Genomic DNA, 57,671 nt, shown 5'->3' on the forward strand with positions numbered 1-57,671 from the left:
ACGACATTTACGGATGTGTCGCCAGTTGGCACGTTTACCTCAGTTGTTTCGGCTGTATAACCTGGCACCTCTGGATAAGTGTCACTGTCGATTGTTGTATCGGTCGTCCCTGTTTTTGGCGTGGCAGTTGTCCCTGGAATTGGATCACCATTTTTATCCACCGGCGTAATGCTGTAATCGTGGGTCGTTGGCGTGTAAGTCACTGTTCCGGTGTCTTTATCCACAGTGATGGTGCCATCTGGGTTCACTGTGGCTGGGACAGTTTCCTTGTCAGATGAATAACCTGGTACTTCTGGCACCGTGACGTCAATGACGTTATCCACAGTACCGGTTACACCGACTACCGTTTTTGGTCCTTGGTTCGTTTCAATGGTCACATCCTGTGTGACTTGATCAGGCGTATACACAATTGTTTCGTTCGGCGTAATCGTCCCATCTGGATTGACCGTCACAGTGGTCGTTGTTTGTGTCGTTGTGTAGCCAGTTACCGCTGGTACAGCTACCTGAATCACGGCACCTGTTTGGCCAGTGACAGGTATATTTTCCAAAAGCGCTTGTTCTTCAGGTGTTGCTAAGCCTGTTGCCGTTAAGTCGACACTGCCGTTAACGGTCTTAGGTGTGTAAGTCACCGTAATCGTCGGTGTGACCAGCGCCCCGATTGCGTCAATGGCAAAGCTTACTGGATAACTGGTGGCATCCGCTTGGTAGCCGGCAATCACGTCAGGAGTTAAGGTTGTGGTTGTGTTAACAGTGCCTGTCACACTGGTCTGAGTCGGTTGATAGCCAGCCGGTGTGCCAACATAATTCACTTGTACGGTTTGGGTGGCATCCACATAAACGATGGTTGCGTCTGTGTTCAATGTGGTCTCTGTTGCGGCCACTTGCGTAGCAGGGACTGCGCTGGTTAAGGCAAATTGGCCGGTTACCGCTGCCGCATCAACTTGAGCAAAGGTCGCATTTGTGGTGGTCCAATCTGTATATTGACTCACCGTTGGTGCTGTTGGGTTGGTCGTATCTAAAATCGGTGTGCGGGTATACGTGACTGTTTGAACCACATCTGGGCTAATTTGGGTACCGCTTTGATCAACAAAATGAACAGTTCGCGTATACGTTTTGGTCAAATTAGTCGTTTTAGCATATACCACGTACACATTAAAATTAGCAGTATCAGCGGTGACTTGTTGTGCTGGTACCACTTGGGCACTTTTGCCACCTAACGCGACGGTTGCTAACGCAATCGCGTTTCCTTTTTGATCAAAGGCAAAAGCTTGTTCATCTGCTGGTAAGTTATAAATTTCATGTGCCAGTACATAATCAAGGCTTGGTAAATAATCAGTGTTTAACGCAGCTGTTACGGTTTGTGCGCCTTGGGCCGCAGTCCAAGCGCCATCATAAGTAACCGTTGGTTGAGCTGGGTCCGAAAAATCAACGGTTGCCGTCCGAGTAAAGTAAGCCAATTCCACACTCATGGGTACTTCGGCGCCACTTTGATCATAAGTGTACACATTTTCGGTAACAACGCGCACCATGTCATTCCGATTGGCATCCGTACTTGTCTTTGCACCGGTTAGCCCATCTGCGGCAAGCGTTGTCGGCCATTTAGGCCCATTGGTTGCACTCGAATCGACCAAACCTCCTCGTTCAATCACATGACCCGTGGCATCGTGAAATACCAGTGTATCAGTTGTTCCCGCCGCTAAAGCAACGGACACTGGTATTTTCGTTTGAATGTAATGTAAGGTCACCTGATTGTCGCCAGCCGTGACGGTGTACTGGGTGGGATTATCCGTATAAGCTGTATAACCAGTAATCGTCGGACTAGTGATTGGCAACGTTTCACCAACAATCCCTTGTAACGTTGTCGCTGGATTTTGGTCTAATAGTTGACCATTTTGATCCACGTAGTTAACTGTAACGGGTTGTTGTTGCACATAGTGAAGCACCACTGTATTTTCGCCATCTACTACTTGGTAAGTAGTGGGATTACTTGCAGTTGCATCCAACTCATAACCTGAAATCGTATAGCTTGAATCAGTTGTGCCATCTAAAGCTAGCGTTGCATTGAATTTCGTTGCAATCACTGTATCCGGAACGTTGGCAATCGGTGTTCCATTCTCATCGACGTGCTGAATCGTCACTTGTTCAGGATTTGCCTGATAATGCAATGTAACCGTATTGTTGGTTAATGACGTAACAGTGTAATCAGCTGGATTATCCGTTGCCGTTGCAGTGTAGCTGCTATCATACGTATAGCCCGCAATTGCTGGATGGTCAATGGCATCCGTTGCTTGATAGTCAATGTCTGTGGTCGTTGGTGCTTGAATCACCTGGTTATTTTGATCCACATAATTGATGGTCACCGGTACTTTCTCTGCATCATAGGTATAAGTGATGTTCGTGGTTTGTGGAATATAGGGATTTTTAACATTGTAGCTTCCAAAAGCCTTTCCTGCATCACCACCATAGATTAAATCAGTCCCAGAAGGTGCAGTTGTACTGCCAGGCGTTGTAAAAGTGATCTCACCTGTATTCACATCTTTAACCGTATAAATAATTTCACCTTTTTTGGTAAAATCCGTATTGTAAATAATCTGGGATTTGGTTTGCCCATTCTCCGTCCAAGGCGACATCGTACCTTTGGTGTTCCCCGAATCTGTCGGTGTATATCCCACTAAATCCGCAGAAGGAACCGTTTCGTACTTCTGGCCTGATAAACCTGTCATTTCAACGGCTGACGCAATTTCATTACCATTTTTATCAACATAGCGTGTGGTCTGCGTTTGCTGAACCGGTTTAAAAAAGCCGTAGCCGCTATAACTACCTTTTGTCCCATTGGGATATTGCAAAACATCATAAATACTGCTTAATGTTCCCACGACATAAATGGAGTCTAGATTATTAAAAATGGTTAACTCACCATACTTCAGTGCCTGCACATCATTTGAGGCTGTGGGTAAGGTTTGAAAGTTATTAATTGTCAACTGGCCACTTGTACCAGCAACCATCCCCACACGAACTGTTGTCATATCAGTGCGGTTAATTTCAAAGGAAACGGTATTCATTTGCGCAAACGTATACCAGTCTGAATCGGCTGGCTCAGCGTACACCCAATCTGGGTGATCTGGATCACTGACTGAAAATCCATCAGGCATGGTGGTTGTGGTCCCGGCATCCTGAAGTGATTTGGTTTGTGGTGATTGATAGACCACGTCATCAGCCGCACTGGACGCAACCGGTGTCTGACTGGTTGTAGTCGCTGCTGGTGTGGCGATTGCCGCGGTACTGCTACTGACGGTACCATTACTGGTTGCCGCGCTAGACGCACTAGTAGCCGAAGCCGGCAAATCAGATGTCGTCCGGGTGTTGCTAACCTGAGCGGTATCGGTTGACGCAGTTGAGGCTGCTGCGGCACTGCTGGCATAATCGGTGCTCGTTGTAGCAGTTGCGGTCGTTGTTTGGTCTGTCACGACATTGTTGGCTGCTGTCGTTGCAGTCGTTTTATCAGCACTGGCAGCGCTACTAGCTACTTGTGCAGTGGTTGTACCTGCCTGACTAACTGTAGGTTTGGCGTCTGACTGAGCTGATGTCGCACTGCTAGCTTGATTGGTTGTAGTCGCTGTAGCTACAGCTTGACCCGCTGTACTAGCAGCGGTGCTGCTATTCACTTGTGTCGTTGCGGCACTACTGGTCGCTGCTGTGGTCGCCACACTGGCAGCTTGGACAGGGGTCACTTGTCGTTGGCTCACCCCTACAGCCAACGACACAATGGCAATGCCTGCATAGACCCATGTTTTTCCTTTTTTATACATTTTAAAATGCACTTTTTCATTATATTCATTCACCTTTTTAAACAAGTCCCCGACCTCCAAACGGTTTTATTATCATCATCGTTTAGTTTAGTTCATTTATTACTATATTTTTTGTTGATATTCAGATAATAAATTTCTTAAATTTGAACAATCTGCTTAGCAGCAGCAATAAACCGTAATACTTAAAAACAATTGTTCATATTTGAACCAATTTTGTCTTGACAGATGAATTATCATTTAGAAACCATTTTTAGGGATTGCGTTAGCTATTAATAGGTAGTTTTTCGATAACAGCCCTATCTCAAAGCAAAAAAATAGCACTTAATCAGCAATTAAGCACTACTTTAAAATTTGTTTATGGATTATTTTCAATTGGCGATTCAAAGTATAAACGATGGGTTGGCCATTGGGCACCTCAACGCCATCGATGCCGCGGTCGGAAATACCTTCCAAGTACTTAATCAACGCCCGTAAGCTACTGCCATGGGCAACGATTAATTGGGGCTGGTTATCGATCAAAGCAGGCCCAATGTGATCGAGCCAATAAGGCACTAGCCGTTGCAAAGTCATTTCCAAGCTTTCAGCCCGTGGTTCAAAGCTATAACCAAGGCGGGTATAGCGACGGTCATCATCTGGTGTTGCCAGTTGTGGTGGTACGGTGGTATAGCTACGTCGCCACTTGGCAACTTGCGCCACACCGTAAACTTTGCGCGTCCAATCTTTATTTTGACCACGTAAGGCCCCATAATGACGTTCATTTAAGCGCCATGTTTTATGAACAGGAATGGCATTTTGCGCCAAACAATCCAATACTAAATCCGTAGTGACAATGGCCCGTTGTAAGAGTGACGTATGACACGCCGCAAATTGAATGCCAGTGGCGCCAATCAGCTGTCCCGCAGTGATTGCCTCTTGTACGCCGTGTGCCGTCAATGGTACATCCGACCAGCCCGTATACAAATTATCCCGGTTGGCGGTGCTTTCGCCATGGCGAACCAATACAAGTTTTACCATTTTTTAACCTCTCTATTTTGCCTGTTTGTCTCTATCTTACCGAATTTTCATGAAAATACCAGCGATTCCGCTGGTTTTATGGGTGGTGGTGGATTGAAATATCGGCTATAATTATTTTGACATAGTACTCTAAGTAAATTTTAATTTTAGGAGCCCTCACATATGAAAATTCAAGTTCCGGCAACCACCTCAAATTTAGGACCTGGCCTTGATTCTTGCGGATTGGCCTTGGCCCTTTACCTGCGGATTCAGGTCGGTCCGGAAAGTGATCATTGGGTGGTCCAGCATAATTTAGGCACACAAATTCCCAATGACGAAAATAATTTAATTGTTAAAACGGCATTGGACATTGTACCGCAGTTGCATCCCCATCAATTAACCGTCACCTCTGACATTCCGGTACAGCGCGGCCTAGGTAGTAGTGCAGCAGCCGTTGTCGGCGGTGTGGAATTGGCCAATCGCTTAGCGCAATTGAGTTTGACCCAAGAAGCCAAAATCAACTTAGCCACTGACATTGAGCCGCATCCCGACCACGTTGCCCCTGCCGTCCGCGGGAACTTCGTCAGTGCCGTGATGACTGGCGGCGAAGTTTACTCGGTGCGGCATTTATTCCCAGATACAGACTTTATTTTACTCATTCCAGATCGCAAATTGCCGGCAATCAAAAGTCGTGAAGTCTTGCCGAAAGAGATTCCTTATCAGCAAGCCATTACCGGTAGTGCCGTGGCCAATGTGATGATCGCTGCGATTTTAAACGGTGACTTAAATTTAGCCGGTGAAATGATGGATCGTGACTTATTACAGGAACGCTACCGCGATAATTTTGTTCCTAAATTAAAACAAATTCGCCAGCGGGCCAATGACCTTGGTGCTTATGGTACCTTTATTTCAGGTGCTGGTCCCGCTGTGATCACCATGTGCCACGAAGATCTTACAGAAGATATTAAAGCTGCCTTGCAAAAGGACGCTCCACAAGCACGGATTTTATCGTTAGTCGCCGATAAAGATGGCATCCAAGTCTTTTGAATCAGAATGCTTGACAAGACTTTTAATCTGACGTAAATTCACATTATTCAAACTTTAAAATGAACCTTTGTCGTTTAAGACAAGGTTTTTTTGATCTAAAAAGGTGGTCCACGTCATGGAATTAGGACGTTATGTCGCGCAACACCCGACATTAAACCAGCACTTGCGCTTAAATTTAGGCATTGAAGTTGAAATGCACCGCATCACGGCACACGGCCATCCCAGCCAACGCCCTTACCCGGCCTTGCTAGGCGATGAACAGCAGAATCCGTTTATCACCAACGATTTCGTTGAATGCCAAACCGAAATGATCACCCGACCGTTTGAGACGACCACGGCAGCCTTACAAGAACTTCGGGCTGAAAACGAAACGTTACGCGGCGCATTAAATGATCATGAACTGCTTTGGCCGTACTCAATGCCGCCTTGTTTGCCGGCCGACTTAACGCAATTAAAGCTTGCGCAAGTGGTTCCGGAGGCCTATCATTACCGGCAACGTTTGGCTAAAAAACGTGGTAAAACTCGGATCATGATGACTGGTGTCCATTTAAATTTCAGTCTACCAGATACCTTATTACAACAATTAAACCAGGCCCAGCCGCAATTGTCGGCCCAAGCGTTTCGGGATCATTGTTACTTAAAAATTGCCCAACGGCTCATGCAACAACGCTGGCTGATGACCTATTTATTCGGTGCCTGTCCTGGCGTGGCCACCCGCTACCATTTACCAGTGCCGGCCACGCCAGTTCGGAGTTTACGCAACAGCCAATTTTATGGTTTTAGCAATGACGCTCAGGAAGATTACACCAGCGTGCCAGCTTACGTGGCCAACATTCGGCAACAAGTCCGCCAAGGCGTGTTACTGGCCCCCCGGGAATACTACGGCGCCGTCCGGCTCAAGGGCCAGGATCTGTTACAGCAAGGCGTCGACTATTTAGAATGGCGCGTGTTTGACTTGAATCCCTTTGTCCCACTGGGCATCGATCACTTGACCCTTGATTTTGTTCGGTTGTTAGTCCTTCACGACTTGTTACAACCGGCGCTGCCAGCGGATCAAGTCGCCATGGTTTTACAACAAGCCAAGCACCAAAATAACCAAGTGGCGCTGGAACGGCCTGATTATCCCACTGCCTATCAAGCAGAAGCCTTGGCCGTATTCGATCAGTTGGTCCAATTAAATCAAAGCTGGCAACTCATGACACCACAGGAGCTCCAGCAGCTACGGCAACGCGTACTTAACCCGCACTTAACGTTAAGCGCGCAACTTTTGCGGCACTGGCATGGCCAGGCCTTGGCCCACTTTGCGTTACAGCAGGCCCAACAATTTCAACAAACCGCTTGTTTACATCCTGCTTATCAAAGCAATTAAAAAGCACTTGTTCGTCGCATGAACTGCGGCTAGCAAGTGCTTTTTAATTAACGCTTCGGTTGTTCGATCACCCGTACCCGAATCACATTTTCAATTTGTTCTAATTTCGTTGCGATCCGTTGCAGCCGCTTTTCAGCCACATGATCCAAGTCAATCATGGTATACGCATAGTCACCTTGACTTCGGTTCATCATGTTCACAATGTTCAAATCATAATTGGCTAAAATAGCTGTCATCCGACCAACCATGTTAGGCACGTTTTTATGGATCAACGTTAAGCGTAACGGCGCTGCAAACTGCATCACACAATCTGGGAACGTCACCGAATTGCGAATATTCCCCGTTTCCAAATAGTTCTTCATGGTTTGGACCACCATTTTAGCTGAATTGGTTTCAGCGGCAGTGGTGGACCCCCCAATATGTGGGAAAACCGTTACCTTCGGATGATGTAACAATTTTGGTGACGCAAAGTCCGTGACATAGCCACGTAATTGACCCCGATCTAAGGCCGCCAAAATGGCCTGTTCATCGATCACATCGTCCCGCGCAAAGTTTAACAAGACGCTACCCGGCTTCATCATGGCAATGCGCTGGGCGTTGATCATTTCCTTGGTCTCACCTGTTAAAGGCACGTGCAAGGTCACATAATCGCTATCGCGCAACACTTCTTCAATGGTGTCCGCGTGATGAATATGATGGGACAAGTTCCAAGCCGTATCCACTTCGATGTAAGGATCATACCCCACAACATGCATACCGAAAGCCAGTGACGACGCACCATTGGCAACCCGGCCGCCAACATGGCCTAAGCCGATAACGCCTAATTGTTTGCCTAACAATTCTGTCCCAACATAAGCTTTTTTACCAGCTTCCACTTGCACATCAATGTCTTGGCCTTTTAAGTGATTGACCCAAGCATTCCCAGCCATTAACGGCCGTGCGCCGATCACCAAAGCGGCGAAAACCAATTCCTTCACCCCATTAGCGTTGGCCCCTGGTGCGTTGAAAACCACTACCCCTTGATCAACTGCTTTTTCCAGCGGGATGTTGTTCACACCCACGCCAGCGCGGCCAATGGTTAACAGTTCAGGGTTTAAAGGCGTGTCATGTAAATTAACACTGCGAATCAACAGCCCATCATCACCTGTATGGGGTTGCTCCCCTGTTTGTAAATGATATTTGTCTTGATCAAACAGCGCAATCCCATCCTGCGAAACGGTGGTCGAAGTTGTAATTTGATATGTCATGGTTAGCGTACCTCCTGCTCAAAATGCTTCATAAAGTCAACTAATGTGGTCACGCCGGCAATTGGCATAGCGTTATAAAGACTCGCGCGCATGCCACCCACTAAACGGTGCCCTTTTAAGTTATACAAACCCGCTTTAGTGGCTGCATCAATAAACTGGGCGTCTAAATCAGCATTGCCGGTGACAAACGGAATATTGGTTAAGGACCGATAGGCCGGTGCCACTGGGGCGGTAAATAAATCGGATTGATCTAAGTAATCGTATAAGATCTTCGCTTTGGCTTGGTTGATCTGGGTCATGGCTGGCACCCCGCCTAACTGTTCGAGCCAATCAAACACCAATCCGGCAGTATAAATCGCAAAAACAGGCGGTGTATTGTACAACGAGCCTTTATCCGCTTGCAATTGATAGTCCAACATCGCTGGTAAATTGGGCACCTTGCCAATTAAATCGTCGCGGACGATCACCACCGTTAACCCTGCTGGCCCAATGTTCTTCTGCGCCCCAGCGTAGATCAAACCAAAGTCTGCCACTCGATAAGGTTGTGCTAAAATATTAGAAGACATGTCACCCACTAAAATATTATCGCCAACAGCTGGCAAGTCGAAGAACGTGGTCCCTTCAATGGTGTTATTCGTGGTAATATGAACGTAATCATAGTGGTCGGTAACAGCTGGCACCGTTGGGATCACGCGGTTTTGTTGCGCTTGCGAGCTGGCCAAAACTGTGGTGGTCACGTGAGGCAACTTGTCGGCTTCAGCCTTGGCTTTTTTCGACCAGTTCCCCGTATCTACAAAAGCCACCTTGCCTGTGGTGGCAAGGTTTAGCGGCACCGCGTGAAATTGTAAACTGGCGCCACCTTGTAAAAAGAGCACTTTATAATTATCAGGAATCGCCATTAACCGTCGCAAACCGGCTTCTGCGCGGTCAATAATATCTTGGAACAAGGCGGAACGATGACTGATCTCCATTACGCTCATGCCGGTTTGCCGGTATGATAAAAGTTCATCCTGCACTTGCTGTAACACCGGCTGCGGTAACACCGCTGGCCCGGCTGCGAAATTGTAAACTGTTTTCATCATCGTTCCTCCTAAGTAATTTAAGGGCTATTTTGCTTCCGCAAAATCTTATTTCGGAGGATGTCCATTCCATCGGGCGAAAAGCGCCACGGTGGAAACATGGCTCCTCCTAAGTAATTTAAGGGCTATTTTGCTTCCGCAAAATCTTATTTCGGAGGATGTCCATTCCATCGGGCGAAAAGCGCCACGGTGGAAACATGGCTCCTCCTAAGTAATTTAAGAACTATTTTGCTTCCGCAAAATCTTATTTCATTCACGCATTAGACTATATTTTAAAAGCTTATTATTTTCTAATACTGCTCTCATAAAATAATGCAATTTTAATTGTAGCACACCTGAAACCAAATTTGGGGCCAAAATCGCAAAAAGTCAGCGTTTTACTTACTAAAAGTAATTACTAGCTAACTAATAGTAAGCAAAAAAACGTTAAAAGGTTGATTTCATGCCAAGTTACGCTTCGGTAAACGTCCCTTAAGTCAGCAAACTTTTTTGAACTTTTTATAAAAATAGCTCAAAACACGCAAAAATCCCAGTTAAACCGACCGTTTAACTGGGATTTTTGCGTCGTATATTTAATTAGTTAGCAAAGCTCGCCAATTGTTTGTCAGATAATGTTTCGTTCATGCGACCACTACGGAAACCAGCTAAGTCTAATGTGACGTAGCGGAAACCAAGTTGTTGCAATTCGCGGTTCACACGGTCGTTAAAGACCATGAAATCAGCGATCCGTGCTTCTGGCAATTCGATGCGGGCAATGTCGCCATGGCAACGAACCCGAACAGTTGGGAAGCCTAAGTCGCGGACGTATTTTTCAGCCTTCATGACCATGGCGATCTTGGCGCTGGTCAAAACAGTGCCATAAGGGAAACGTGATGAAACGGAGCAAGATGCCACTTTATTCCAGTTGGTTAAGCCTAAGACTTGGGCCAACGCACGAACGTCTTTCTTATAAAAGTCAGCTTCTTGTAACAAGCTACGGGCGCCAGCTTCAGTGCGGGCCTTTAAACCAGGCCGGTAATCTTGTTCGTCATCCATGATCATGCCGTCTAAAACAGCTTCGCCGTTGGCCATGTCCGTTAAGGCTGTGTAGAATAGCTTCTTGGCATAGTACCAGCTGTCAGGGGTGTTGTTTTTAATGTGCGCGTCAGCTAAGTAGTCCAAGTTAACGGATTTAACATTAGCGCCTAATTCTTGAGCCAAATCCATGGCTTTGTCGAATTCTTCGTTGGTGAATAATTCTGAATTTGCAACAACGGCTGTCACGTTGTCACGGCCTAAAACGTCTAAGGCCATTTTCAAAATAACGGTACTATCAATGCCGCCTGAAAAAGCGACAGTAACCTTCTTTAAGTCTTTTAATAAAGCTGTTAATGTTGCTTGCTTTTCAGCTAATGTTGTCATAATACAACCTACTTTCGTTTATTGATGTTTTCGTGCTTGTAATGCCGCTTGGTAAACCGTGGTGAGCGGAATATGGCATTTCTGTGCCAATTGAGCACAATCCGCGTATTCTGGCGTCACCTTTTTGGTTTTACCATAAGTGGCAATTTTCAAGTGAACGGCGCCATAAGGTGTCTCCACTTCTTCAAATGTCCGTTTCATGATCGTGCGGTGCCAATTTTGATAGCGCACGCCTAAAGTACTGGTCTCAGCTAAAATCAAAGCCGTGATTTTTTCCCGATCCGCCGGTGCTACCAGTACAGATAGCTTGCTGGCAGGCCGGTTTTTTTTCATTTGGATCGGTGTAAAAAAGACGTCAAACGCCCCAGCATCTAGCAAACGTGTCATCACATAGCCTAAGGTTTCCCCGGTCATGTCATCTAAATTAGCTTCCAACATCACCACCGTATCTGCTGTTGCTTGAACGATTTGCTGGCTTAGTTTTTTTTTTCGACTAAAATACCGCGCAAGGCATTAAAGCCACCGGTATCACGGGAACCAAAGCCGTAACCGACTTTTACCGGTACCATATTTTCAGGCATTGGGCCAAAGTCGCTGACCAAGGTTTTCACAATACCCATGCCAGTTGGCGTGATCAATTCTGTTTCAACATCTAAGCGTTGTTTAATCGGAATCTGTGTGCCAACACGCATTTGCATCACCGCTGGCACTGGGACAGGCATTTGCCCATGGGCCACGTTAATAAAGCCGCTCCCTTCGGCTAAAGGTGAAGCCAATAACGTGTCAATGCCCATCAGTTCCAAGCCTACACAGCAGCCGACAATGTCCACAATTGAATCCAAGGCCCCGACTTCATGAAAATGAACGTCGCTTAACGGCATTTGGTGCACCGTTGCTTCTGCTTTAGCAATTTCAGTAAAAATGGCAATGGCCCGGTTTTTCACTTGTTCAGAGAGGGTGCTGCCTTGGATCAAGGCCACAATTTCATGGAGATGACGCCCATGCTGATGGTGATGTTCGTGTGCGTGCTCATGATCATGGTCATGATGATGTTCCACAAAGCCATGATCTTTCCCGGTTGGGACGATGACATCAAAGCTGGTGCCGTAAATACTGCTTTCAGCTTTGCGCGCTTGGGTCAGTTCATAACCCGTCACCTGCAGCTTCGCCAATTCGGTTTTAAGCTGGTCAAAATCCAGACCTAGATCCAGCAACATGCCTAAAAACATGTCACCGCTAATGCCAGAAAAGGCATCTAAATATAAAGTTGTCATGCCATTATCCTTTCTGAGCGGCTAAATGATTGATCATACTGGCAGAATAAGCCGCGCCAAAGCCGTTGTCGATGTTCACTACCGTGATGCCAGAAGCACAACTGTTGAGCATGGTCAATAAGGCTGCCACCCCTTGAAAGTTTGCCCCATAGCCAATACTGGTGGGAACGGCGATCAACGGTTTGTCGATCAAACCACCGACGACACTGGCCAAGGCGCCTTCCATCCCTGCAATCACGATCACCACGGTCGCGCCACGAATCTCGTCAATATGGGCAAATAACCGTTGGATCCCGGCCACCCCCACATCATAGATCCGCTTGACTTGGTTACCGTAAGTTTCCGCTGTAATGGCAGCTTCTTCAGCAACTGGCAAATCAGAGGTCCCCGCTGTGACCACGGCAATGTACTGCTCTTGAGCCGCGGGTAACGGTTGGCCTAAGGTTAAACAACGGGCCGTTTCATGGTAAACCGCATCTGGCAGTGCTGGCGCAATTTGGGCGTACTTTTCAGCACTGACCCGGGTGGCTAATACCGGTGCCCCCGTGGCCTGCAATGTTTTACCGATCTGACAAATTTGTGTCGCTGTTTTACCAGCCCCATAAATAATCTCAGGAAACCCATTGCGTTTTTCCCGCGCTAAATCGACTTTCGCAAAACCGAGGTCCGCCACTGGTTGGTCGTTTAACTGCGTCGCTGCTTGTTCTGGTGAGACTTGTCCACTGGCCACTTGCGCTAACAGTTGTTTCAGATCCGGTTTCATTATTTCACAATGACGCCTAAACCATCAGGAATGACAGTTACTTTGGCGTCTTTGCCTTCACGGGCATAGGCCTTTGCCATGGCGTCGTCTAAGCTTAAGGCTAATTCCATGTGCATGTCCTTGATCAACTTAGGATCGACTAAGTCTGAGACAAAGATCACATGGTGATGCACTAAGATCCGCGCCAAAATTTGAGACGTCCACTGATCTGGAATCGTCTTTAAACGTGGTGTATTAATGGCTTTATCCAAAAATTCTTTAGGATCATCAACGTCAGCAATGTTATGATAGAAGCCTTCACCACCATGCCCATCACGACTGCCGGCAACCATGACGATCGTGCCGCCTTCTTTATTGGTTGCTTCAGCAGCGGTCATGCCTTTAACGGCTTGGTAAATGTTCTGATCTAATGGGTACCCACCATTGGTTGAAATGGCGATGTCGCAATCAATTTTGTTCACGCTGGATAATTCTTTAACGAAGTCACAGCCGACTTTATGGGCTGCTTCTAAATCGCCAGCAAATGAACCAATGATTTTTTTGTCTTCGTCTAACACAACGTTTAAGATAAAGGCCAATTTCGCCGTTTTAGCAGCGTAAACCATGTCCTTATGAATGGGGTTATGCATTAAGTTCCCTGTCCGGGCTTTTGGTGAGTTAATAAATTCACCAGAATGGTTGGCCATAATAGTCTTGTAAGACGCGATCCCTGGCAAAACGGACTTGCGACCACCAGAAAAACCAGCGAAGAAATGCGATTCAATAAAGCCTTCAGAAATTAACAAATCAGCTTCAACGGCCACTTTGTTAATGATGCAATCCCCACCTGAAGGCAATTGGCCAATTTTGACCATCGCACTGTCATCAGTGGAAACGTGCATGACAATTTCTTCATTGTTCACAATGTCTTCACCGTATTTGGCGACTAATTCATCATGGGTCGATGGGCGATGGAAGCCAGTGGCAACCAAAATACGAATCCGGGCATCTGGCGCAACCGAACGTAACCGGCGTAACAAGATCGGGGTAATAATGTGTGATGGCACTGGCCGGGTGTGATCAGAACTAATGATCACGATATTTTTCTTGCCCTTTGCTAATGCTTCTAATTTAGGTGAACCAATTGGGTTATCTAAAGATTTTTCAACCGTTTCGTTTTCACTTAATTCATTGTGATACGTTGCGGCTTCTGACACTAATTGACCAGCAAAATTTTCCGCAGGGATTTTTGCTGTGATCGTGGTTTTATCGTATGGAAGCTTGATTTCAACCATGCTTTTGTCATCCTCTTTCTTCAACTTTGTTCAAGCGTACGCTGTCTGTTATACGCAAAAAAAAGTGGCCTGTCTGCCACATTTTATGTTCTCAAAGAAAGTTAACAAATGTATACTTTAAATGTTATTGTCTTTTTTCTGAAAATAGCTATGATAGCACTAGTGATTTGGTGCTGTCTGTTTTCATTCGACAACAACAATTCTTGCAAAAGGAAATGAAAATAAATGGTCTTAACTGAAGTTGAATATTTGATGAATTTTCTGGCATCCCATCAGGTGCCGACGATTCAAAAAAAGCGTCACACTTACTTGACGTACCATGGCCTCACCGAGCATTACACTTATGTTTTAAAGGATGGGATCATTAAAAATAGCATTATTTTGCAAGACGGCCGCGAGTTTAATCTCTCCTATATTGCCAAACCGGACGTGATCTCATTGTTACGGGATGAAGTGTCTAAATCCACTTCTCAGCCGTTTAATGTGCGCATTGAATCCGAAACGGCCACCTTTTACCAAGTGGATCGGGTGACCTTCTGGCATTATGTCAACAGCGATGTTGAACTGCAAAATTATGTCAAAAACTACTATCGTAAAAAGTTATCTGAAAATATTTTCAGACTGCAGCGTATGGTGATGAATGGTAAAAAAGGAGCGATCTGTTCGTTTATTTACAGCCTGATCGATTTATTTGGCCGGAAAGTCCAGGATGGGATCCTCATTGATTTTACCGTGACCAACGACGATATTGCCGGCTTTTGTGGCATTAGTTCCCGTAGTAGTGTCAACCGCATGGTGAAAGAATTGCGGGAAGATGGCGTAGTCAGTGTGCAAGAGCGTAAGTTTGTGGTGCACAACGTCAGTTATTTATTGGACCAAATTGCAAATTAAATGAAGAGGCGAAATTGTGCATATTCCTGATAATTATTTAAGTCCTGCAACTTGTGGCACCTTATTGTTAGCTGTCACGCCGATTTGGACGGTTTCTGTTTTAAAAGTTAAAGCGCAGATCAAAACCAAACGCGAAACCATTCCCATGATGGGCGTCACGGCAGCCTTAGCCTTTTTGATCATGATGTTTAACGTGCCGATTCCCGGCGGCACCACGGCCCATGCCGTTGGGGGAACCTTGTTAGCGGTGCTGATTGGGCCCTGGGCGGCCTGTTTGTCCTTATCGGTGACCTTATTGCTGCAAGCCTTATTATTCGGTGATGGCGGCGTGATTGCTTTTGGCGCCAATGTATTGAACATGGCGGTGATCATGCCCTTTGTGGGCTACGCCTTTTATCGACTGGGCCAACGTCTGGGTCACGAACGCATTGGCTTAGCCGTCGGCGCTTATGTGGGCATCTGTACCGCGGCCTTAGCAGCCGGTGTGGAGCTAGGCTTACAACCCCTGCTGTTCCACACCGCCAGTGGGCAACCACTTTACTGCCCTTACGGCTTAAACATTACCGTCCCTGCCATGTTATTGGCCCACGTGTTGGTTGCCGGTTGGGTGGAAGCTGGCTTTACCTTAGTGGTGTTCCACTTTGTCAAACAAGTCATGCCTCAAAGCTTGTACCAGGCGCCTTTAACCGGTGCGCAGCCATTAGGCCTACGCTATTGGGGCTACTTATTAGTCGGCCTCGCTTGCTTAAGCCCCTTAGGCTTACTGGCCCGCGGCACTGCTTGGGGGGAGTGGTCTACCAGTGAGTTACATCAGCGCATTGGCTTAGTCCCACAAGGCATGCACCACGGCTTTAATTTTAAAGCACTGTTTGCCGATTACAGTTTGCCTGGTTTACCCACTGCGGCTAGCTACTTATTAGCCGCTGCCACCGTGCTGTTGATCTGCTTACTGGTGGTACGGGCATCTCAACATGACCAAAAAGACTGAGTTACCCACCTGGTTGCAGCAACCTGACCGCCCAGTCCAACCAGCGAAACACCATAATTTCTTAGTTAAAAATAGTCGGCGCTTGGCGCAATTATTACAGCAGTTAACCAGTCCAGCAGGTATCGGTCAGCCCTTACTTAAAACAACGCCGCAATTACAACTGGTGGCGTTGTTGTTCACGTTATTGTTGATTTTAACCTCCCAACTAGGCTGGCAATTATGGCTACTGGGCCTGTACTTATTGCTCAATTGTCTCAGCCTAGCCGGCCGCCAATTACGGCGCTTTTTGCGCAATTGGTTGCTCACTTGCTGTGTGGCGCTGCCCTTGATTTTGCCTAGCTTATGGGTCAGCGGTCCGAATGTGCTGTTGCGCTTTTGTTTACGCACGTGGCTGCTGCTAGGCTTCACCCAATATTATCAGCGTACTGTGGCGTTGCCGTACTTGCTTAGCGGGTTACAGGCCTTACATTTGCCTAACGTGCTGATTTTGATCATCGATATTGCCTGTGTTTATTTGAAACAGCTCACCACTTATTTATTGGCCTCCTTAGAGGCGGTTGAATTGCGAACGATTGCGGTTCCCAAACACCCTTACCGCTTGATTGCCGGCCTATTTGGTAGCTTGTATTTAAAAAGCCAGACTTATGCTTTAACCCTTAATGAAGCCATGGAAGTCCGAGGCTTTAATGGCCGTTATCAACCAACGGCGCCAATTTTGCATAGTCGTTGGTCCGATTATTTGGTGTTGTTGCCACCATTATTGCTGGCAGTCGTGTTCTTTTTGGAAAAATGAGGTTTAACAAATGTTAACTTTAGCAAATATTTCATTTCAGTATCCCAGTGGCTTGGCGCTGGATCAAATTAATTTAACGTTGCCGGCTGGCGCGTTTGTTGGCTTACTGGGCCCTAACGGTTGTGGTAAATCCACGTTATTGCGGATTCTCAGCGGCTTGGCCCAACCGACCACCGGGACGTATCAAATTGACGACCAGCTCATTACCGCCGAATGGCTGAAACAGCCGCAACAACGGCAAGCCCTTCATCAAAAAATTGGCTTTGTATTTCAAAATAGTGACTTGCAATTGTTTAACGCTACGGTTAACGCTGAAGTGGCTTATGGCCCGCAACAATTGGGCCTAGCTCCTACAGTGGTGGCCCACCGGGTGGCTGATTGCTTGGCACTAACCGGCTGCACCGACCTGAAAGATCGGATTCCCTATCAACTGTCTGGTGGTGAAAAAAAGCGGGTGGCACTGGCCAGTGTCCTGGCACTGAATCCCCAAGTGCTTTTGTTAGATGAACCGCTTAACGGCCTTACCGCAGGGGCGCAGCAAGAAATGCTCACCTTATTGCAACAGCTGCAACAAGCCGGTAAAACCATTATCATGGCCAGCCACAACTTTCAACAGATCAAAACCTACGCCCAGCGTTTTGTGATTTTTAACGCTGATCATACACTAGCCGCGGATCTAACAGCAAAGGCCCTTCAGGCCCAGCCTGATTTACAGGCCGAACTGGCTTTGTTATAAACGCAGTACTCATCAGTCGGTGACACTTGTTCTGCAGGTGTTATCGATTTTTTGTTGTGAAATGATCTAAAATACGTTGCGTTAAAGTGACCACCTACACTTTTTCAATTCATTAGGTGTCTCCCTTTGTTTAACGGGCTGGCGGCAGTGTTTACCTGTTTTTTCAAGGCTGGTAGCCCAAAAATAACGACCAAATAGCCTTCAAATGTGATTCACCGTCGTGATATGTGATGTTTTATAACATAAGAATTTGACAAGTTTCATAACGCCTGCTAAATTAGCTCTTAAGGTTAGCTAATTATGAAATGTTGTGAAACTGGATTACGTTTTAAACAAAGGAGTGCGCCATTATGTTAAAATCATCCGTTGCCTTAAAAGATTCACTACCTGCTGTTACCATGCCCCTTCCTGGCCCTAAGGCCGCTGTTGTTTTAAAACAACGTGCAGCGTGCGTACCAAATGCCATTGGCACCCAATATCCAGTTGTCATCAAACGTGGCGCTGGCGCCATGATCGAAGATTTGGATGGCAATCGCCTACTTGACTGGGTTGGCGGTGTCGGCGTCATGAATGTTGGTTACAGCCAACCAGCCATTATTGCGGCCGTTCAAGCCCAGGCGCAAAATTATTTTCATAGTATGATCAATGTCACCACCCATCCCAGTTACGTTGAGCTAACACGTCGTTTATCGGCATTGGCCCCACTTAACAGCACCCACAATAAGGCCATGTTGATCAACTCTGGTGCCGAAGCACTGGAAAATGCTGTTAAGATCGCCCGCTCCTACACCAAACGGAATAATATTATTGTTTTTTCAGGTGCGTTTCATGGTCGGACGGCTTTAACGGTGGCCATGACCGCCAAGCGCAGTTACTCTTACGGCCTAGATCACAATATCAGTGGTATTTATCGCGCACCATATCCTTACTTATACCGCGCACCGAAAGGCTACTCCCGTTCTGAAAGCATTCGTTATTACTTAGATCAATTAGAATTAGTTTTCGCCCAAGGCTGTCCCGCGGAATTTGTCGCTGGCATTGTTTTAGAGCCCATTCAAGGTGAAGGTGGTTTTATTCCAGCACCTTTTGAGTACGTGGCGGCACTGCGGCAAATCTGTCATAAATACGGTATTTTATTAATTGCTGACGAAGTCCAAACTGGCTTTGGCCGTTCAGGCCAATTGTTTGTGTCTAACTATTGGCAAGAAAGGGGCTTTGCGCCAGATATTATTGCCACTGCTAAATCCATCGGCGCTGGCTTGCCTTTAGCCGCTGTGATCTCAACCGCTGAAATCATGGATGGGATTCAACCTGGCATTGTAGGCAGTACCTTTGGCGGCAATGCCATGGCGTGTGTTGCCGGCCTGAAAGTGCTAGATATTATTCGCGATCAAGACTTATGTCAGAAAGCCTTACGTAATGGCAAAATTGTGGCAACAGGCTTTCGTGCCTTGCAGGCAAAATACCCACAGGTCGGGGATGTACGCGGTATTGGCAGTATGGTGGGCATCGAATTCGTTCATGACCCGATTTCAAAACAGCCTTATCCAGAACTGGTGCAACGGCTAATCAATAACGCCGTTCAACACGGTTTATTAATGGAAAATGCCGGCCTACATGACAATGTGATTCGTTTTCTCTGTCCCTTAGTGGCAACACCAGAACAACTGAAAGCCGGTTTGAAAATCTTCGAATCTGCATTAACGGCAGCATTAACAGACTAAAAATGGTACACTAGTTACCATATTTGTTTTTTATACGGGTTCACATTTGCTAATGCTAATATGATACCCCTTAAATCTCCTTTTCAGGAAGTGACGCTTATGCACACCCATAAAAAAATTAGTCTGTTTCAACTGGTCATGTTAGCCCTTGGCTCACTCATTGGTTCTGGTTGGTTATTTGGCTCTTGGGAAGCCGCCAAACTCGCTGGACCAGCCGCGATTCTCTCTTGGATCATCGGTGGTTTGATCATTGGCAGTATTGCCTACAACTACATTGAGATTGGGACCATGTTTCCAGAATCTGGCGGCATGAGCAAGTACGCCCAGTACTCCCACGGTTCCTTCTTAGGCTTTATTGCCGCGTGGGCCAACTGGGTCTCCTTGATCACGATCATCCCCATTGAGGCTGTGGCCACCGTGCAATACATGAGTAGCTGGCCTTGGGCTTGGGCACGTTGGACCCACGGCTTTCTCAGTCATGGCACCATTACCACTGCTGGTCTATTCGTCGTCTTTTTGATCATCATTATTTTCACCTTACTGAACTATTGGTCGGTAGCGATTTTAACGCACTTTACCTCACTGATCTCCATTTTCAAAATCGGGATGCCCTTGCTCACCGTGATCTTATTAACAGCATCTGGTTTTCATCCCGCTAATTATGGCACCAGCTGGCACAGTTTTTTCCCCTACGGTACCGCACCAGTCTTAACGGCAACGTCAGTGGCTGGCATTATTTTCTCCTTTGACGCCTTTCAAACCGCCATTAACATGGGCAGTGAAATTGCCCATCCTAAACGGAATATCGGTTTAGGCATTACCTTGTCATTGCTGATTTCTGGTGTGATCTACATTTTGTTACAAAGCACCTTTATCACCACCATGCCAGCGGCGAGCTTGGCGCATGGGTGGCACGGCCTGAACTTCACCTCCCCTTTTGCTGATTTGGCCATTTTACTGGGGATCCACTGGCTTTCTGTCTTGCTGTACATGGATGCATTTGTCTCGCCTTTTGGCACCGGGGTTTCCTTTGTGGCCTCCACCGCCCGAGCTTTATATGCCATGGCTGGCAACCGGCACTTACCAAAGGCATTAGGCCAATTAAACCTTAAATATGGCACCCCGCGCATTGCCATGGTCGTTAGCGCCGTGCTTAGCATGGTGATGGTCTCACTATTTCGCTCGTGGTCATTATTAGCCACGGTGTTATCCACGGCAACGTTGGTGGCGTATCTCACCGGTCCCGTTACTGCTGTGTCATTACGCCACATTGGGCAAAATTTGATTCGGCCCATTCGCTTAAAGCACCTGCACGTGATTGCACCAATTTCCTTTATTTTGGCTTCCTTGGCCATTTATTGGGCCATGTGGCCAACCACCATTCAAGTCATTGGCATTATTTTACTTGGCTTGCCGATTTACCTGTATTACGAATGGCGCATGCAGTTTGCAGAAACCAAACAAGCTTTCCGAGCCAGTTGGTGGCTGATCGGTTATTTGGTCTTTATTACCGTTATGTCTTACATTGGCGGCCAGCCCTTTAACGGCCGCAACTGGATCCATTATCCCTGGGACCAACTGGTGATTGCCATTGTCTCTTATGGCTTTTATCGTTGGGGCGTCCGTTCAGCCATCATCACCGCTGATTTTAAAAAGGCACAAGTCTTGAATCAACAAACCAGTGGCAAATTAGAAGACGATTGATGTCAAATTTCAGTGCGCACTTAAAAGGTCAAAATGTCATTTTGACCTTTTTTAATTGGAGCAAATTGTAATTCGTGGCACGAATTACAATTTTAATGTTTCACAGGCCCATTTAGGTCTCGAAGCTGTCACACCCTTCCGCAAAACATCAAATTTAGAGCAGGCGCTTATCCCAGTGATACCAAGGGTTTGCAAGCTTGTAACACAAATGTAATAAAAAAAGTTGGCACGATTCAGGGGGGGTCGGGTTTTATATAAGGGAGGAGATAAAAAGATAAACAGCTGTTTTAAGCTTTGATTGCAGTATTTGTTCAAAAAAGACGCACCAACAAAATTGTCAGTCCGTCTTTCAAATCAAACCCTACACCGCCAAAATGCTGCCAAAGGTGGTGCCATTAAAGGTCACGTGGGCCATGAGTTTGCCGGGTATATCGGTGGTGTTATTTTTAAACGTAATGGTTAACTGCTGGGTCATGTTAGCCTTTCCTGCTGGGGCAAACGGTTGTGGCCCAAATAACGCCACGGCAATGCCACTGCTGGCTAAAGATTGTTTGGTTAAATCGGCTTGGCTTACCCATTTCGCTGCTTCCTGAATCGCAGCTGCTAAGCTATCCCAAGTGCCAGGGATGTTCAGTGTTGCGCTAGCAGCTTGATCAGGCAACAGTGACGCTGGGTCACCGGTTAAAGGCTGGCCTAAAACCATCACCGCTTGTTGCAACGCAACGGTTTGATCAGCAGTTGGCGCTGTGCCTTGCCGTAAGTTTTGAAGTTCAGTTGCCGTTAAACCAGTATAAATCGCCAAATCCGAATCGGTTAAAGCGCTGGTCAATAAGGCTTGGATCGTAGTTAATTTCTGCATCATCAAGTTCCCCTCTACTACGTTTTACTCTTAATAGTAGCCCAAAACCGTCACGATGCAAGCTAAATCAAGTGAAAATGCCGCAGTCCATGACCAATACCATCGTGCATGTTGTCTGTGGTCACATATTCAGCTAAGGCCTTCATTTGCGGATCGCCGTTGCCCATGACGATGGGATGATCGACCAAGCGTAACATAGGCGCATCATTCAGCGAATCACCAAAGGCATAAGTGGGGCAGTTTTCTAAGTTAGCGGCTTGTAAAAAGCGTAAAATGCCTGTGCGTTTGGACACGCCAGTGAGCATGGTATCCAGCCCGCGCACATTGTTGCGGACCAAGTCCAGTTGCCCGGCAAAGCGCTTGGTATAACGCGCTTCCTTGTCAGTGTTGTAAACAAACATAAAATTCACATCGTGGTGCCGATACCAACTGGGGTCAACAGTGGCGTCTAAGCCCAATAGCCGATAATTTTCCCGAGTGGCGGCATTTTCCTGACTTAAAGCAAAGGTGGTGTTGTTATACCAGGCCACCGGATCCCCTTGCAACCCAGCAAAATCATTAAAATCCTGCACTAAACGCGGTGGAATCACCGCTGCACTTAAGCGTTGCCCATGGTACTGAACGTAACTGCCATTGGCACTAACAATTGAATCGATTTTAGTTTGATCCAGCACATATTGCACCTCAAACACATTGCGCCCAGTGGCAATAATCGGCAACACATGCTGCGCCCGCAACGCGTCAATGGCTTGTAAAGTACTGATGGCGAGGGTTTTATCATCCTGCAACAAAGTGCCATCTAAATCAAAGAAAACCACTGCTTTAGGCATGGAAATCCCTCCGATTCATGGCCTGTTGAATATGAGGCAACGTCACGTCTTGTGTTTGGGTGAAAACCACGTCAGCCGCACGCAATTCGCATTTGTCACCAATACCGATAGCCACTTCGTCAGCGGCCTTAATGCCGGCGACTCCAGCTGCCGCATCTTCAAACCCCATACAAGCAGCTGGCGGCAAATGAATGCTAGCGGCCGCTTTCACGAAAATCTCTGGATCAGGCTTGCCGTGGGTTAACGTTGCGGGATCCACCACATTTGGGAAATAAGCCGTTAGCCCTAAATTTTGTAACACCCGCGGCGCATTTTTGGAAGCCGACGCCAGTGCAATACGATAGCCTTTTTGGGCTAAATCATCTAACAAGGCTTGCATCCCAGGCAAAATATCGGCTGGTGTCAAGGTGTCTACTAAGGCCAAATAATGCTGATTCTTTTCCGTCGCCAGTCGCTCTTTTTCACCTTGGGTAAAATTCTGTTCCAAATGACCGTGTTTCAAAATCAGCTCCAACGCTGCCATGCGGCCAATCCCTTTCAGACTTTCTTGTAACGCGTCATCCCAACTGATGCCCACTTGATCAGCGATTTGCCGCCAAGCCTGGGTATGAAAGCGCGCCGTATCGGTAATCACACCATCAAGATCAAAGATGGCGCCTTTAATTTGATTAAATGTTGTCATAAATTCGACCTCCTAAATGCTCTACTGACTATTTTGCTACCGCAAAATCCTATTTCGGAGGATGTCCATTCCCTCGGGCGAAGTGCACCACGAGGGAAACATGGCTCCTCCTAAGTTCTCTAAGGGCTATTTTGCCAACGCAAAATCTTATTTCAAAAGACTGGCCAGTCCCTTCTTATTGCACGTACGTCACCGTCTGCTGTTCATTGGCCTTGAGGGGCACCATTTTAGTCCCCACTTGCACCGTTAAGTCTTGATCTGCAGTAAGTTTTAACTGGTGGTGCGCTACTTGAACCGCAATGCCAGTGCCTTGAAATTGTAGGTGATACTGGACGTTTCGCCAACGACTGGGCAACCGGGGTTCAAACCGGACCACGTCGCCTAAAAGAGCCACACCGCCGTACAAGGTCATTTCAACATTTAAAACCGCGCCCATCACGCCTAAATGAATCCCTTCAGCAGTGGTGCCGCCTTGAATGTCATAGTAATCAGAAAACAGGGCCTGGTGAAATAACTTCCAAGACTGATCTCGCCGTCCAACCAACCGGGTTAAAACGGCGTAAACAATGCGTGACAACGTGGAGCCGTGGGTGGTGCGGTCTAAATAAAACTGCAAATTCTGGGCAAAATAATCTTTTGGCAATTGATAGCCCATATCCTGGATCACCCCGTCTAAGGTCGCCCGATCTAACAGGAAAAAGGCCATTAGCGTATCGGCCTGTTTGGCCACTTGATACGCATCTGGTGTTTTGCCTTCCGCTTTTAAGATCCGATCTAGTCGGGAAATGTCACCGTACTTTTGCCGGTAGCTGTCAAAGTTAAGGGTGGGTAATGCAAAGTAACCTGCAAACTGACCAATAATGCCTTGGTCATTGATCACCAGCGTCAGCCGCCGTCGAACCTTATTCAGTTGCTCTAAATCGGTTAACGCAAAATCGGCCTTTTCAGCAGCCGCTTGGAACACCGCGTCGCTGAATTGCGGCCGTAACTGACCAATCAGTTTAAACAGCCAAGCCACCATCATGTTGGTGTACGCATTATCCGTTAGCCCTTCTGCATCACGGTTTGGGTAGCGTTCATGAAATTCATCTGGGCCCATCACCCCAGCAATATGATACCGCTTGGTTTCGGCATCATATTGGGTCATACTTAACCAGAACTTGGCAATCGACAGCAGCATTTCCAAACCATAATCCTGCATAAAAGCCTGATCTTGGTTTAAATGCCAGTACAACCACACATTGTAAGCCACCGCTAAAGACACATGTCGTTGCCGCCGACTTTCATCCGGATCCCATTGATTGGTTAACGGGTTTAAATGGACAAATTGCGACTGCTCATCGCCTTTCATCCCAGACTGCCACGGGTACATGGCACCTTGATAGCCTTCACTGGCCGCATAAGTGCGAGCAGCGTCTAACCGGCGGTAACGGTAACACAACATGGCGCGAGCGATTTTAGGCGCCTGCATGGCATAAAACGGCATGACAAACATTTCATCCCAAAAAACATGGCCCCGATAGGCTTCGCCGTGCAACCCACGGGCGCCCACTGACGCATCCAACTGATCAGACGCCAGCGCAGTGCCGGTGACAAACAAATGAAACACATTAACACGGCTAAGTTTTTGACTAATGGTATCGCCAGCAATTTTAAAATCAGCTTGTTGCCACACTTTTTGGTAAAATGCAGCGGTGCTTTGGGCCGTATCTGCATAAGAACTGGCACTTAATTCCGCCCACGTTAGGTCCTCTAGCGCAGACCGTTCACTTTCACGACTGGTAAAAATCGTCACATTTTTATCAACCATGTAAGTCTGACCTGGCTGAACCTCTAAATCAACGGTTTGCTTTAACGACTTGGCTGCCGTGGTGGTCACCACCTGATTGGTAACATCCTGCTGCGGTGAGGTCAGCTGACTGCCGATCACAAACTGCACGTTAGATGTTTTTGTGGTCCCCGTTAGCAACGCTTGATTGGCGGCACTGGCCATACCGGTGACCTCAAAATGATGCTGATCAAATTGGGCATAGCGCGCCACATTGCCATTGATCACACTCCCATCAATGGTGGCAGTCACTTGCAAACTGCCCGCAAAGTTCAAAGGGGTCACAGCGTAACGAATGGTAAACCGATGCCAATTGTGCATATCCGCCACTTTCGTCGCCTGAACCATTAATTGATGGCCCGTACTCAAGCCCACCATTAAGGTGGTGGTTAGCTGCCCCGTTTTCAGATCTAGGCTGCGGTAAATATCCCGAATATTGCGCTGCTGGATCTTAAATGGGTTCTCGTGATCGATACCCACGGCCAGCGCCTGCGCATTGGGTAAATTCACCAGATCCTCATTGACCACTTCCCGGCCGTTGATCGTGGTGGTATTTTGATTGTAGACCCCAGCCACATACAGCCCTGGGTAGTTGTCCGCATCGGCCTGGGCCTCTACATAAGCCCCACGTAAGCCTAAAAAGCCGTTGCCAATGGTCAACATGGCTTCCTGACCGTAATTGCGCTTGCCTTGATATTGGCCGTAATAATCCAAATGCCAACTGTTAGCCGCCTGCTTTTGTTGCAACGCTTTGGCCAGCCCAATTTGCTTAATCGTCGGTAACGCTAATACCGGCACGTTAAACATGTTAGTCAGTGCAAGCCCAATATCAATCCGCTGGTGATGAAGCCCCACGATCGTATCCGAAAAAGGGTACTGCAATGGATTTTCAATCACAATGGCGTCAAACTGAATGCCGACTAACTTCACCCGAATGTTCTCAAGATTTTCGCCAATCGTCTGATCGGCATCGTAGTTCACCATGATCTGTTGTGGCTGCGCGTCCACCTGATTGGCCGTAAAACTCATCTCGATTGCATCATCCATAATCTTCAAGGAAACTGTCTTCAACTCAATCTTCCTCTCTTTTATTTTCATGAAAATCCCTTCATGGTTACCCTAACGCGCCTTGACGACAATCTCAAATATTGACACTTATAGCCTTTAAAATCAAAAAAAGTACCTTAATTTCTGATGTTTCAAGTTAAGTTTTGGGGATCATCCTAACATGTTGGCTAACCAAAAAAGACTGACCGAGACAACGATTCCGTCATCTCGGTCAGTCTTCACTTATCAAGCAATATACGCCGCAATTTTGTAACACAACACATGATTCAGCAAACGAAAACCACGTTCAGTCGTGCTTTTCTAATGCTTGCGTTATTCAATTCCTAGCACGTCGCGGTGCGTTCCGGTTGCAAGTAATCGCAACGTTACACGATTATTTTCGATTTGATACCTGAGTAACCAGTCCCCGGACCCTCCGACATGTAACTCGCGATCACTTTTAAATCATGATCCGACTGCGCTTTAAGGGTAGTTGCATCGTTTTCAACGATTGCAATAATCGCTGCATCTAACGTCGCCATCGAGTAGCCACGCTTTTGACACGCTTTATATTGTTTTTTAAAGGTTTTTGTTCGCTTAATCTTCATCGTGTAGATCCTTCAATAAATCTTGGACATTATCAAATGTTTGATACTCACCTCGCGCTATTTCTTGGTGGGCCTGTTGTGTCGCAATATCTAACGGATCAAGCATTGTCATTTCTCTTGGAATCGCCTGATTACGAACCAGTGTTTTATAAAGGACACTTAAAATCATGCTTGGCGTATAGCCAAGTTCACTTAACACTTGATTGCCCTTTTTCTTTAATTCGGGATCGATTCGAGCATTAAAACGACCATTATTTTGTTTTGTTGGCATTTATGGCACCTCACTTTGCGTTTCCACTGTACTTTCAAAGGATGACAATTTCAATTATCTAGCCCTGCTTTAACCACACCAAAAAACCAATCACCGTCACCGATGATTGGTTTTTTTGGCGCTAAGCCTTGGGTGTGCCTTGGCCTTTGCGAATGATTTTTTCACCGACCTCTTCCATAATGGAAAGCAGGTCGTTGGCTTTATCGCTACCGAGCATGTCCACCCAGCCTTCAAAGACTTTGCGGATGGCTTGGTTGATCTTTGTGGTGACTTGCTTGCCTTCCGGTGTTAACCGAAGGTAAAGTCGCCGGCGATCAATTGGATCGCGTTCTTGTACCAAGTAGTGATGATCAAGCATCACTTTGATCTGCCGTGAAATGGCCGCGCGGGTAACCCCGCGTTTAGCCGCAATATCCGACATCCCGACTTGTTCGCTATTTTCAACATCCCGCATAATCAAAAACTGTTCAAAAGACAATTTGTAACGCTTCGTTGGTTCAGAAACCAAGTCACCGATGTACTTAAACACCGACATGTAAACGTTAATATACTTTTCAAGTAATGCGTCGTTTTTCTCTGCCATTCGAATCACCATTCATTTTGATTTGTTAATCCTAGCGTACCATATTTAGTCGGCTTTAGGGGCAATAACCCCTTTTTTAATGATCAATGGCAAGATAAAGATTGCGGCAAAGACAAATAAGATAAAGGTGCTGAACGCTGGTCCAGTGGCTAAGTTGTTTAAGGCATAATTCAGACCGTTTAACAAGTAAGTCCCTGGTAAAATGGCGCTTAAGCCTTGGTATAACCCAGACAACATATCGCCTGGCAATAAGCCACCTGAAATGATCAATTGGACAAAGAGAATGGCCAAGGTTGCCAAAACGCCCAACGTACCCCACCAACGATCGAAACTGAATACGATCAAGGTAAAGACGGCGCTACCTAAGATCAAGAAACCAAGGTAAGCAACAGGGTTCGCCATGCTAACGCCCATTAAGGCGGTGACAACGGCGATACCAATGGCCTGTAAGACCACTGCAGCCCCAACATAACCTAATTTATTGGTTAATGGTTGCGCTTGGAAACTGTTGCTGTAACGGTTAAAGCCTAATTCCGTTAAAACAGCCCCAATGAATAAGACCATAAAGATCACAAGTGGTGCTAAAACAGACATTAACGGCTTGTTCAAGTTGTCCGCTTGCGTTGAATTCTTAACCGGTGAAACAAAGTGATTCACGTTGGCCGTGCTGGTATTCAAGCCACTGACTTGCTTGGCACCATCCGCTAACTTGCTGTTTAACGTGGTCACCCCTGCGCCAACTTGACTTAACCCAGATTGCACTTGGTTTGAGCCATCTGCTAATTGGCTGGCCCCTGATTGGGCTTGATCGGCCCCATCGGCTAATTGACCAGCACCACTGACTAATTTACTGCTGTTGGCGGTTAATTGACTGCCACCGGCAACCACTTGGTCAGAGCCACTGACCAGTTGATTGACCCCACTGACTAAAGCAGGCACTTTGCCATTCAGTTGGCCTAACCCAGTTGCTAACTGGCCGGCACCGCTGACTAATTGGCTGGAAGCACTGGTTAACTGACTACCACCGCTGGTTAATTGACCAGACGCACTGTTCAATTGGCTGGCGCCACTGTTTAATTGACCTTCAGCACTAAATAATTGACTGGAAGCACTGGTCAAAGCAGGTGTATTGGCATTTAATGTGCTGGCACCGCTGGCGGCTGTATCCACACCGCTGGTATACTGTTGGATCCCAGCAACAAGTTGGCCGATCTGGCTACTAAAGTTAGACTTGTTAATCGTGGCATTGATCGTGGCTTCACTGGATAAATCAACGCCAGAACCATTCACACTACTATTTAATTGAGTGGCAATGTTGGCTGATTTAGCTGAAGCTGCTTGTAACTGTTGCAAACTGCTGCTTAACGTGGTCATTTGTGCTGGCAACGTCTTCAGCAAGGCAACTGAATCAGATAAATTGCTGGTTTGCGTGAGTAACGTATCGGAATCATTTAACAAGGTGTTCATACCACTTAACTCTTGTTTCAAAGTGGCGACTTCGCTGTCACTCGGTAATTGGTTAATAATAGCCTTCAGACTGGTTAAATCAGGCACTTCCATACTGCCGACGCCTTTTTGTAAGGTCGTCAACGTGCTGCTAATGCCGCCTAAGTTATTATTAATATTTTGATTCCCGCTGTTCACAATGCTTTGGGCTTCTTGCTTGATCGTAGCTGACGCATCTGGATCGTCCACGATTTTTTGAGCGGTGGTGATTTCTGACCGTTGTAAGCCGGTAGCCATCCCGTTCTTCAAGCCAATTTGAACCAAAGAACTCTTAATAGTTGCTTGCGCTGACGTTAATTCAGAAGCCTTACTCATTAGATCATTGGCCGATGTTTTAGCGGTTTGTAGCCCGTCTAACAAGGTGACCATTTTATTCAATTCAGGTTCGATTGCTTTGGCTTGATCCACTTGCGTCTTCAAGGCTGCCGCTTGTTCGATCAAACTATCAAATTTCGCCGTTTCTGTACTCAACTTGCTCATATTGCTGGCATTATCGCTTAAAGCTTCATTGACTTCATTTAAGCCAGAATTGATCTTACCATTATAAGCCGCCAGCCCTGCAATCGCAGCTGGCATTTGTTTGCCTGCGCTGGCTAAGGTGTTGGTGCCGTTGTTTAACGTACTTGAATTAGCGCTTAACGTGCTTAACCCACTGTTTAATTGGCTGACACCGCTGGTATATTGATTCACCCCAGTGGCGTACTTGTTCACACCGCTAGTATACTGGCCCACGCCATTCACGTAAGTCCCGACCCCAGTGGTATATTGACCCACACCGGTGGTATATTGGCCGATCCCCGTGTTCAAAGTGTTTGAACCAGAGGCTAATTGTTGGACCCCACTGGCTAAAGCAGGTGTGCTACTTTGCAAGGTTTTCAGCCCTTCATTTAATTGCACGTTTCCCGCCGCCAAAGTGTCCACACCGTCAGTATACGTGATCAAACCGTCTTCTAACGTTTTACCGCCAGCTTTAAATTCAACCATTTTATCGGCTAACGTTTCTAAGTTACTGGCCACTTTTTTGTTACCGGCTAACAACTGATCCGTACCACTTTTCAGCTTCTTCGTGCCGTCATGGGCTTGGCTAACACCAGTGCCCAACTGCTTGATCGAGCTTAACATGGTTTGATCATAAGCCTGTTGCACGTTGGCAACCACTTCGGACCGTAACTTGTCCGCTACTTGACTGGTGATCAAATGGGACGCAAAGTTGTTATGGTCTGATAACGACACATTAATTTGACTGGTCTTCGGCTTTTTGCTTAAGGCCGTCGTCGCATTTTTTGAGAAATCACGTGGTAAGGTGACTTTCATCAAATAAGTGCCATCTTCCAGCTTTTTGTCAGCCGTTGCTTCTGAAACAAAATGCCAAGTCACTTGGTGATTGTGTTTCAGTTTCTTTTCAACACCAGTCCCTAAGGCAACCACTTTGCCTTGAAATTTTGCATTTTGATCGTTATCGACAACGGCGACATTAATGTTACTGGTACTATTCCGTTGTTCATATGAGACAAAGTTCATTGCAATAAATAATAATAGCAATGGAATCACGACCACTAACCCCAATAGTAGTATTTGCCGTGAATGATTCTTAATGGTTTGCATCAGCGTTTAGCCACCCCAAAGTAGATTTGTTAACTGGCTATATAGTTCATGCCGTTAACCTATTGCTATTATCCACCTATTTTTTTCAATGTCAAACCCTGATTTGCCTAAAAAACCGCTAGAAAAGCGCTTTAGAACAGTTTTTACGGCTGTTGGCACCTGCTGTCACAATTAACAGTCCCACTTCAAAACAAGCGCCTACTTTTGATGGCAACCACCAATGGGCGCCTTTTAAAAAATTTTCAAACACACCCTCAAAATTCTGCTATTATAGAGGTAACTTAATGTGAAGACAGAAAGGATAGATTGTGGTGGAGCAAAAAAATGCTTTGTCGATCCTTCAACGACTGATCCAAATTCAGTCGATCAACCAAAATGAAGCGGCCGTTGCTGATTATATTGCGGACCTGTTTCATCCTTATGCGGCGGCGCAAGTCACCCGGGTGGAATACAGTCCTGGCCGGACGAACTTAATTATTACCATTACTGGCACAGCCCCAGGTAAGATCCTCGGCTTTTCTGGCCATATGGATGTGGTGGCACCAGGCAACCCGCAAGCTTGGCAATACCCCCCATTTAGTGGTCAGATCACACCAGATCGGGTTTACGGGCGTGGCGCTACCGATATGAAGGGTGGCTTAGCCGCCGCGATTTGTGTGCTGTTAGACTTATTAGCCGCTGGCACCCCGTTTAAGGGCCAGATCCGCTTATTCGCCACTGTGGGTGAAGAAACCGGTGAATACGGTGCGGCACAACTCACCAAGCAAGGCTTTGCTGATGATTTGGACGCCTTGATCATCGGTGAGCCTAGCCAGTTAAAGGTGGAATACACCCATCGCGGCGTCATCGATTATACGGTGATGGCCCAAGGAAAAGGCGCGCACAGTGCCCGACCTGAATTAGGTGTGAACGCCATTGAAAAGTTATTGCAGTTTTATCCACGCATGGCGGCCTTAATGGCGACGAAAACCGAGGTCGACCCGGTTTTAGGACCGTTACTCCATAATGTGACGCTGATTTCCGGTGGCGACCAGATCAATAGCATCCCTGCCCGCGCCATGTTATCCGGTAACTTACGCACGATTCCTGCCTATCCCATCAAGGATCTGATGCAGGAAATGACCGCGCTGGTCACCGAACTGAACAAAAATGAAGATACCGCGCTTAAAATCAGCTTCCATTATCCTGAAAGTCCTTTGCCCGGCAATCCTAAGGCGCCGTTTGTGCAGCTGGTGCAAAAAATTGCGGCGCAAACCTTACAACACAAAGTACCTTTAGTGGCCGATGTTGGCGCCACAGAAGCGTCAGAATACATTCACGCTGCGAAACGTTTCCCAATCGTGATTTTTGGACCTGGTAATGATTCCAGCCATCAAGTGGACGAATATATTTTGATCAAAGATTACCTCAATGCCATTCGGATTTATCATCAAGTCATGGTCCAGTTTTTAAACGCTGACTAACCAAATGACCTGATTCCGTAATTTACTGGAATCAGGTCATTTTTGCTTGATTGGTCTGAACCAGTCAAGCTCTTTTGAAACATCAATCAAATAACAATTACCGCTATGGGGAAACTGTGCTAATCTAAAAATATCAGTCTGTTTAATGAACGATTAAACTGATTTTGACACGATCCACTTGTCGCCAAACCGTAAAAACAGCTTTTAACTGGGGAAAAAATTATGACATTAACCGAAATAAGTACATCGTTTATCTTAACATTGCTCACTGACTGCCTTGTGATGGTCGGTGCGATCTCATTTTTTTATTGGCTCAATGCCAGTACCGCAGCGGCTTTTGTAGTGGCTCACCGGCGCCCGCTCGTCATACTGACAGGGTGTGGCTTTGTACTCTATTTATTGGCCCGAATTGTAAACACCCTTTACACGCAGCCAATACCACCTACACCCTATTGGTCAGCCCTGAACCTGCTGGTCATCACCGGCTACCTGCTTAACTTGCGGCTGGGCTTTCGTTGGCAAGCACCAGTGGCTGCCGGTTTGATGGCACTTTGTTATCTCATCTTCGGCGCACCTTGGTCGCTCATTGGTGGCCTTGCTGTGGTCGTTGCGGCTGGGGCGCTTTATTGGACCCAAACGCAACACAATACCCAGCAACGCCTTAAGCGGTATGCCGGCCTGATTGTCGTTGCCGCAGCCGTCCTCACACTGGTCAGTCAATTTCATTTAGGTCAGTACGACTTACAATTTTGGTTACGACAAGTCGGTGCCATGCTGGTGTTAGGCGCATTATGTTTAGAATTTGATCAACTGATGGACACAACTCGGCAACGAACCGATAAAATGCATGCACTCACCACCATTGACGAGCTGACTGGCGTCCACAATTTTGGCACCTTTAATCAAAGATTAGATACCTTATTTACACAATTTCAAAAAGACGGCCAACCTTACTCAGTATTCGAAGGCGACTTAGACCACTTTAAACAAATTAACGATACCTACGGCCATCTTAGTGGCAATGCCGTATTACGCCAACTGGCCTTAGAACTGGATGCTTTTGCAGACACCTTGCCGTTTCCCGCAACGGCTTACCGACTGGGTGGTGAAGAAATCGCCATTATCGCCTGCACCACCTTGAATCACCAGCAAGCCATGCAAATTGGTGAACGCTTTTTGGAACTGCTCAAATTGGTGCGTTTTCCAGATGCTGACCCAAATCTGACCATTACTTGTTCGATTGGCCAAGCCCACGTGGAAAAAGGTGATTACAGTGCCAACGACGTTTACAAAAAAGCTGACCGCAACCTTTACGCTGCCAAACAAAGTGGGCGGAACCGGGTTCATGCCCAATGAGCTGACACACAATCAGAAATAGCCTGATGAACTTGGTTTTCAAAGTTCACAAGGCTATTTTTATTTAGTCTGATGACCGTCGTAACTGGGCTAAATACGTGGTCACCACTGCCTGAAAGCTCTCATCAGCCGTCAGCACATCTTTTTGAAAGTACCCGAGCTGGCTTAAATTAATGTACCCGTGCATGAGACTGCGTAAACTGCGGCTGGCAATTAACAGCTCACGGTCGTCCCTTACCATCGGCCGCAAGATTTTGGATAACAGATTGGTATTCTCATGGCCCGCCTCGGTTAACGCAGCATTATGAAAACTGGGGACGGTGTTCAACAATTCGTACACCGCTGCGTGCGCCTGCGCAAATTGGCGGTAGGTCAGTGCGTACGTCATTAAGGCTGCTTCGCCGGCCTGGCCAACTAACGCTGTGGTCAACGCTTGATTTAACGCGCGGTGTAATTGAATCGCCGTTTGGACCTGCAAATCGCGCAGATTTTTGAAATGATTATACAGCGATGGCGGCTTGATCTGCAGGCGTTCCGCAATGCGGGGAAACGTCACTTTCGTCAGCCCAAGCTCCGTCGCTAATGTCATATAAGTTGCAATAATTTTCTGTGGCGTTAAATCTCGTTTTACCATTTGCTCACCTTCTCGATGCTATTTTAGCATAGCTCACACAAAACTACTAACAGAAGTTGACAGACTACGATTAGTAGTTTATAGTTTGGACGATTAGAAAGAAGGCGACTGACGTGCGCACCTTGCGGCAAAAATTGACCCACTTCGAGCTCTGGCAACGTGATCTTGTGATCCTCTGGTTTGGCAGCTTTATGACTGGCATTGGCGGCAGCCTGATTGCCCCTTTTCTCTCGCTGTACATCGACACCCTGGGCACTTTTACCAAACAACAATTGAATTTTCAAAGTGGTTTGATCTTCGCCAGTACCTACCTGATGACCGCAATTGTATCCCCACTTTGGGGGAAGCTAGCGGATCAATACGGTCGGCGGCCAATGCTGATTCGGGCCAGCGCCGGCATGGCAATCACCATTTTTCTAATGGGGTTTGTCACTAACACCTGGCAGCTGTTGCTGTTGCGCTTGCTGCTAGGCGCCTTTTCGGGTTTCACTAGCAACTCGATTGCCCTGATGGCCATTATCACCCCGAAGGAAAAATCCGGACAGGTGCTGGGCACCTTATCCACCAGCACCGTTGCGGGAATGCTGCTAGGCCCGCTAGCCGGCGGTATTATTGTGGCCCACACAGGCTACCGCGTTGTCTTCTGGCTCACCGGCGTGATCATGTTGCTTGTGTTTCTGCTGACGATTTGCTTGGTACAGGAATACTTTACCCGACACACCGACCAGCCAGCCCCTTCTTTTAAAGCGGTGCGACAAAGCCTGCCCCAGCCCCGCATTATTCTCGGCATGGTGCTTACTACAATGATTATCCAAATCACCGATAAGTCGATTTCACCTATTTTAAGCTTGTACGTGCGGGAACTGGTTCAGCAGCCTGGTCAAGTCACGATTTTTAGTGGCATCGTTGCCTCGGCGCCAGGCCTGGTCATGCTCTTTTTTGCACCACTGTTTGGCCGTATTGGGGATCGTATTGGCCAGTATAAAATCCTACTATTTGGCCTGATTGCCTCTTTGCTTTTTTACCTGCTGCTGGGATTGACCCACAATATTTGGCAAGTCATCACGCTACGCCTGTTGATCGGCATCAGTGATGCTGCACTAGCCCCTAGCGTCCAAATCATCCTTTCGAAAAATACGCCGGTTGCGGTGACAGGCCGTATTTTCAGTTATAACCAAACCATGCAATCGGTAGGTGCGATCATCGGCCCGCTGATTGGCGCCACCGTCGCGGCAAGCAGCGGTTACCGTTACATCTTTTTCTCCGCCGCTATTTTCATTAGCCTCAACTTATTAAACTACTTCAGTAACTTCCACCAGCTTAAAACGGAAAGCAACGGTTAAATTGCCTTGCCTTTCAGAAGGCTAACCTAAAACGACTACGCAAAAAAGCAGGTCTTTCATCAACTGATGAAAAGCCTGCTTTTCGATTATTGTAAATAAAGTTGCTGTAAATCTCGAATATCTCCGGCACTCAGGGCCAATTCCTGCTGCAAGAATGCTGACACACTGCCGGCTTCAGCTTTAATTTCTTTTAAAGCGGTATTTAAATAATCCGGATGGACTGTTAACAAAGCATGGATATTTTGGAGCACATCTTCTGAAGCATCGGCAGCTTTTAATTCTGCCAACCGTTTTTCAATGTGCGGCGCAGCCGTTTGATTCGTTAAGAGATAATCTTGCCAAATCACTTCCGGCGCCACCCCTAATGCCGTTTCAAACAAAACAGCGCCTAACCCAGTCCGATCTTTACCTGCGGTACAATGGAACAAAACCGCTTCGTCTGGATTGGTATTACTTAACAAGGTTGCAAAAAACTGCCGGTAAGTTTGCTTGGCATGCGGATCTGCTACTAAATTATGATAAACCTGCAACATGTGCTGGTGGGCACTGTTCGGTTGATTTTGATAACGTTGCTTTAATTCATCAATGGTCTGTGAATTTTGCGTTTGATCATAGTCAAAAACAGGTCGATATTGGTAAACGGCTTGATCAGGAACCCGATCTGGCTGCCGTTCCACTTCATCCCGTGACCGAAAATCCACATCCCAGCGAACCCCATAATCAGTTAAAAAGGCGAGATCATGGGCATCTAAGTTGCCTAAAAGCCCCGAACGCAACACTTTATGCGTTTTGATCTGCCGACCATCTTGCGTCGGGTACCCGCCTAATTCACGGAAGTTATCACCAGTGGTAATGGGAAGCGCTTGGGGGTGCAATGCTGTTTTTTCTTGCATAGGACGAATCAACCTGCTTTCTCAAATAGAATTTGTTGCTATTTCACTCTATCAGATTTGACGCCACTTGACAAAAGCTTAGCTAAATCGAACTTGATGTACTGTCCGTATCACTGGTGTTGGTATTGTCTGTGCTACCCGTTGGGAAAAAGTATTTTTGTAGCAACTGCTCACCAACTTGTGGTGTTTTCGTGATCATGGCCTGGGCCACCACTGATTCCTTTAGCTGCGCCTGCCATTGTGCGTTGGGAATTACGGTGCTGACCAACAACACCACAAACAAAATCAAATAAGTGATCACTACTCCGACGGCGCCGCCGGCAATGCTATTCACTTGTTTGATCACCGGCAAAAATGTGACCACCCGCGACAAGCGCCCTAAATAATGAATGGCGATCCAGCCAATACTGGTGAGTAACATAAACGCCACACTATACGAGACGCTAGCCAACGTCAACCACCGCTCTAGCTGTGCCCCTAACGCACTGGCATAAGTCCGGGCAAAAACCAAAACTAAAATATAACCGGCGGCATAAATCAATTCTAACACCAGCCCGCGCCGAAACCCGCGGAACAGGGCATGCCCCAGTAAAATTAAGATTACAATGGTTAAAATCATGTCATCGACCTCATTTTAAAATTCAAAGTTGCGAACAGTTTAATGCTAACTTTAGCATATCCGCTAATGAATAAAACCTGCTTAAGACCGATTTCGTAAAAACTTAGGATCTCAATTGTGGCAGTAGATTTTGAAATACAATTTCATAACCAGCCGGCAATAAATGCGCCCCATCAAACGTTAAATCGGCTTTTAGATTGCCATCTGTATCGGTTAACCCGGCATTGGCATTATAAAAAACCGCATGGTGCTGCTGCGCCAACGTCGCCACTTTTTGATTGGCTGCTGTAAGGGTGACATTAGAACGACGGGCGTATAAATGGTCGTGTGTCGCTTTTTTGCCACCAAAGTCGGCCTGTGTATTCACCGGATAATACGCCAACACCGTGATTTGCGCGGTGGGCAACTGCACATGGACTTGCTCTAAAATAGCAGCGTAATTGGCTAAAAATTGTTGCTCGGGCACGCCAAACCCAATATCGTTTGACCCAATGTTAATCACCAATTGGCTGGGCTTTAAGTCGAAAATCAACGTTTGCAAATGCGCCAATACGTCGGCTGTGGTTGTGGCGCGAATCCCGCGATTGTACAGTTGTTTGGTTAACCCCAAGTTGGCCTTGTGCTGAAACTGTTCGACTGGAAATAATTCCATTAAGGATGACCCGACAAAAACGATTTGGCCTGGTATCACCGTCCGATTAGCCTGTGCATAGTTTGCCCGTAATTGATCCTGGAATGCTTTGATTTTCGGGTTAAGATCCGTTAATTGTTGTGTTCGTGTCATCATTTTAAAATTACCTCCATATAGTTCGTATAACTAACAGTTAGATATACTACGTTTTAATAGTTGATTTGTCAAACAGTTTGTTATTCTAACTATTTATCTGTTAAACTAAATGTGAGGTGAAACAAATGAATACTGTCACTGAAATTAGCCATACCCTGCGCCAGATTCAACGACAACAACAAACTTGGTTGCAGCATGCCTTAGCCGATACTGGGGTTACCGTTCAACAAGCCATTACCTTACAATTCATCGGCCAGCAGCCTGGCTTGATTCAAAAAGACGTGGTCAATGTCATGCACCGCCGTGCTGCCACGGTTTCAGCTTTCCTTAAAAAATTGGAAACTGCTGGCTTGATTCATCGAGAAATTCCGGTTGATAATTCGCGCAATAAGCAAATTTTCCTAACCCCGACTGGTGAACAAGTGGTGGCCACTTTTCAAAAACGCCGCCAGCAAGCCGAATTACGTTTGGTGCACGGCCTAGACACTACTCAACAAGCGGCCTTACTAGCGCTACTGAAACAAATCACGGCAGACTAAAATAACCCGCAAAGTGACCCATTCGCCACTTTGCGGGTTATTTTGAGTGTATCACTCTAAAACGCGCCACCTCCGGAACCGCCGCCAAAACCACCGGAGCTGCCACCGCTAAAGCCACCACTACTGCCGCTACTGCTACTTTGAATGCCGGTGCTAAAGTCGGTGTTAAATTGGCCAACAAAGCTGTCCCGCCCAAAATCACCGGCGAAAAACAGCGGATAGTAAAGTGGCATGGCCGTTTGTAAGGTATTATCGTCAAATCGCGTACGCATGGCCTTGATCACTTGTTTCGCACTGCCAAAGGCCACCGCGTAGGGTAGGATTTGTTCCCACAAGATCAAATCACTGACTTGTTTTTGCTCGAAATGGCCAATATCATGTAACATGCGCTTAAAGCCTTTCAGGGCATCCACTTCAAGCTCGCCGGCTTGATTATACGGTGACAAATGCCACAGCCGGTAAAACGCCAATCCTAAACTACTGCCTAACAATAACAAGGCTAGGCCCATTAAAATTGGCCGCCAAACCCCTGCGCTAAAAGCAGCCGCAATCAAGGCGCCTAAGGTTGGCACTAGGTTCAAACTGCCCAACAACCAACCGTGCGTGCGAATCGCCGCATTGTGCGTGTCGTAATAGCCTAACCCTTTAATGATCCGTTCCTGACGCCGCTGCCATTTTTCAAACTGCGTGGCCAACGGATTGGTACTTTTCTTTTGACCGTAAGTTCGAATTTGGGCCATGGTCACGGTATAGTTCATTTTGGCGCTGGTCTGCCGCCCAACTGTTTGGAACAAATAGCGCAACAACGGTTCTTCTCGGTGTGCAGCGGTTAACTTACCGGTTTGCGTTAACCGATAAGTGGTTTTTCGGCCGCTTTTTTCAGGTTGAATCATGATTTCACCTGCCGCTGCTAATTCCAATAACCAGGCGGTGAGCCCTTTTGTGTCCGGCGCCCCTTGTGCCAAAAGCCCTTGCGCTTGTGCAGCTGGCAAGTTCGGAATTTCAAAATTGTGCACCGGTGGCCCTTGCTTGACGCGATGTGCTGGATGCTTGTGGAACCAGCGACCTTGGTACACTAAATGGCCCAACGCCAGCGCCAGCAACACAACACTGACGAGCACTGGGATCAACTGCGCCCGCTGGCGCCGTTGATTGGCCTGCCGCGCCAACTGCGCTTCTTGCCGCTGCACGGTTTTTAACCGCTGGGCGTCCCGCTGTTTGGTGGCCAGCGGCGTCACGTTAGTTGGAAACACCAGGTGACTTTCAACAAAGGTGTGCGCCGGCACCCGGTTTACTTGCATGACCACCCGGCCTGCTTGCCGCTTAACCTGCGTGGTGCCACTTAACGGGCCGTGGGTCCAAGCTTGCAACTTAGGCACATTTTGGCGTGGCAGTTGCACCGTGATTTTCACCTGATGCAGCGGCACTTCCCACCCTGTCCCAATGATCTTCCAATTCAACTCGGCGGTATCCGCCCAATTGGTCACCACATCTTTCAAAGTGTAGCGATACAAAAACGTCACGTTGTCATTATGCGCAGGATAATAGACCTTGAATTTCACATTTTTCGCTGTCCGCGTGGTGCTGTAAGTTTGCGGCAGCTCACTTGGACTGGCCGTTAACCGTTGCAACCGTTCCCCTTTCAGCACAAATAATGACGGGTTTGACAAGCCGCCGGTGCCGGCAACATCCTGTTGATAGTACACCCCATTAAATGCCCCATCAAAATCATAGGTCACCCGCTGTGCCACTTGCGCGTTGCCATTTTTCTGAACGTTCACTTGAATGTTGTAGTCCGTGATCTCATAACTGCGGGCTTGCACTTGCGTGGTCTGCCAGCTAAACCCGAGCAGCAGCCCGAATAGTACGCCCCACAATCGGCCCCAATATTGTCGCATAACCCCACCCCTTTTTTGGTCGTTGCCTTATTTTACCATGGTTTAAACTGGCTTTCGCCACAAAATCCGCCTAAACTTAAGTTAGAAATGATAGCGTTTTCAAAAAACAAAGGAGGAATCCCGATGGGTAAAAAAGCAAATCACAAAGCCCAATGTCACCAACGCCTGCAGCAGTGGGAGGCGGAGACACAGGCTTTGCCAGAACACATTTTAGAAAAAGTTCGTGCCACCAGCCGCTTTGAAAACTTACGTCAGTATAACTTCTTCATCGCCATTAGCGGCTTCTTATTGATTTTCGCTTACGCTTTTTTATGGAAAATACCAGTGATCTTAATGGTCTCAATTCTGTTAGCCATCACGGCCATTGTATTAGGCAGCTACGACCCCGCCGCAAAACGCCGCACTGCCAATGCCGATGGATTAGTGGTAGGCGTCACACATTCCCGCCACGACAACCAAGTGATGTATCATCCCCAATATGAAACCGTGATCGACGGTCATGTCATTCGCTTTGTGGCCAACAACGGTTCAGCCGCCCGGCCACAAGTTGGTAGCGCCGTTATCGTGGCTTATGACCCACAAGAATGGAACAATATTGATTTTGCCAGCGATCACCAACGTTCAGCGTACTTTTTTGTCTTCTTTTCCGGTTTGACCTTGCTTTTTAGCCTGTTCCTGTTAATTGCCGGCCATTTCATGGCATAATCGCACCACAAAATGCACAGTCCCCACTAAACATGGTAGAATGATGGTAATTACAAGTGAAATGAGGAATGATTCTTGGCTAGTGGTCAAATCGCAATTAATGCGATCGTGATGCTCATTACGTTTTTATTCGCAGCGTTTTTCGTAGCGTCCGAGTTTGCGCTGGTTCAAACGCGTCCCAGTGCGTTGGAAGAAGAACTGAAAAAGCGCGGCGGTAAATCCCGTAAAATTAAAAATGCGTTGAATATGGTGCACAACCTGAATGAATATCTATCAACCACCCAAGTTGGGGTCAGTGTGGCTGGGATTATTTTAGGGTGGATCGGGGAAGCGACAGTTGAAACTGTTTTGGTAGACCTCTTCCATCTGCGCCAAGTGCTAAGCCCCAGCGTCCTACACGCAGTTGGCGCCATCGCCGGCGTCCTGGTATTAACTTATTTGGAAGTGGTGTTCACAGAAATCGTGCCGAAAAATATCAGTATCGACATGCCGATGCAAACCATGATGTTTGTCACCACGCCATTGCATTACTTCCATATTATCTTTTATCCTTTTGTGTGGTTGTTAAACGTCTCCTCCACTGGCGTGGTGCGTTTGATCGGTTTAAAACCAGCCGATGAAGAAAACGACACTTACTCGCAAGCTGAAATTTTGAATTTATCCCGTAATGCCGTTTCAGGCGGTCAATTAGAGCGGAACGACTATATTTATATGGAACGCGCCTTTGAAATGAACGATAAAGTCGCCAAAGATATTATGATCGACCGCACTTCTTTAACCGTGGTGGATGCCACTGCAACCGTAGCGGAAGTCATTGATCTTTACGTCAAAGTTGGCTTTAGCCGCTTTCCCGTGGTTAAAGATAACGATAAGGACGACATTCTCGGTTACGTTTATAACTATGACTTGATCAAACAAGCCGAAACTGACGATCAAGTCCGCGCTAAAAAACTATTGCGCAACATTGTCACCGTTCCCGAAACCGCGTCGATCCAAAAAGTATTAGCCCAAATGGTTCAAAAACAAACCCCTATCGTGGTGGTTGTGGACGAATATGGTGGTACCAGCGGGATTATTACGGACCGGGACATTTACGAAGAGTTATTCGGAACGGTTCGGGATGAAAATGAAAAACCTTCCGAAGAATATGTCAAACAACAAGCAGATGGTAGCTACCGGGTAAACGGCAAAATCACCCTTTACGATTTTGAACGCTACTTCCAACAAGACATGCCCGACTTCGACGACTCTGACGTGGTCACCTTAACGGGCTTTGTGATGCTGCACCACGCCGATATTAAAGTCAACGACGAAGTCACCTTGGATCACTTCAAGTTGAAAGTATTGGATATGGAAAATGCCTATATTGATTGGTTTAGCGTCACGCCAATTTCCGACGATGTGTCTGAAGCAGACTCATCAGAAGCTTAACCAAACGACTCACAGATTTTTTAAATCTGTGAGCCTTTTTTTACAATCCGCTAGCGTCTAAATTGTGTCCAATGCAATAATTCAAAAAAACTTCACATTTTTTCAGCTGGCACCGTGCTAGAATAAAAAAGATAACTTTAAGCCTATTTTAAGGCCCTTTCAGTACAGTAAATGATGCAAATTCGAAATTAAATGAAAGAAGGCTGCTTGTGAATAAACCTGTGCAGGGACCGCGTCATCAAACGCCGCGGCGCCGTCGTTGGCCTTGGATAATCTTATTGGTACTACTGGTGGTAGGTGCTGGCTTTGCTGGAACAGTCTATTATAAGTTGCACCAAACAGCGAATGCCGTGCTTTCAAATCAAAGTGGCGTCAGCTCAAGCACCACCCAAAAAGTCAGTGCCACCAAGCCAATTTCAGTATTACTATTAGGCGCTGATACAGGTGAAGATGGCCGGACTTATCAAGGCCGTTCTGACACGATCATTGTGGCGACCATTAATCCTAAAACTAAAAAAACAACGATGATGAGTATTCCGCGTGATACGCTGGCTAAAATCAAAGGTGCCAGTTCCAGTTCCATTCAAAAGATCAATGCGGCTTATGAATTAGGCGGCGCTAAAGCGACGAAGAAAACAGTTGAAAGTTTACTGAACATTCCAATTGATTATACGGTCACCATTAATATGAAAGGCCTGAAAAACCTGGTTGACGCCGTTGGCGGTGTGACCGTCACCAGCAAGTACAACTTCACCTTTGATCACGTCACCATCAAAAAAGGCACCCATCACCTGACTGGGAAAGAAGCGTTAAGCTTTGCCCGAATGCGTTACGATGATCCATTAGGGGATTACGGACGCCAAATGCGACAACAACAAGTGATCAAGGCCGTTGCGAAAAAACTGATGTCTGCAAATAGTGTGACGAAGTATTCCAAGATCCTTAATATTGTTAAGAAAAATGTCAGCACCGATATGAACTTTAAAACCATGCTCGCCATGGCTGAAAAATACCGGTCAGCCGGCACCACGATCAAATCAGATCATTTACAAGGCCAAAGCGCCACGATTGATGGTAGCTCCTATCAAATTGCGTCGACGAAAGAATTACGCCGGGTCTCGAAAAAGATTCGTAAAACGCTTGGTTTAAGTGCCGTTACCGTAAAAAATACCGAAACGGCCTTAAACGCCGCCAATCCGTATTTTGACGGCAGTACTTATACCACCTATAACGTTTACGCCAATACCGATACCAGCACGGAAACCGCAGATGCCACCACAACCGACACAACAACGGGTACCGATACCACCACTGGTACAGATACAACCGGTACGGACACCACTGGTACCATCAACACCCAAACAAACCAGCAGCCCACCTATTAGTGCCCTTTAAAGAGACCTTCACAGGCCTCTTTTTTAGTCACCATACAAAAAAGTTGAACCACCTGATCAGGTTGCTCAACTTTTTTTGATTTATAAAATAGGTGATAAGAGCCGTGAAAAACGTTGTTTCAACGTTAGCCACCAGGACTGGTTGGCAATTTCTTCATGGGTCAATAACCGACTGACCCGCATGTCCGCTTTGAAAATCGTCTCCAATTCTTGGGCCACTGCTGGGTCATACAAAAAGGCGTTGACTTCAAAATTCAACTTATAACTGCGGAAATCTTGATTTGCTGACCCCACCGTGGCCACCTCACCATCTGCCACAATGGTTTTCGCATGAATAAAGCCGGCTTCATAAATGTAGATCTTAGCGCCTGCTGTAAATAGCAGGTTGGCATAATACTGCGTAGCGCGATAGATAAACGGGTGATCCGGCATGTTGGGAATCATGATCCGCACATCCACCCCGGACTGGGCAGCAATGGAGATTGCGGACAGCACACTTTCATCTGGGACTAAATAAGGGGACTGGATCCAAACCCGTTTCTTCGCGGACGCAATCATTTTGATATACCCTACCTTGATCTGTTCCTTTTGCGCGGAAGGCCCGGAAGTAACGATCTGCAAAGGGGTTTTCGCATTGGCCGGGCGCAATGGTTCAGGGAAATATTTTAACTGATAGTTCAAATGGCGCTTTTCTTTAACGGATGCATTCCAATCCATAATAAAGCGTGTTTGCAGCGCCATCACGCCGTTGCCGACGATTCGTAAATGGGTATCCCGCCAAGGCCCGAAGCGCTTGGAACGGCCTAAATACTGATCCCCCACATTAAAGCCGCCGGTATAACCGATTTGCCCATCGATCACCACAATTTTACGATGATCGTGGTAATTCAATCGGGTTTTGGTAATGGTATTGTGTGAGGTAATAAAGCTGGTAGCTTGGCCGCCTAAACTTTCCAGTTTGCTAAACCATTTCCGTGTCGCCCCCCGGGACCCAAAGGCATCGTACAAAACCCGTACTTCAACGCCTTGTTGAGCTTTTTCTTCCAATAAACGCAACAGCTCATTGCCGATGTCATCATTATAAATCGTATAGTATTCAATATGAACACTGTGTTGTGCCTGACGAATATCCGCCAGCAAAGCTGGAAACTTCGTTTGACCTGTGGTATAAATCTGAATTTGGTTGCGTTTGGTTAACGGTGCCCGGTCAGTCGTCTCAAATAACTGAATCAAGCCCGCTGCCCCTGCTGGTAGATCAGAGGTGTCTGTGGTGGCAAATTCCACATCATCTGTGTGCTGTCGACTGATCATTTCCGCTAACCCGGTGCGATCTTGATGTTCCAAACTAAAAATCTTTTCGCGACCTAACCCACGGCCCGTGAATAAATACAGCACAAAGCCCACGACTGGTAACAAGATCAACACCAATAGCCACGCCCAAGTTGACGAAATATCACGATGTTGGCGAAAAACAGTTACGATGGCGAGAATCATATTGAGCATGACAACAACTTCGATCAACCAATGTACCCACTCCATAAAATCAACCTTTCTTGCGCAATTCTTGTTGTTTTATTATACGCCTAACCAGTTAGCCCTGTCGCCTGCATCTGAAAATCAGTTTAAATTTGCCCGTTTCAGTGCAAAACAAAAACCGCCACCTGCGCGACGGTTTTAACGAACCTATTTTTGAGCCTTGATTGGTTTCATTTTGGTCAAGCTAATGATGACCTTATGTTGTAGATCTTCAATATTCATATTGTCTTTTTCATCATATTCAGTCACTGCGATCAGCGCTGAGTTTTCATACACTTTTTCCACGGTACCTGAAAAATCTGCTTCCATATTACCGTTTGCCTTGCAGCGAACTAAATTGCCAACTTCAATTGCCATAAACACACCTCATTTATTTTTTCAGTGAAACCTGTTTTGGTAACGTAGGCAATATATTAACGCGATTGATTTCAGAATGCAAGTAAAAGTTGTTATTTCTTCATTTTAGGCAAAACTTAACCAAATTCTGCCGTTGAATGTTCGATGGATGATTGACAGCGTTTGTTCATAATAGGTAAGATAAGAACAAACAATGGGCTGTTCACCCTGATAAGGAGTAAAAACTTTGAAAAAATTATTAACAGGTGCCTTGGTCGTCTTAGGCCTATTTGGAGCCTTCGGCGCAACTGCCAGTCACGCCGCAACCACTACCAAAACTTATGTCGCCCCCAAAGTTGGGCAACTGGATAAGCACACTTATCAAGGGAAAACCTATTGGATCCCGGCCATTTATTGGCAAATGAGCAAGCATTATTTATCCGGTCTGACGGTTAGCACGGAAAGTAAACATCAGATTTTAGTAGCTGGTTACTTTGGCGATGCCAAAACCAAACAAGTTAAAATGGCGAAAAAGTCGAAAAAAACGGCCTCACAAGTGCGCTTTTCTGGAACCGTGCGCTACTTTGCTTGTCTGTACTCTGAAAAAGCCTTTATGAAACAATATGTCGCCGCTAGTGGCAGCGACCAGATTGAACGGTTATTAACCGCTATTACCACCACTACACCGATGGTCAATCCTAATAAAAAGTCCACGCAGCTGCAAAGCGTCCCCGTCCTTTATCAATTAGAAGGCGTGAATAAAACCAGCACCTTCCCGATCAACTGGTGGGGCTTATACGATTACAAAAAAGAACAGCTCACCAGCTTGAAAAATAGTACGCTAAACCAAGCCAGCTTTACCATGAAAGATACCACTGGCGCTGACACCAGCGTCGGCTACCAATCGGCAGTGGTGACCCAAGTCACCGTGGATCCGTTACATCTATTCCGGCAACCGGATACCACGACTTCTTAGCAAAAGTTTACTGGGTTTAAGGTTGTTTTAAGACGCAGCGGTTATCTTATAAGCATACCCCAAACCTACCTCATCTAATTTCAAAAAAATAACGCCTTGGCCAATTGGTCAGGGCGTTATTTTGGTTAAGCATGCTTGGCTGCTTCAGTCTGTAAAATTTGATAGATCCGCGTGACATCCTGGGTTGTGCCCCGTAATTCGTAATCACCAATAAAAGGGAACCCATAGGCCTCGGAATACTGGCGCGCTGTTAAACAATACTGCTCGTTAAAGTTGCGGTTTCCAGAGCCCACCACACCCCAACAATACTTGCGATTATCACCAATACTGATATATTCACCTAAAGCTTCGGTCATCAACTCTTGATAGCCGTTGTCGATGCCGTTACCACCAGTTAAATAAGTCGGTACAAACGCAAAATAAGGCGTTGTTTCATCATCATCCGGTGTGGCGTCTGAAATTTCTTTCAATTCGATCAATGGTGCGCTGGCATCAGCGGCGTGTTGGTCTTCCGCGTAGTCTTGCAAGGTTTCAACAAAAGAACGGGTATTACCGGAAATTGAAATATAAAGAATGCGTAATGTGGTCAAAATAGTTCCCCCTCAATTGGTTATAATCATCCAAGTGACCTTGGTTCATTTTAAAAATCATAGTCTTAGCATAAAATGAATCACCGCGAAAGTGAAGTCTTTTATCCGATCCATGATCAAATGGTCATCGTTTCAGCGCTAAAAATGCTATCATGGAACTTAACAAAACTCGCCTGAAAGAAGTGTGTTTATGACAACCTTAAAAGATGATTTTTATGAAGCTATCAATGCCGATTGGCTGAAAACAGCTGAAATTCCCGATGATAAACCGGCAACTGGTGGCTTTCAAGATTTAGTCGAAGCCATTGAAAAAAATTTAATGGCCGATTTTGCGGCCATGCAAACTGGCGCTAAAGCCACTGAAAATGCGGCCCAATCACAATTTCTTGCTTACTATCAGTTGGCACAAGATTTTGACCAACGCAACGCTGCTGGCGCGGCGCCTTTAAAACCTTTGCTAGCTCAATTGGAAGGCTTACACAGCCTGGCCGATTTCCAAGCGCACCTTAGCGACTGGTTACTAGCCGGCCTCCCGATGCCATTTGACCTGGATATTGACGCTGACATGAAAAATGCCACCACCAATGCGTTATTCGCCAGTGCCCCTGGTTTGTTTTTACCTGATAAAACCTACTACGCCGCTGATAATCCCGCCGGACCTCAGTTAATGGGCGTTTTCAAAGATATGATGACCCAACTCCTGGCCTTAGCTGGTTATGATGCCGCCCAGCAAAAAACACTGGTCGATCAAGCTGTGGCCTTTGATGCCAGTTTGGTACCTTTTGTAAAAAGCGCTGAAGAAAAGGCGGATTACAGTAAAATGTATAATCCAGAAAGCTTTGCAGCTTTTACCAGCCACAGCAGCCATTTAGACCTGGCCCAACTGATTCAAAACGTGCTGGGCGCCACACCGGAACAAGTCATTGTCACCGAACCTAATTTCTACGCTCATTTTGACGATGTGCTCAATCCCGACACTTTTGCCAACTTAAAAGGCTGGTTGATCATTAAAACCGTCCGCGGCTTAGCTGGCTATTTATCAGAAGACTTCCGCCAAACCGGTGGTATTTTCAGCCGCGCCCTTTCTGGCAATAAGGCTGCCATGAAGCCTGCTAAAAGTGCTTATTACTTAGCCACTGGTATGTTTGACCAAGTGGTTGGGGACTACTACGGCCGTAACTATTTCGGCCCGCAAGCCAAGGCTGACGTTCAGCAAATGGTTAAAAAAATGATCACCGTTTATGAACAACGCCTGACCCATAATACTTGGCTGTCTGTCGCGACCCGCGAAAAAGCCATTGTGAAGCTGGAAAAATTAGGCATTCAAGTGGGCTACCCGGATGCCATTGAGCCGTTGCAATTAACGTTTAAAACGGACACCACCCAAAGTTTATTAGCCAACACACTGCATTTCATTCACCTCAGCCAGTTGGATAAATTCAGCAAATGGAACCAACCCGTTAAACGGGATCAATGGGAAATGAGTGCCAACACAGTTAACGCCTACTACCATCCTTTCCGCAACATTATCGTGTTCCCCGCCGCGATTTTACAAGCACCCTTTTACAGCTTGGACCAACCTGCTAGCGCTAACTATGGCGGCATTGGTGCCGTCATCGCCCACGAAATTTCCCACGCCTTTGATAACAACGGCTCCTTATTTGACGAATACGGGAATTTACACAACTGGTGGACCGCTGATGATAAAGCCCATTTCAAAGGCTTAGCTGACAATATGATTGCTGAATTCAACGACCTGCCATTTGCAAAAGGCAAAGTCAACGGCAAACTCACCGTTTCCGAAAACATTGCCGACGCTGGCGGCTTAAGCTGTGCTTTAGAGGCAGCTAAAGGTGAAGCAAAAGTTGACTTGAAAGCCTTCTTCGTCAACTGGGCCACCATTTGGCGCACCAAAGCCCGCTTAGAATATCAACAACTGCTTTTAAACATCGACGTTCACGCCCCAGCGAAATTACGGGCCAACGTCCAACCCCAAAACCTAGCCGATTTCTACACCACCTTCGACATTCAAGCCGGCGACGGCATGTACTTAGCCCCTGAACAACGGGTTGAGATCTGGTAAACACTTAAAAAACCTTGTCACAAGCGAACTTGTGGCAAGGTTTTTTTGTTTTGAACCGCTTTAAAGTAACATAAACCCCTATGCCTTTTAATAAGTGGTCACAAACAGATAAGCCGCCAACCCCAACGCCGCAAAAGCAATGGCAAAGCGGAGTTTACGAATCGGCAAGTGGCGCACGATCCGCGGGCCTAACCAACCACCGACTAAAAAGCCAATGCCCATGGTTAACGCCACCGTCCAACGTACATCCGCCGTAAAGGCAAAAATAATCATGGCCAAGCCATTCCCTGTAAAACTAATAAAATTTTTAATGGCATTGATCGTGGTAAACGGCAGTTGCTCCGTGACGGTTAAAATGGCTAAAGTGATCACCCCAGCCGATGCCCCAAAGTAGCCAATGTAGATCCCGACTAAAAATAACGCCACACTTTTTAAAATTGGATGTGCTTGCCCACCAGTTGGCGGCGTTTGCCGTAACAACGTATAAAACATTAAACAACCGGCAAAGGCAATCAAAAAGGGCACCGCTTTGGCAAAAGTGGCCGCTGGCGCCACCAGCAATAAAATACAGCCACATAACGACCCAAACAGTGAAAAAACAGCATTCATTGCCGTTGCATGCTGCGCACTTTTCAATTCTTTCGCTGAGCTTAACGTCGAACCAATGCCCGTAAAAATCTGGGCCGTGGTATTGGTTACATTAGCAGTCACAGGCGGTAACCCTACGCTTAACAGCACTGGATATGACACCAGCGACGCCATCCCAGCAATGGTGCTTAAGAGCCCACCAATTACCCCAGCCACTACTAAATAAAGCTCTACCAACCAAAAATGCATGTCGTCGCCTGCTTTCATTTCACTAATGCTTTTAGTATAGCTGTTTTCATGCTGCTTTGCAGATTAAACTTGTTCTATGATCGCTAAAAATTAAAATGAAAGCTTTTTTCAGTGAGCCACCTACTTCTAAAGCGCCGCATTAAAACGCCATCTTTTTGTAAAAACAGTACTGTATGATGCTTGACATAATTTGTAACGTAGTTGTTAAACTTGCGTGACGTCCTTGTAACGTCACATGACTATGCTAGGGGTTGAACCAACGGATTTTATTCAAAAAGGAGCCCTAACATGATTTCCAAACATAAACTTGCTTCATACACAGCTGCCGGTTTACTCGGCGCAACTGCTGCTTTTGCTTTCGGTACACAAAGTGTGCATGCCGATGCATCTGAGTACAACGCGCAAACAGCACAAGCAACGGCTTGGTACTCAAATAGCCAAACTAGCTATGCGGCGCCTACAACCACCGCTTATCAAGGTCAAACGACGACCACAACGCAACCTACAACTACTAGCTATCAAACCCCGACGACGACAACGGCACAACAAGCCACTGCCGCAACCAGCACCACAACAGTGAGCCAAGGTGCTGCCACAGCGATTGCCGCTGCCAAAGCACAAATTGGGACACCTTATGCTAAGGCCGGTGCAACGCCAGGTGTTGGCTTTGACTGCTCGGGTTTAACCCAATATGCGTTAGCCCAAGCTGGCGTAACGGTTGATCATTACACCGTGGCTCAAGAAAGTGCTGGGACAGCTGTTCCATTGGATCAACTCCAACCTGGCGACCTGATTTTCTGGGGATCACAAGGTGCTAGTTATCACGTTGCCTTATATATTGGGAACAACCAATACATCGACTCACCAACTTACGGGCAATCTGTTGAGGTTGAAACGATCAGCAGTGCGTTCCAACCTTCATTTGGCGTTCACATCAACTACTAATTGATGGTAACAAAAAAGTCGCTCACCACTGAGCGGCTTTTTGTGTGGCTTATTTTTTATCTGGTGCTAACGCTGGGATCTTCAACAATGCTGGCATGATCAGAATAGCCAAAATGCCCCCAATGATCGCAGCGATAAATTGCATCGTCCCCATCATGGTCCCGATCAACTGTTGCTTTGGTGCTGGGGCCTTTAAAATCACCTTGGCCATTAAAACCGCAATAGCCAAGTACATGAAAACGGCCTTGACCCCAGCGCCAAGAATCAACGCAATCACTTTTTGGCCGATCTTTTCAGCGGTATTACCAAATTGTTTGACCAAGAAATGCCAAATCAACACTAAAATCAGGTTCCCGACAATAATAAATGGAATAAAGGCTGGAAAAGCGTTCTGACCTAAAATGGTGGCAGTGATCGGGCTTAAAATGGCAAGTAACACGGCGCTCGAAGTATTCACCAAGTAAACACTGGCGATCAACACCAAGTTCACCCCACTACCGACAAATAATTGCCCTGCTGGCTTTAAAGCGACTTGGATCACGATCAACAAGGCCAGCAGGACCCCTGTTTTCGCAATATTTCTGGTATTCATTTCGAAAAATCTCCTTCCTTTTACATCAAGTATAGTCGTTCACATAGCCTGAAACAACTGTTTGAGATGCTTTCTCATTCGGCCACAAATAAACCTGACTTTTTGATACCAAAACTTTTTTATTGTCTCAAAAATATTATTTAGCACTACTTCTTTTTATTGATTTCACTTGCTTTCAATCAATTTTTCAAAATCTGTGATATAGGGATTTCCCTCAAATTCGGCAAAACGAATCATTTCATAGAAAATCGCCTAACAAGCAAGCGTTTTCGCTGTATAATTGTGGTGGAATGTTGCGACAAGCTCTTCAAAGAAACATGACGTGTGCATCGACAGCAAATAACTGCTATCACTTCAGGGACACACGTTCATGGCGGAGGTAAGATATATGAAAGTCATGTTAAACGACAAAGAGTATGAACTAACACCCGAACAAGAAGAAATGTCCATTTTGGAATTTGCCACGATCCAAGGTGACGACATCCCTAGTCTTTGCTTCTTAAAAGAAGCTGGGAACAACGGGAAATGTGGTGTGTGTAAGGTCGAAGTCGAAAAAGCAGGCACTGGCAAAGTGAAAACCACTTTGGCTTGCCGAATGAAGATGGAAGACGGTATGTCCATTCATACCAACACTGAAAAAACGTTGGAAGCTGCTAAAAAAGCAGTCGTCCGTATTTTGAACAAACACGATTTCCGCTGTGGGAAATGCGTGCGCAAGGAAAATTGTGAGCTTTTAGCATTATCTAGCAAATTACGTGTACGTCCTGAAGTAAAATACAGCGATATTTGCGATGACCTGGAAGCAAACATTGACCGGCGAAGTATGGGCATTACCATTGACCGTAACAAATGTATCTTATGCGGCCGGTGTGAGGCCATGTGTAAAGTCAAAACATCAACTGGCTCCATTAAGCTTCAAAAAATCGATGGCGAACGTAAAATTGCGCCATTGGAAAATGTTTGTTTCGATGACACGAACTGTGTGCTGTGTGGCCAGTGTGTCAACGCCTGCCCAGTCGGTGCCTTACAAGAAACCAGTGAACTGGACCGTGTTGAAGCAGCGCTAGATGACCCGGACAAGCACGTCCTCGTTGCCATCGCCCCTTCGATTCGGACATCATTTGGTGAGTTAGAAGGCGAAGAATTCGGTGTGGACACCATGAAGAAAGTCTATGCCGGTTTACGTGCAGCGGGTTTTGACCGGATCTATGACATTAACTTCGGGGCCGATATGACCATTATGGAAGAAGCCACCGAATTAAAAGATCGCTTGTTAAACGGCGGTGTGTTGCCAATGTTTACCTCTTGCTGTCCTGGCTGGGTCCGCTTATTGCACAACTACCATCCAGAATGCTTGGATCACTTCTCTAGCGCCAAAAGTCCACAACAAATGTTTGGGGCCGCTAGTAAGTCCTACTACCCAGCTCAAGCTGGCATCGATCCATCGACCGTGTACACGGTAACTGTCATGCCTTGTTTGGCTAAAAAAATGGAAGCTCATATTCCAAGTATGGAAGTAGACGGCCAACGGGATATTGACGCTGTGATCACCACCCGTGAATTGGCGAAGCTGTTTAAGGCCCGTAAAGTCAAATGGCGTAAACTGGAAGAAGAAGAACCTGATCAACCAATGTCTGAATTTACCGGCGACGGAACTGGGTTCGGCTTCTCCGGCGGTGTCATGCAAGCCGCTTTACGGACGGCTAAACACATGGTTGACGGTGGCGACTTGGACATTCAGGCGATTGAATGGCAAGACAGTGGCATCCCAGGTGTCAGAGAATTTACCGCTGAACTTGGTGATCTCAAAGCACGTATCGGGGTCGTTAATGGCGCCGTACATGCATTTGATCTTTTCGAAAGTGGTCAGCTCAATGATTTCGCCTTTGTGGAAGTCATGGCCTGCGAAGGTGGTTGTATCAACGGCGGCGGTCAACCCCACGTTAATGCCCACACACGGGTTACCACCGATTTTGTGGCCAAACGCCGTAGCGTGTTGAAAAACGAACAAAAAGAATCTGGCTTCTCCAAGTCTTATGAAAACAAGACGTTGCAAGTCTACTATAACGATTATATTGGTGAACCAGCCAGTCATAAAGCGCATAAGTACTTGCATTACGACTTCCAAACCAACTACGACAACAACGAAGGTTGGCGCAGTGAGGCTGGGAAGGAATTCTCGGAAGCCCATCAAAAATAAACACACTGAACTCGCAAATCATGAACGATTTGCGAGTTTTTTTGCGCCTGATCAGCGAAACTGCTAAAATATTTTTTATACGGGATAAAAATATTTTAGGGCGGTGATCCCATGTTACAACGCCGGTATCAAGCAATCTTCATTGGTATTATTGCGGCCTTATTTTTTTCATTAACCTTTGTCCTAAATGAGCTGATGGCCACCCAGCAAAGTTACTGGCTGTGGACAGCTTGCTTACGTTATTTATGGACCTTGCCTTTGATGCTGCTAGCCATCCCCTTAACCCACAGCTCCTGGACCCGGCTGTGGCAAGCACTAAAAGGTCACCCACTATCCTGGTGGTTGTGGAGTCAGTTTTGTTTTGTACTGTTCTACACCCCACTTTGTTTAGCCAGTCAATTTTTGCCAGGTTGGCTGGTGTCCAGCACTTGGCAACTCACCATTATTTTTGGTGTGCTGACGACACCGCTGACGAAAGTCCCCCAAGTCGAAGCCGGTCAAACCTATTACCGCCGTGCTCGGATTCCTTTAGACGCCTTGCCGTGGATGGTACTAATTTTAGGTGGTGTTTTACTAACAGTGCTGGATTACGCCAAACAATTTCACGGCGTGGCCCATTTAGGTCTCAGTTTAATCAGCTTGATGATTGCAGCAGTGTCCTATCCCTTAGGCAATCGCCAAGTGATGGCAGTCAGTCCGGAAGTCAATGGGGTGGAAAAAGTGCTCGGCATGTTATTGTGCAGCTACCCCACTTGGCTACTAATGGCCGGCGTTAGCGCCTTCACCGTTGGGGCGCCACAAGCTGACACCGTGCTGAACACCTTACTCGTCGCGTTGTCTTCTGGTGTGGTGGCCACGATTTTATTCTTTCAGGCCACCTCAATGGTCGCCGCTAAAATGGCCGACTTGGCTAAAGTTGAGGCTACGCAAGCCATGGAAGTGGTATTTTCAGTGCTCCTCAGTTGTTTATTTTTAGGCCACACTTTCCCTGCTGGCTGGCAATTGATTGGGTTGAGCGTGATGATCATCGGTATTATTGGCATTAGTTTGCGCTAAAAAAGCACGGCCATCGCGGTCGTGCTTTTCATTTGCTTAAATATTGGCTTTTAAATAATTGTACTGCATGGCTTCTTTGACGTCGGCGGTGTCATAACCAATGGCTTCCGCAATCGCATAACTATAAGCCAACGCAGTGGCTGGACCGCGGCTGGTGATCAAATGAGCCGCTTGATCGACAACCACCAAACCGTCCTGATACTTGGCACTGGGGGATTCAGCCTGAATTTGGTCTGACATGCCTGGGAAAACCGTGTAGTCATGACCGTCTAACAAGCCGTAACGGGAAAAAGCCGTGGGCGCAGCGCACATCGCTGCATTCCACTTACCTTGTTGGGCCCGTTGCTGCATCAGTGCCATCAGCCGGTCACTCTCACGTAGGTTTTTGGCGCCAGTGCCACCGCCTGGAAAAATCACAATGTCATAATCCAATAAACTGTCATCTAAAACTTTGTCACAAACCAAATGCACATTGTGAGCGCTGACCACGTTGCGTTTGTCCAACGCCACCATATCGGCTTGTGCGCCTAAACGGCGTAACACGTCAATTGGGGATAACGCTTCGACTTCTTCACAACCATTGGCAAATAAAACTGCTGCTGTTTTTGTCATTTTATATCTCCTCCTCAAAACTTTAATGTCTATTTTGCTAACGCAAAATCTTATTTCCGTAGGATGGCCATTCCTACGGGCGCAACCTCCCTCGTAGGAAACATGGCTCCTCCTAAATACGCTAAGGTCTATTTTGCTTTCGCAAAATCCTATTTCCGTAGGATGTCCAGTCTTGTGGCGTCAGTTCGCACCGCAAGACACATGGCACCAGCTAAATTCTCTAATGTATCTTTGCTTCGCAAAGTTCTTATTTTCGCTGGTTGTCCAGTCTTGTGGGGTCAAACCACCCCGCAAGACACATGGCACCAGCTAAATTCTCCGATGTATCTTTGCTTCGCAAAGGTTTTATTTTCGCTGGTTGTCCAGTCTTGTGGCGTCAGCCCACACCGCAAGACACATGGCTCCTCCTCAAAACTTTAATGTCTATTTTGCTAACGCAAAGTCTCATTTCCGGAGGATGTCCATTCCTACGGGCGCAACCTCCCTCGTAGGAAACATGGCTCCTATGCTAATGAATCCCAAGGTGTGATCACTGTTGGTTGGGTGGTTAAGGCTTGAATTTGAGCCGGCTCCAAATACTTCCGATCAATCACGCACTCGTAAACAAAGTCATCATACCATTCGTCGCTCATCACAAAGTAGCCTTGTTCCCCGTTTTTCTCACCCCAGGAATTTTCCACTTTCCACTTGGTCGGTTGCTCATTGACTAAATCCACCCCAGTTAACGTCATGGCATGGGAAACGGCGCCTTCACCATACGTTAAGCGGTCGGCTTTGGACAAACTCAGGTCAATCCCAAATAATTCGGCTTGGCGGTACAGCTTGCTGTCTAACAAGCCGGCTTGGCGGTTCATTTGTTGTAGCACATCGTTGCCAAACCAAATGCTGTCACCTGCTTGCAACTGCTTCAAGGTAGCGGCCTTCATGGTGGCGAGATCCACGTTAAAGAAGGCCACATCTGGGCCACCGATCACGTTATTTTCCATTGGCAACGTAAACAGCTGATTATAAGGCTTATTTGGTGCGTTGGTCACCACCACATAATCGGCTAAATTGCGTTTGAAATACTTTTTGGCAAAGGCTTGTGGGGTTAAATCAGGGTCGCGGTGATACTTTTTAGCATCATCCCGGTACACAAAATCAAAACTTTCCGGTGGTGTGCCAAACGCATAACTACAAATGCGATAAACTTCTGCTAAAAACTGGCGCTTTTGATCGGCGATGCCTTGGTCACTGGCACTACTATTCGCCAATTTCCGCAACACGATCGCGTCTTTGCGTAACTTTAGATTCAAGACTTCTGAAAAATCGTTGGTATTCTCGCTGTTAAAGGTTTCTGGCATCACGTCTTTCGGTACCAAGCCATACTTGGCCACCAAAGCCGCCGCATTGTGGAATTGACCGCCATCGGTATCTGGCGCTGCTAACAGCCAGGCGACTAAGCGATGATCGGCAGGTAGATCGGCGGTTTCAATAATGTGTTCGTAAAACGCGTTGGCTTTTTCAAAACGGTCCCAAAAAGAAAGGTAATTTTGCGACAATTCAAAATCTTTTACGTTGTATGCTTTGGCAAAGTCATGGCGTAATGTATTTAATGTGGAAAACAGCCAACAGCGGCCGCTTTTCTTTTGATTCGACACTTTACCGGTGTCCAATTCCACTGAAAAAGTGCGGTTTAACCGACTAGCTGCCGTTGGATCTTGGCTGGTGGCCTTAATGCCGTTATTCATCACGGCCCGTTGTAAGGCCGCACTACCAGGGATATGCGCCATTTTCTGTTGAAATTTGGCCACTGCTGCTGGTGTAATTTCATGGGTCATTTCATCATCTCCGAACCTATTGTCTGCTTATTATTTTAGGCTTTCTCACCAGGAAATACAACGAAGTGGCTTAGCCGCTTCACGCAAAAAAGCCACCTGCCGGTGACTTTTTTTG

Annotated in this window: 49 protein-coding genes and 1 pseudogene; 20 read left to right on the forward strand and 30 right to left on the reverse strand. The window is 46.6% G+C overall.

The window, feature by feature from the left end:
* Together FC07_RS14320 and FC07_RS14325 are read right to left on the reverse strand one after the other, a co-directional pair.
* On the reverse strand, positions 1–3,854 hold a 3,854-nt coding region (locus FC07_RS14320), incomplete at its 3' end, for a MucBP domain-containing protein (protein WP_057905761.1).
* A gap of 294 nt (positions 3,855–4,148) precedes the next feature.
* Positions 4,149–4,823, reverse strand: coding sequence for a 2,3-bisphosphoglycerate-dependent phosphoglycerate mutase (locus FC07_RS14325; protein ID WP_057905762.1), 675 nt, complete (start codon positions 4,821–4,823; stop codon positions 4,149–4,151).
* 162 nt (positions 4,824–4,985) lie between these two features.
* Between FC07_RS14325 and thrB the strand changes: the two genes are divergently transcribed.
* Positions 4,986–5,849, forward strand: coding sequence for a homoserine kinase (gene thrB / locus FC07_RS14330; protein ID WP_057905763.1), 864 nt, complete (start codon positions 4,986–4,988; stop codon positions 5,847–5,849).
* Between the two features lie 115 nt (positions 5,850–5,964).
* On the forward strand, positions 5,965–7,218 hold the full coding sequence (locus FC07_RS14335) for a hypothetical protein (protein ID WP_057905764.1): 1,254 nt from the start codon (positions 5,965–5,967) through the stop codon (positions 7,216–7,218).
* Positions 7,219–7,265: 47 nt separating this feature from the next.
* On the opposite strand, the gene FC07_RS14340 is transcribed toward FC07_RS14335, so the two are convergent.
* The 7 genes from FC07_RS14340 to larA all read right to left on the reverse strand — a co-directional run bounded on the left by FC07_RS14340 (position 7,266) and on the right by larA (position 14,256).
* Entirely contained in the window at positions 7,266–8,465 is a 1,200-nt protein-coding gene (locus FC07_RS14340; RefSeq protein WP_057905765.1) for a phosphoglycerate dehydrogenase, read from the reverse strand.
* Between the two features lie 2 nt (positions 8,466–8,467).
* Positions 8,468–9,544, reverse strand: a complete 1,077-nt coding sequence (gene serC, locus FC07_RS14345; protein WP_057905766.1) for a 3-phosphoserine/phosphohydroxythreonine transaminase — start codon at positions 9,542–9,544, stop codon at positions 8,468–8,470.
* Between the two features lie 576 nt (positions 9,545–10,120).
* Complete coding sequence (larE, locus tag FC07_RS14350) at positions 10,121–10,945, reverse strand: ATP-dependent sacrificial sulfur transferase LarE (RefSeq protein WP_057905767.1); 825 nt, start codon at positions 10,943–10,945, stop codon at positions 10,121–10,123.
* An 18-nt stretch (positions 10,946–10,963) separates the two neighbouring features.
* Entirely contained in the window at positions 10,964–11,383 is a 420-nt protein-coding gene (gene larC2 / locus FC07_RS16320) for a nickel pincer cofactor biosynthesis protein LarC2 (protein WP_057905768.1), read from the reverse strand.
* Positions 11,384–11,421: 38 nt separating this feature from the next.
* The gene (larC, locus tag FC07_RS16325; RefSeq protein WP_057905769.1) at positions 11,422–12,219 is read right to left on the reverse strand and encodes a nickel pincer cofactor biosynthesis protein LarC; all 798 of its coding nucleotides are present in this window, start codon (positions 12,217–12,219) and stop codon (positions 11,422–11,424) included.
* Between the two features lie 4 nt (positions 12,220–12,223).
* Complete coding sequence (larB, locus tag FC07_RS14365) at positions 12,224–12,982, reverse strand: nickel pincer cofactor biosynthesis protein LarB (protein ID WP_057905770.1); 759 nt, start codon at positions 12,980–12,982, stop codon at positions 12,224–12,226.
* Positions 12,982–14,256: a nickel-dependent lactate racemase gene (gene larA, locus FC07_RS14370; RefSeq protein ID WP_057905771.1), complete on the reverse strand. Its 1,275-nt coding sequence runs from the start codon at positions 14,254–14,256 to the stop codon at positions 12,982–12,984. Before larA ends, larB begins: the two co-directional genes overlap by 1 nt.
* Before the next feature lie 225 nt (positions 14,257–14,481).
* Between larA and FC07_RS14375 the strand changes: the two genes are divergently transcribed.
* The 6 genes from FC07_RS14375 to FC07_RS14400 all read left to right on the forward strand — a co-directional run bounded on the left by FC07_RS14375 (position 14,482) and on the right by FC07_RS14400 (position 21,092).
* Complete coding sequence (locus tag FC07_RS14375; protein WP_057905772.1) at positions 14,482–15,147, forward strand: Crp/Fnr family transcriptional regulator; 666 nt, start codon at positions 14,482–14,484, stop codon at positions 15,145–15,147.
* A gap of 16 nt (positions 15,148–15,163) precedes the next feature.
* Entirely contained in the window at positions 15,164–16,135 is a 972-nt protein-coding gene (gene cbiM / locus FC07_RS14380; RefSeq protein ID WP_057905773.1) for a cobalt transporter CbiM, read from the forward strand.
* Positions 16,119–16,928: an energy-coupling factor transporter transmembrane component T gene (locus FC07_RS14385; protein ID WP_057905774.1), complete on the forward strand. Its 810-nt coding sequence runs from the start codon at positions 16,119–16,121 to the stop codon at positions 16,926–16,928. Before cbiM ends, FC07_RS14385 begins: the two co-directional genes overlap by 17 nt.
* Before the next feature lie 10 nt (positions 16,929–16,938).
* On the forward strand, positions 16,939–17,664 hold the full coding sequence (locus FC07_RS14390) for an energy-coupling factor ABC transporter ATP-binding protein (RefSeq protein WP_057905775.1): 726 nt from the start codon (positions 16,939–16,941) through the stop codon (positions 17,662–17,664).
* Between the two features lie 350 nt (positions 17,665–18,014).
* A complete protein-coding gene (locus FC07_RS14395) occupies positions 18,015–19,388 on the forward strand; it encodes an aspartate aminotransferase family protein (RefSeq protein ID WP_057905776.1) in 1,374 nt (457 codons plus the stop codon).
* Positions 19,389–19,487: 99 nt separating this feature from the next.
* A complete protein-coding gene (locus FC07_RS14400) occupies positions 19,488–21,092 on the forward strand; it encodes an APC family permease (protein WP_057905777.1) in 1,605 nt (534 codons plus the stop codon).
* Positions 21,093–21,453: 361 nt separating this feature from the next.
* On the opposite strand, the gene FC07_RS14405 is transcribed toward FC07_RS14400, so the two are convergent.
* The 9 genes and pseudogenes from FC07_RS14405 to FC07_RS14440 all read right to left on the reverse strand — a co-directional run bounded on the left by FC07_RS14405 (position 21,454) and on the right by FC07_RS14440 (position 30,911).
* Complete coding sequence (locus tag FC07_RS14405) at positions 21,454–21,954, reverse strand: hypothetical protein (protein ID WP_057905778.1); 501 nt, start codon at positions 21,952–21,954, stop codon at positions 21,454–21,456.
* A 59-nt stretch (positions 21,955–22,013) separates the two neighbouring features.
* The gene (locus tag FC07_RS14410) at positions 22,014–22,781 is read right to left on the reverse strand and encodes a Cof-type HAD-IIB family hydrolase (RefSeq protein ID WP_057905779.1); all 768 of its coding nucleotides are present in this window, start codon (positions 22,779–22,781) and stop codon (positions 22,014–22,016) included.
* The gene (gene pgmB, locus FC07_RS14415) at positions 22,774–23,463 is read right to left on the reverse strand and encodes a beta-phosphoglucomutase (protein WP_057905780.1); all 690 of its coding nucleotides are present in this window, start codon (positions 23,461–23,463) and stop codon (positions 22,774–22,776) included. The genes FC07_RS14410 and pgmB overlap by 8 nt, the downstream gene beginning before the upstream one ends.
* 175 nt (positions 23,464–23,638) lie before the next feature.
* Positions 23,639–26,362, reverse strand: coding sequence for a glycoside hydrolase family 65 protein (locus tag FC07_RS14420; protein ID WP_057905781.1), 2,724 nt, complete (start codon positions 26,360–26,362; stop codon positions 23,639–23,641).
* 309 nt (positions 26,363–26,671) lie between these two features.
* A pseudogene (locus FC07_RS16375) lies at positions 26,672–26,752 on the reverse strand (hypothetical protein); the annotation flags it as partial.
* Entirely contained in the window at positions 26,725–26,946 is a 222-nt protein-coding gene (locus FC07_RS14425; RefSeq protein ID WP_057905782.1) for a type II toxin-antitoxin system RelE/ParE family toxin, read from the reverse strand. The pseudogene FC07_RS16375 and the gene FC07_RS14425, both read right to left, overlap by 28 nt.
* Complete coding sequence (locus FC07_RS14430) at positions 26,936–27,217, reverse strand: type II toxin-antitoxin system RelB/DinJ family antitoxin (protein ID WP_057905783.1); 282 nt, start codon at positions 27,215–27,217, stop codon at positions 26,936–26,938. The genes FC07_RS14425 and FC07_RS14430 overlap by 11 nt, the downstream gene beginning before the upstream one ends.
* Positions 27,218–27,338: 121 nt before the next feature.
* A complete protein-coding gene (locus FC07_RS14435) occupies positions 27,339–27,800 on the reverse strand; it encodes a MarR family winged helix-turn-helix transcriptional regulator (protein WP_057905784.1) in 462 nt (153 codons plus the stop codon).
* 45 nt (positions 27,801–27,845) lie between these two features.
* Complete coding sequence (locus FC07_RS14440) at positions 27,846–30,911, reverse strand: YhgE/Pip domain-containing protein (protein WP_057905785.1); 3,066 nt, start codon at positions 30,909–30,911, stop codon at positions 27,846–27,848.
* 308 nt (positions 30,912–31,219) lie between these two features.
* On the opposite strand from FC07_RS14440, the gene FC07_RS14445 reads away from it, so the two are divergent.
* Positions 31,220–32,374 carry an ArgE/DapE family deacylase gene (locus FC07_RS14445; protein WP_235807528.1) on the forward strand — a complete coding sequence of 385 codons (1,155 nt, stop codon included), beginning with the start codon at positions 31,220–31,222 and terminating at the stop codon, positions 32,372–32,374.
* Between the two features lie 222 nt (positions 32,375–32,596).
* Positions 32,597–33,730 (forward strand): GGDEF domain-containing protein, encoded by a 1,134-nt coding sequence (locus FC07_RS14450; RefSeq protein ID WP_057905786.1) that lies wholly within the window; start codon positions 32,597–32,599, stop codon positions 33,728–33,730.
* A 64-nt stretch (positions 33,731–33,794) separates the two neighbouring features.
* Here the strand turns inward: FC07_RS14450 and FC07_RS14455 are convergent, their stop codons facing one another.
* Complete coding sequence (locus FC07_RS14455) at positions 33,795–34,364, reverse strand: TetR/AcrR family transcriptional regulator (protein WP_057905787.1); 570 nt, start codon at positions 34,362–34,364, stop codon at positions 33,795–33,797.
* A 113-nt stretch (positions 34,365–34,477) separates the two neighbouring features.
* On the opposite strand from FC07_RS14455, the gene FC07_RS14460 reads away from it, so the two are divergent.
* Complete coding sequence (locus tag FC07_RS14460) at positions 34,478–35,707, forward strand: MFS transporter (RefSeq protein ID WP_235807529.1); 1,230 nt, start codon at positions 34,478–34,480, stop codon at positions 35,705–35,707.
* A gap of 86 nt (positions 35,708–35,793) precedes the next feature.
* Here FC07_RS14460 and FC07_RS14465 read toward each other — a convergent pair whose 3' ends face one another.
* The 3 genes from FC07_RS14465 to FC07_RS14475 form a co-directional block, all read right to left on the reverse strand.
* On the reverse strand, positions 35,794–36,600 hold the full coding sequence (locus FC07_RS14465) for a tyrosine-protein phosphatase (protein WP_057905788.1): 807 nt from the start codon (positions 36,598–36,600) through the stop codon (positions 35,794–35,796).
* Positions 36,601–36,682: 82 nt separating this feature from the next.
* Positions 36,683–37,219 carry a CvpA family protein gene (locus FC07_RS14470; protein ID WP_083483347.1) on the reverse strand — a complete coding sequence of 179 codons (537 nt, stop codon included), beginning with the start codon at positions 37,217–37,219 and terminating at the stop codon, positions 36,683–36,685.
* Between the two features lie 103 nt (positions 37,220–37,322).
* Complete coding sequence (locus FC07_RS14475; protein WP_057905789.1) at positions 37,323–38,006, reverse strand: GDSL-type esterase/lipase family protein; 684 nt, start codon at positions 38,004–38,006, stop codon at positions 37,323–37,325.
* Between the two features lie 125 nt (positions 38,007–38,131).
* Here FC07_RS14475 and FC07_RS14480 point away from each other — a divergent pair, with 125 nt between their 5' ends.
* Positions 38,132–38,545 carry a MarR family winged helix-turn-helix transcriptional regulator gene (locus FC07_RS14480; protein ID WP_057905790.1) on the forward strand — a complete coding sequence of 138 codons (414 nt, stop codon included), beginning with the start codon at positions 38,132–38,134 and terminating at the stop codon, positions 38,543–38,545.
* A gap of 56 nt (positions 38,546–38,601) precedes the next feature.
* Here the strand turns inward: FC07_RS14480 and FC07_RS14485 are convergent, their stop codons facing one another.
* Entirely contained in the window at positions 38,602–40,443 is a 1,842-nt protein-coding gene (locus tag FC07_RS14485; RefSeq protein ID WP_057905791.1) for a DUF2207 domain-containing protein, read from the reverse strand.
* A gap of 123 nt (positions 40,444–40,566) precedes the next feature.
* On the opposite strand from FC07_RS14485, the gene FC07_RS14490 reads away from it, so the two are divergent.
* The 3 genes from FC07_RS14490 (at position 40,567) to FC07_RS14500 (ending at position 43,964) form a co-directional block, all read left to right on the forward strand.
* Positions 40,567–41,148: a DUF3592 domain-containing protein gene (locus FC07_RS14490; protein ID WP_057905792.1), complete on the forward strand. Its 582-nt coding sequence runs from the start codon at positions 40,567–40,569 to the stop codon at positions 41,146–41,148.
* A gap of 75 nt (positions 41,149–41,223) precedes the next feature.
* Positions 41,224–42,579: a hemolysin family protein gene (locus FC07_RS14495; protein WP_057905793.1), complete on the forward strand. Its 1,356-nt coding sequence runs from the start codon at positions 41,224–41,226 to the stop codon at positions 42,577–42,579.
* A 209-nt stretch (positions 42,580–42,788) separates the two neighbouring features.
* A complete protein-coding gene (locus FC07_RS14500) occupies positions 42,789–43,964 on the forward strand; it encodes an LCP family protein (RefSeq protein WP_235807530.1) in 1,176 nt (391 codons plus the stop codon).
* A gap of 90 nt (positions 43,965–44,054) precedes the next feature.
* Here FC07_RS14500 and cls read toward each other — a convergent pair whose 3' ends face one another.
* Entirely contained in the window at positions 44,055–45,512 is a 1,458-nt protein-coding gene (cls, locus tag FC07_RS14505; RefSeq protein ID WP_057905794.1) for a cardiolipin synthase, read from the reverse strand.
* 144 nt (positions 45,513–45,656) lie between these two features.
* Positions 45,657–45,866, reverse strand: coding sequence for a DUF2187 family protein (locus FC07_RS14510; protein ID WP_057905795.1), 210 nt, complete (start codon positions 45,864–45,866; stop codon positions 45,657–45,659).
* A 226-nt stretch (positions 45,867–46,092) separates the two neighbouring features.
* On the opposite strand from FC07_RS14510, the gene FC07_RS14515 reads away from it, so the two are divergent.
* Positions 46,093–46,821, forward strand: a complete 729-nt coding sequence (locus FC07_RS14515; protein ID WP_057905796.1) for a hypothetical protein — start codon at positions 46,093–46,095, stop codon at positions 46,819–46,821.
* A 125-nt stretch (positions 46,822–46,946) separates the two neighbouring features.
* On the opposite strand, the gene nrdI is transcribed toward FC07_RS14515, so the two are convergent.
* Positions 46,947–47,411 (reverse strand): class Ib ribonucleoside-diphosphate reductase assembly flavoprotein NrdI, encoded by a 465-nt coding sequence (gene nrdI / locus FC07_RS14520; protein ID WP_057905797.1) that lies wholly within the window; start codon positions 47,409–47,411, stop codon positions 46,947–46,949.
* 190 nt (positions 47,412–47,601) lie between these two features.
* On the opposite strand from nrdI, the gene FC07_RS14525 reads away from it, so the two are divergent.
* Positions 47,602–49,494, forward strand: coding sequence for a M13 family metallopeptidase (locus FC07_RS14525; protein ID WP_057905798.1), 1,893 nt, complete (start codon positions 47,602–47,604; stop codon positions 49,492–49,494).
* Between the two features lie 87 nt (positions 49,495–49,581).
* Here the strand turns inward: FC07_RS14525 and FC07_RS14530 are convergent, their stop codons facing one another.
* On the reverse strand, positions 49,582–50,331 hold the full coding sequence (locus tag FC07_RS14530) for a sulfite exporter TauE/SafE family protein (protein WP_057905934.1): 750 nt from the start codon (positions 50,329–50,331) through the stop codon (positions 49,582–49,584).
* Positions 50,332–50,619: 288 nt separating this feature from the next.
* On the opposite strand from FC07_RS14530, the gene FC07_RS15715 reads away from it, so the two are divergent.
* On the forward strand, positions 50,620–51,276 hold the full coding sequence (locus FC07_RS15715; RefSeq protein WP_083483349.1) for a C40 family peptidase: 657 nt from the start codon (positions 50,620–50,622) through the stop codon (positions 51,274–51,276).
* A gap of 49 nt (positions 51,277–51,325) precedes the next feature.
* On the opposite strand, the gene FC07_RS14540 is transcribed toward FC07_RS15715, so the two are convergent.
* A complete protein-coding gene (locus tag FC07_RS14540) occupies positions 51,326–51,868 on the reverse strand; it encodes a hypothetical protein (RefSeq protein ID WP_057905799.1) in 543 nt (180 codons plus the stop codon).
* Positions 51,869–52,256: 388 nt separating this feature from the next.
* On the opposite strand from FC07_RS14540, the gene FC07_RS14545 reads away from it, so the two are divergent.
* The gene (locus FC07_RS14545) at positions 52,257–54,068 is read left to right on the forward strand and encodes a [FeFe] hydrogenase, group A (RefSeq protein WP_083483350.1); all 1,812 of its coding nucleotides are present in this window, start codon (positions 52,257–52,259) and stop codon (positions 54,066–54,068) included.
* 111 nt (positions 54,069–54,179) lie between these two features.
* Complete coding sequence (locus FC07_RS14550; RefSeq protein WP_057905800.1) at positions 54,180–55,124, forward strand: multidrug resistance efflux transporter family protein; 945 nt, start codon at positions 54,180–54,182, stop codon at positions 55,122–55,124.
* Between the two features lie 36 nt (positions 55,125–55,160).
* Here the strand turns inward: FC07_RS14550 and FC07_RS14555 are convergent, their stop codons facing one another.
* Both FC07_RS14555 and FC07_RS14560 read right to left on the reverse strand, forming a co-directional pair.
* The gene (locus FC07_RS14555) at positions 55,161–55,736 is read right to left on the reverse strand and encodes a DJ-1 family glyoxalase III (protein WP_057905801.1); all 576 of its coding nucleotides are present in this window, start codon (positions 55,734–55,736) and stop codon (positions 55,161–55,163) included.
* Between the two features lie 503 nt (positions 55,737–56,239).
* Positions 56,240–57,556: a C1 family peptidase gene (locus FC07_RS14560; RefSeq protein WP_057905802.1), complete on the reverse strand. Its 1,317-nt coding sequence runs from the start codon at positions 57,554–57,556 to the stop codon at positions 56,240–56,242.
* Positions 57,557–57,671 lie beyond the last annotated feature (115 nt).

It is taken from the genome of Loigolactobacillus bifermentans DSM 20003, from assembly GCF_001434575.1.
Taxonomy (GTDB): domain Bacteria; phylum Bacillota; class Bacilli; order Lactobacillales; family Lactobacillaceae; genus Loigolactobacillus; species Loigolactobacillus bifermentans.

What these genes read in the sequence shown, in the direction of transcription:
- larC (WP_057905769.1), bottom strand. Translation starts at nt 12,219, where the DNA reads ATGACAACTTTATATTTAGATGCCTTTTCTGGCATTAGCGGTGACATG.
- FC07_RS14555 (WP_057905801.1), bottom strand. Translation starts at nt 55,736, where the DNA reads ATGACAAAAACAGCAGCAGTTTTATTTGCCAATGGTTGTGAAGAAGTC.
- FC07_RS14530 (WP_057905934.1), bottom strand. Translation starts at nt 50,331, where the DNA reads ATGCATTTTTGGTTGGTAGAGCTTTATTTAGTAGTGGCTGGGGTAATT.
- FC07_RS14390 (WP_057905775.1), top strand. Translation starts at nt 16,939, where the DNA reads ATGTTAACTTTAGCAAATATTTCATTTCAGTATCCCAGTGGCTTGGCG.
- FC07_RS14490 (WP_057905792.1), top strand. Translation starts at nt 40,567, where the DNA reads ATGGGTAAAAAAGCAAATCACAAAGCCCAATGTCACCAACGCCTGCAG.
- FC07_RS15715 (WP_083483349.1), top strand. Translation starts at nt 50,620, where the DNA reads ATGATTTCCAAACATAAACTTGCTTCATACACAGCTGCCGGTTTACTC.
- FC07_RS14480 (WP_057905790.1), top strand. Translation starts at nt 38,132, where the DNA reads ATGAATACTGTCACTGAAATTAGCCATACCCTGCGCCAGATTCAACGA.
- FC07_RS14450 (WP_057905786.1), top strand. Translation starts at nt 32,597, where the DNA reads ATGACATTAACCGAAATAAGTACATCGTTTATCTTAACATTGCTCACT.
- FC07_RS14510 (WP_057905795.1), bottom strand. Translation starts at nt 45,866, where the DNA reads ATGGCAATTGAAGTTGGCAATTTAGTTCGCTGCAAGGCAAACGGTAAT.
- FC07_RS14375 (WP_057905772.1), top strand. Translation starts at nt 14,482, where the DNA reads ATGGTCTTAACTGAAGTTGAATATTTGATGAATTTTCTGGCATCCCAT.
- FC07_RS14485 (WP_057905791.1), bottom strand. Translation starts at nt 40,443, where the DNA reads ATGCGACAATATTGGGGCCGATTGTGGGGCGTACTATTCGGGCTGCTG.
- FC07_RS14475 (WP_057905789.1), bottom strand. Translation starts at nt 38,006, where the DNA reads ATGATGACACGAACACAACAATTAACGGATCTTAACCCGAAAATCAAA.
- FC07_RS14395 (WP_057905776.1), top strand. Translation starts at nt 18,015, where the DNA reads ATGTTAAAATCATCCGTTGCCTTAAAAGATTCACTACCTGCTGTTACC.
- FC07_RS14525 (WP_057905798.1), top strand. Translation starts at nt 47,602, where the DNA reads ATGACAACCTTAAAAGATGATTTTTATGAAGCTATCAATGCCGATTGG.
- FC07_RS14455 (WP_057905787.1), bottom strand. Translation starts at nt 34,364, where the DNA reads ATGGTAAAACGAGATTTAACGCCACAGAAAATTATTGCAACTTATATG.
- FC07_RS14545 (WP_083483350.1), top strand. Translation starts at nt 52,257, where the DNA reads ATGAAAGTCATGTTAAACGACAAAGAGTATGAACTAACACCCGAACAA.
- FC07_RS14430 (WP_057905783.1), bottom strand. Translation starts at nt 27,217, where the DNA reads ATGCCAACAAAACAAAATAATGGTCGTTTTAATGCTCGAATCGATCCC.
- FC07_RS14335 (WP_057905764.1), top strand. Translation starts at nt 5,965, where the DNA reads ATGGAATTAGGACGTTATGTCGCGCAACACCCGACATTAAACCAGCAC.
- cls (WP_057905794.1), bottom strand. Translation starts at nt 45,512, where the DNA reads ATGGAGTGGGTACATTGGTTGATCGAAGTTGTTGTCATGCTCAATATG.
- larB (WP_057905770.1), bottom strand. Translation starts at nt 12,982, where the DNA reads ATGAAACCGGATCTGAAACAACTGTTAGCGCAAGTGGCCAGTGGACAA.
- FC07_RS14465 (WP_057905788.1), bottom strand. Translation starts at nt 36,600, where the DNA reads ATGCAAGAAAAAACAGCATTGCACCCCCAAGCGCTTCCCATTACCACT.
- FC07_RS14550 (WP_057905800.1), top strand. Translation starts at nt 54,180, where the DNA reads ATGTTACAACGCCGGTATCAAGCAATCTTCATTGGTATTATTGCGGCC.
- FC07_RS14470 (WP_083483347.1), bottom strand. Translation starts at nt 37,219, where the DNA reads ATGATTTTAACCATTGTAATCTTAATTTTACTGGGGCATGCCCTGTTC.
- FC07_RS14425 (WP_057905782.1), bottom strand. Translation starts at nt 26,946, where the DNA reads ATGAAGATTAAGCGAACAAAAACCTTTAAAAAACAATATAAAGCGTGT.
- thrB (WP_057905763.1), top strand. Translation starts at nt 4,986, where the DNA reads ATGAAAATTCAAGTTCCGGCAACCACCTCAAATTTAGGACCTGGCCTT.
- FC07_RS14405 (WP_057905778.1), bottom strand. Translation starts at nt 21,954, where the DNA reads ATGATGCAGAAATTAACTACGATCCAAGCCTTATTGACCAGCGCTTTA.
- FC07_RS14560 (WP_057905802.1), bottom strand. Translation starts at nt 57,556, where the DNA reads ATGACCCATGAAATTACACCAGCAGCAGTGGCCAAATTTCAACAGAAA.
- FC07_RS14385 (WP_057905774.1), top strand. Translation starts at nt 16,119, where the DNA reads ATGACCAAAAAGACTGAGTTACCCACCTGGTTGCAGCAACCTGACCGC.
- larC2 (WP_057905768.1), bottom strand. Translation starts at nt 11,383, where the DNA reads ATGTTGGAAGCTAATTTAGATGACATGACCGGGGAAACCTTAGGCTAT.
- FC07_RS14400 (WP_057905777.1), top strand. Translation starts at nt 19,488, where the DNA reads ATGCACACCCATAAAAAAATTAGTCTGTTTCAACTGGTCATGTTAGCC.
- serC (WP_057905766.1), bottom strand. Translation starts at nt 9,544, where the DNA reads ATGAAAACAGTTTACAATTTCGCAGCCGGGCCAGCGGTGTTACCGCAG.
- FC07_RS14410 (WP_057905779.1), bottom strand. Translation starts at nt 22,781, where the DNA reads ATGCCTAAAGCAGTGGTTTTCTTTGATTTAGATGGCACTTTGTTGCAG.
- FC07_RS14325 (WP_057905762.1), bottom strand. Translation starts at nt 4,823, where the DNA reads ATGGTAAAACTTGTATTGGTTCGCCATGGCGAAAGCACCGCCAACCGG.
- larE (WP_057905767.1), bottom strand. Translation starts at nt 10,945, where the DNA reads ATGACAACATTAGCTGAAAAGCAAGCAACATTAACAGCTTTATTAAAA.
- FC07_RS14435 (WP_057905784.1), bottom strand. Translation starts at nt 27,800, where the DNA reads ATGGCAGAGAAAAACGACGCATTACTTGAAAAGTATATTAACGTTTAC.
- FC07_RS14540 (WP_057905799.1), bottom strand. Translation starts at nt 51,868, where the DNA reads ATGAATACCAGAAATATTGCGAAAACAGGGGTCCTGCTGGCCTTGTTG.
- larA (WP_057905771.1), bottom strand. Translation starts at nt 14,256, where the DNA reads ATGGTTGAAATCAAGCTTCCATACGATAAAACCACGATCACAGCAAAA.
- pgmB (WP_057905780.1), bottom strand. Translation starts at nt 23,463, where the DNA reads ATGACAACATTTAATCAAATTAAAGGCGCCATCTTTGATCTTGATGGT.
- FC07_RS14340 (WP_057905765.1), bottom strand. Translation starts at nt 8,465, where the DNA reads ATGACATATCAAATTACAACTTCGACCACCGTTTCGCAGGATGGGATT.
- FC07_RS14440 (WP_057905785.1), bottom strand. Translation starts at nt 30,911, where the DNA reads ATGCAAACCATTAAGAATCATTCACGGCAAATACTACTATTGGGGTTA.